49 protein-coding genes and 1 pseudogene (1 of these 50 only partly in view) are annotated in these 56,997 nt (G+C 65.2%); 20 read left to right on the forward strand and 30 right to left on the reverse strand.

Annotation, left to right across the window (positions count from 1 at the left end; translation table 11 throughout):
- The 5 genes from AC1Q5W_RS13975 to AC1Q5W_RS13995 form a co-directional block, all read right to left on the reverse strand.
- The coding region (locus tag AC1Q5W_RS13975) for an ABC transporter permease family protein (RefSeq protein ID WP_492704221.1) at positions 1 to 958 on the reverse strand (958 nt) is incomplete at its 3' end.
- Between the two features lie 11 nt (positions 959 to 969).
- The gene (locus AC1Q5W_RS13980; RefSeq protein WP_492643549.1) at positions 970 to 1,623 is read right to left on the reverse strand and encodes an ABC transporter ATP-binding protein; all 654 of its coding nucleotides are present in this window, start codon (positions 1,621 to 1,623) and stop codon (positions 970 to 972) included.
- On the reverse strand, positions 1,620 to 2,606 hold the full coding sequence (miaA, locus tag AC1Q5W_RS13985; protein ID WP_492643548.1) for a tRNA (adenosine(37)-N6)-dimethylallyltransferase MiaA: 987 nt from the start codon (positions 2,604 to 2,606) through the stop codon (positions 1,620 to 1,622). The genes AC1Q5W_RS13980 and miaA overlap by 4 nt, the downstream gene beginning before the upstream one ends.
- Positions 2,607 to 2,609: 3 nt before the next feature.
- Positions 2,610 to 4,019: an MATE family efflux transporter gene (locus AC1Q5W_RS13990; RefSeq protein WP_492643547.1), complete on the reverse strand. Its 1,410-nt coding sequence runs from the start codon at positions 4,017 to 4,019 to the stop codon at positions 2,610 to 2,612.
- Between the two features lie 38 nt (positions 4,020 to 4,057).
- Positions 4,058 to 6,019 carry a putative bifunctional diguanylate cyclase/phosphodiesterase gene (locus tag AC1Q5W_RS13995; protein WP_492643546.1) on the reverse strand — a complete coding sequence of 654 codons (1,962 nt, stop codon included), beginning with the start codon at positions 6,017 to 6,019 and terminating at the stop codon, positions 4,058 to 4,060.
- A gap of 342 nt (positions 6,020 to 6,361) precedes the next feature.
- On the opposite strand from AC1Q5W_RS13995, the gene AC1Q5W_RS14000 reads away from it, so the two are divergent.
- Entirely contained in the window at positions 6,362 to 6,742 is a 381-nt protein-coding gene (locus AC1Q5W_RS14000; protein ID WP_492643545.1) for a RidA family protein, read from the forward strand.
- Between the two features lie 25 nt (positions 6,743 to 6,767).
- Here AC1Q5W_RS14000 and AC1Q5W_RS14005 read toward each other — a convergent pair whose 3' ends face one another.
- Both AC1Q5W_RS14005 and mutL read right to left on the reverse strand, forming a co-directional pair.
- The gene (locus AC1Q5W_RS14005; RefSeq protein ID WP_492643544.1) at positions 6,768 to 7,661 is read right to left on the reverse strand and encodes a DMT family transporter; all 894 of its coding nucleotides are present in this window, start codon (positions 7,659 to 7,661) and stop codon (positions 6,768 to 6,770) included.
- A 50-nt stretch (positions 7,662 to 7,711) separates the two neighbouring features.
- Positions 7,712 to 9,667: a DNA mismatch repair endonuclease MutL gene (mutL, locus tag AC1Q5W_RS14010; RefSeq protein ID WP_492643543.1), complete on the reverse strand. Its 1,956-nt coding sequence runs from the start codon at positions 9,665 to 9,667 to the stop codon at positions 7,712 to 7,714.
- Between the two features lie 150 nt (positions 9,668 to 9,817).
- On the opposite strand from mutL, the gene AC1Q5W_RS14015 reads away from it, so the two are divergent.
- A complete protein-coding gene (locus tag AC1Q5W_RS14015) occupies positions 9,818 to 10,438 on the forward strand; it encodes a glycine zipper 2TM domain-containing protein (protein ID WP_492643542.1) in 621 nt (206 codons plus the stop codon).
- 27 nt (positions 10,439 to 10,465) lie between these two features.
- Here the strand turns inward: AC1Q5W_RS14015 and AC1Q5W_RS14020 are convergent, their stop codons facing one another.
- A complete protein-coding gene (locus AC1Q5W_RS14020; RefSeq protein ID WP_492643541.1) occupies positions 10,466 to 11,044 on the reverse strand; it encodes an SPOR domain-containing protein in 579 nt (192 codons plus the stop codon).
- Between the two features lie 66 nt (positions 11,045 to 11,110).
- Positions 11,111 to 11,439 (reverse strand): annotated as a pseudogene (locus tag AC1Q5W_RS14025) (DUF3297 family protein).
- 147 nt (positions 11,440 to 11,586) lie between these two features.
- On the opposite strand from AC1Q5W_RS14025, the gene AC1Q5W_RS14030 reads away from it, so the two are divergent.
- Complete coding sequence (locus AC1Q5W_RS14030) at positions 11,587 to 12,336, forward strand: SDR family NAD(P)-dependent oxidoreductase (RefSeq protein ID WP_492643540.1); 750 nt, start codon at positions 11,587 to 11,589, stop codon at positions 12,334 to 12,336.
- Positions 12,337 to 12,366: 30 nt separating this feature from the next.
- Entirely contained in the window at positions 12,367 to 13,011 is a 645-nt protein-coding gene (locus AC1Q5W_RS14035) for a VTT domain-containing protein (protein WP_492643539.1), read from the forward strand.
- Positions 13,012 to 13,045: 34 nt separating this feature from the next.
- On the opposite strand, the gene AC1Q5W_RS14040 is transcribed toward AC1Q5W_RS14035, so the two are convergent.
- Positions 13,046 to 14,410 (reverse strand): N-acetylmuramoyl-L-alanine amidase, encoded by a 1,365-nt coding sequence (locus tag AC1Q5W_RS14040; RefSeq protein ID WP_492643538.1) that lies wholly within the window; start codon positions 14,408 to 14,410, stop codon positions 13,046 to 13,048.
- Positions 14,407 to 14,913 carry a tRNA (adenosine(37)-N6)-threonylcarbamoyltransferase complex ATPase subunit type 1 TsaE gene (gene tsaE / locus AC1Q5W_RS14045; protein ID WP_492643537.1) on the reverse strand — a complete coding sequence of 169 codons (507 nt, stop codon included), beginning with the start codon at positions 14,911 to 14,913 and terminating at the stop codon, positions 14,407 to 14,409. Before tsaE ends, AC1Q5W_RS14040 begins: the two co-directional genes overlap by 4 nt.
- 27 nt (positions 14,914 to 14,940) lie before the next feature.
- Here tsaE and queG point away from each other — a divergent pair, with 27 nt between their 5' ends.
- Both queG and AC1Q5W_RS14055 read left to right on the forward strand, forming a co-directional pair.
- Positions 14,941 to 15,981, forward strand: coding sequence for a tRNA epoxyqueuosine(34) reductase QueG (gene queG, locus AC1Q5W_RS14050; protein ID WP_492646113.1), 1,041 nt, complete (start codon positions 14,941 to 14,943; stop codon positions 15,979 to 15,981).
- 103 nt (positions 15,982 to 16,084) lie between these two features.
- Positions 16,085 to 17,833, forward strand: a complete 1,749-nt coding sequence (locus AC1Q5W_RS14055) for a methyl-accepting chemotaxis protein (protein WP_492643536.1) — start codon at positions 16,085 to 16,087, stop codon at positions 17,831 to 17,833.
- A 27-nt stretch (positions 17,834 to 17,860) separates the two neighbouring features.
- Here AC1Q5W_RS14055 and AC1Q5W_RS14060 read toward each other — a convergent pair whose 3' ends face one another.
- The 3 genes from AC1Q5W_RS14060 to AC1Q5W_RS14070 form a co-directional block, all read right to left on the reverse strand.
- Entirely contained in the window at positions 17,861 to 18,406 is a 546-nt protein-coding gene (locus tag AC1Q5W_RS14060; RefSeq protein WP_492643535.1) for a hypothetical protein, read from the reverse strand.
- An 11-nt stretch (positions 18,407 to 18,417) separates the two neighbouring features.
- A complete protein-coding gene (locus tag AC1Q5W_RS14065; protein WP_492643534.1) occupies positions 18,418 to 19,107 on the reverse strand; it encodes an alpha/beta hydrolase in 690 nt (229 codons plus the stop codon).
- Positions 19,108 to 19,245: 138 nt separating this feature from the next.
- Entirely contained in the window at positions 19,246 to 20,151 is a 906-nt protein-coding gene (locus AC1Q5W_RS14070; protein WP_492643533.1) for an AEC family transporter, read from the reverse strand.
- 118 nt (positions 20,152 to 20,269) lie between these two features.
- Here AC1Q5W_RS14070 and AC1Q5W_RS14075 point away from each other — a divergent pair, with 118 nt between their 5' ends.
- The 5 genes from AC1Q5W_RS14075 to xerD all read left to right on the forward strand — a co-directional run bounded on the left by AC1Q5W_RS14075 (position 20,270) and on the right by xerD (position 30,129).
- Positions 20,270 to 25,402: a PAS domain S-box protein gene (locus AC1Q5W_RS14075; RefSeq protein ID WP_492643532.1), complete on the forward strand. Its 5,133-nt coding sequence runs from the start codon at positions 20,270 to 20,272 to the stop codon at positions 25,400 to 25,402.
- 12 nt (positions 25,403 to 25,414) lie between these two features.
- Positions 25,415 to 26,578, forward strand: a complete 1,164-nt coding sequence (locus AC1Q5W_RS14080) for a response regulator (protein WP_492643531.1) — start codon at positions 25,415 to 25,417, stop codon at positions 26,576 to 26,578.
- Between the two features lie 21 nt (positions 26,579 to 26,599).
- On the forward strand, positions 26,600 to 28,180 hold the full coding sequence (locus AC1Q5W_RS14085) for an ATP-binding response regulator (RefSeq protein WP_492643530.1): 1,581 nt from the start codon (positions 26,600 to 26,602) through the stop codon (positions 28,178 to 28,180).
- Positions 28,181 to 28,246: 66 nt separating this feature from the next.
- Entirely contained in the window at positions 28,247 to 29,209 is a 963-nt protein-coding gene (locus AC1Q5W_RS14090; RefSeq protein ID WP_492643529.1) for a tripartite tricarboxylate transporter substrate binding protein BugE, read from the forward strand.
- Entirely contained in the window at positions 29,206 to 30,129 is a 924-nt protein-coding gene (gene xerD / locus AC1Q5W_RS14095) for a site-specific tyrosine recombinase XerD (protein ID WP_492643528.1), read from the forward strand. Before AC1Q5W_RS14090 ends, xerD begins: the two co-directional genes overlap by 4 nt.
- A 15-nt stretch (positions 30,130 to 30,144) precedes the next feature.
- Here xerD and AC1Q5W_RS14100 read toward each other — a convergent pair whose 3' ends face one another.
- The gene (locus tag AC1Q5W_RS14100) at positions 30,145 to 33,105 is read right to left on the reverse strand and encodes a bifunctional diguanylate cyclase/phosphodiesterase (protein ID WP_492643527.1); all 2,961 of its coding nucleotides are present in this window, start codon (positions 33,103 to 33,105) and stop codon (positions 30,145 to 30,147) included.
- A 236-nt stretch (positions 33,106 to 33,341) separates the two neighbouring features.
- On the reverse strand, positions 33,342 to 35,522 hold the full coding sequence (locus AC1Q5W_RS14105) for a methyl-accepting chemotaxis protein (RefSeq protein ID WP_492643526.1): 2,181 nt from the start codon (positions 35,520 to 35,522) through the stop codon (positions 33,342 to 33,344).
- A gap of 239 nt (positions 35,523 to 35,761) precedes the next feature.
- On the opposite strand from AC1Q5W_RS14105, the gene AC1Q5W_RS14110 reads away from it, so the two are divergent.
- Both AC1Q5W_RS14110 and hslO read left to right on the forward strand, forming a co-directional pair.
- Positions 35,762 to 36,286, forward strand: a complete 525-nt coding sequence (locus AC1Q5W_RS14110; protein ID WP_492643525.1) for a gamma carbonic anhydrase family protein — start codon at positions 35,762 to 35,764, stop codon at positions 36,284 to 36,286.
- Between the two features lie 13 nt (positions 36,287 to 36,299).
- On the forward strand, positions 36,300 to 37,289 hold the full coding sequence (gene hslO / locus AC1Q5W_RS14115) for an Hsp33 family molecular chaperone HslO (RefSeq protein ID WP_492643524.1): 990 nt from the start codon (positions 36,300 to 36,302) through the stop codon (positions 37,287 to 37,289).
- Between the two features lie 31 nt (positions 37,290 to 37,320).
- Here the strand turns inward: hslO and AC1Q5W_RS14120 are convergent, their stop codons facing one another.
- Genes AC1Q5W_RS14120 through pyrG form a run of 4 tightly spaced genes read right to left on the reverse strand, consistent with a single transcriptional unit; the run spans position 37,321 to position 41,461 of the window.
- Entirely contained in the window at positions 37,321 to 37,596 is a 276-nt protein-coding gene (locus tag AC1Q5W_RS14120) for a septum formation initiator family protein (protein ID WP_492643523.1), read from the reverse strand.
- Positions 37,597 to 37,603: 7 nt separating this feature from the next.
- On the reverse strand, positions 37,604 to 38,887 hold the full coding sequence (gene eno, locus AC1Q5W_RS14125) for a phosphopyruvate hydratase (RefSeq protein ID WP_492643522.1): 1,284 nt from the start codon (positions 38,885 to 38,887) through the stop codon (positions 37,604 to 37,606).
- Positions 38,888 to 38,934: 47 nt separating this feature from the next.
- Positions 38,935 to 39,792, reverse strand: coding sequence for a 3-deoxy-8-phosphooctulonate synthase (gene kdsA / locus AC1Q5W_RS14130; protein WP_492643521.1), 858 nt, complete (start codon positions 39,790 to 39,792; stop codon positions 38,935 to 38,937).
- 1 nt (position 39,793) lies between these two features.
- Complete coding sequence (pyrG, locus tag AC1Q5W_RS14135) at positions 39,794 to 41,461, reverse strand: CTP synthase (protein ID WP_492643520.1); 1,668 nt, start codon at positions 41,459 to 41,461, stop codon at positions 39,794 to 39,796.
- Between the two features lie 78 nt (positions 41,462 to 41,539).
- Between pyrG and coaBC the strand changes: the two genes are divergently transcribed.
- Positions 41,540 to 42,763 (forward strand): bifunctional phosphopantothenoylcysteine decarboxylase/phosphopantothenate--cysteine ligase CoaBC, encoded by a 1,224-nt coding sequence (gene coaBC / locus AC1Q5W_RS14140; RefSeq protein ID WP_492643519.1) that lies wholly within the window; start codon positions 41,540 to 41,542, stop codon positions 42,761 to 42,763.
- Between the two features lie 12 nt (positions 42,764 to 42,775).
- Positions 42,776 to 43,222 (forward strand): dUTP diphosphatase, encoded by a 447-nt coding sequence (gene dut, locus AC1Q5W_RS14145; RefSeq protein ID WP_492643518.1) that lies wholly within the window; start codon positions 42,776 to 42,778, stop codon positions 43,220 to 43,222.
- A 25-nt stretch (positions 43,223 to 43,247) separates the two neighbouring features.
- Here the strand turns inward: dut and AC1Q5W_RS14150 are convergent, their stop codons facing one another.
- Positions 43,248 to 43,781 (reverse strand): FKBP-type peptidyl-prolyl cis-trans isomerase, encoded by a 534-nt coding sequence (locus AC1Q5W_RS14150; protein ID WP_492643517.1) that lies wholly within the window; start codon positions 43,779 to 43,781, stop codon positions 43,248 to 43,250.
- 58 nt (positions 43,782 to 43,839) lie between these two features.
- On the opposite strand from AC1Q5W_RS14150, the gene AC1Q5W_RS14155 reads away from it, so the two are divergent.
- A complete protein-coding gene (locus AC1Q5W_RS14155; protein ID WP_492643516.1) occupies positions 43,840 to 44,973 on the forward strand; it encodes a JmjC domain-containing protein in 1,134 nt (377 codons plus the stop codon).
- A complete protein-coding gene (locus tag AC1Q5W_RS14160; RefSeq protein ID WP_492643515.1) occupies positions 44,960 to 45,463 on the forward strand; it encodes a hypothetical protein in 504 nt (167 codons plus the stop codon). Before AC1Q5W_RS14155 ends, AC1Q5W_RS14160 begins: the two co-directional genes overlap by 14 nt.
- Before the next feature lie 188 nt (positions 45,464 to 45,651).
- Here the strand turns inward: AC1Q5W_RS14160 and AC1Q5W_RS14165 are convergent, their stop codons facing one another.
- The 7 genes from AC1Q5W_RS14165 to AC1Q5W_RS14195 all read right to left on the reverse strand — a co-directional run bounded on the left by AC1Q5W_RS14165 (position 45,652) and on the right by AC1Q5W_RS14195 (position 50,743).
- A complete protein-coding gene (locus tag AC1Q5W_RS14165) occupies positions 45,652 to 45,855 on the reverse strand; it encodes a hypothetical protein (protein ID WP_492643514.1) in 204 nt (67 codons plus the stop codon).
- 67 nt (positions 45,856 to 45,922) lie between these two features.
- A complete protein-coding gene (bamC, locus tag AC1Q5W_RS14170) occupies positions 45,923 to 47,002 on the reverse strand; it encodes an NlpB/DapX family lipoprotein (RefSeq protein ID WP_492643513.1) in 1,080 nt (359 codons plus the stop codon).
- Positions 47,003 to 47,029: 27 nt separating this feature from the next.
- Positions 47,030 to 47,923 (reverse strand): 4-hydroxy-tetrahydrodipicolinate synthase, encoded by an 894-nt coding sequence (gene dapA, locus AC1Q5W_RS14175; protein ID WP_492643512.1) that lies wholly within the window; start codon positions 47,921 to 47,923, stop codon positions 47,030 to 47,032.
- A gap of 33 nt (positions 47,924 to 47,956) precedes the next feature.
- Entirely contained in the window at positions 47,957 to 48,538 is a 582-nt protein-coding gene (locus AC1Q5W_RS14180) for a class I SAM-dependent methyltransferase (protein ID WP_492643511.1), read from the reverse strand.
- Positions 48,535 to 49,374, reverse strand: coding sequence for an SDR family oxidoreductase (locus tag AC1Q5W_RS14185; RefSeq protein ID WP_492643510.1), 840 nt, complete (start codon positions 49,372 to 49,374; stop codon positions 48,535 to 48,537). Before AC1Q5W_RS14185 ends, AC1Q5W_RS14180 begins: the two co-directional genes overlap by 4 nt.
- Before the next feature lie 18 nt (positions 49,375 to 49,392).
- The gene (locus AC1Q5W_RS14190) at positions 49,393 to 49,518 is read right to left on the reverse strand and encodes a hypothetical protein (RefSeq protein ID WP_492643509.1); all 126 of its coding nucleotides are present in this window, start codon (positions 49,516 to 49,518) and stop codon (positions 49,393 to 49,395) included.
- Positions 49,519 to 49,522: 4 nt separating this feature from the next.
- Entirely contained in the window at positions 49,523 to 50,743 is a 1,221-nt protein-coding gene (locus tag AC1Q5W_RS14195; RefSeq protein ID WP_492643508.1) for an MFS transporter, read from the reverse strand.
- A gap of 112 nt (positions 50,744 to 50,855) precedes the next feature.
- Between AC1Q5W_RS14195 and AC1Q5W_RS14200 the strand changes: the two genes are divergently transcribed.
- Both AC1Q5W_RS14200 and parC read left to right on the forward strand, forming a co-directional pair.
- Positions 50,856 to 52,826 (forward strand): DNA topoisomerase IV subunit B, encoded by a 1,971-nt coding sequence (locus tag AC1Q5W_RS14200; RefSeq protein ID WP_492643507.1) that lies wholly within the window; start codon positions 50,856 to 50,858, stop codon positions 52,824 to 52,826.
- 64 nt (positions 52,827 to 52,890) lie between these two features.
- The gene (parC, locus tag AC1Q5W_RS14205) at positions 52,891 to 55,272 is read left to right on the forward strand and encodes a DNA topoisomerase IV subunit A (protein ID WP_492643506.1); all 2,382 of its coding nucleotides are present in this window, start codon (positions 52,891 to 52,893) and stop codon (positions 55,270 to 55,272) included.
- Between the two features lie 68 nt (positions 55,273 to 55,340).
- Here the strand turns inward: parC and AC1Q5W_RS14210 are convergent, their stop codons facing one another.
- Positions 55,341 to 55,883: a hypothetical protein gene (locus AC1Q5W_RS14210; protein WP_492643505.1), complete on the reverse strand. Its 543-nt coding sequence runs from the start codon at positions 55,881 to 55,883 to the stop codon at positions 55,341 to 55,343.
- Positions 55,884 to 55,960: 77 nt separating this feature from the next.
- Between AC1Q5W_RS14210 and AC1Q5W_RS14215 the strand changes: the two genes are divergently transcribed.
- A complete protein-coding gene (locus AC1Q5W_RS14215) occupies positions 55,961 to 56,956 on the forward strand; it encodes a calcium:cation antiporter family protein (protein ID WP_492643504.1) in 996 nt (331 codons plus the stop codon).
- Here AC1Q5W_RS14215 and AC1Q5W_RS14220 read toward each other — a convergent pair.
- A protein-coding gene (locus AC1Q5W_RS14220; protein ID WP_492643503.1) for an AraC family transcriptional regulator crosses the window boundary here: on the reverse strand, positions 56,950 to 56,997 show its end. 996 nt of this gene lie beyond the right edge of the window; the window shows 48 of its 1,044 coding nt (coding positions 997–1,044); its start codon lies beyond the right edge, outside the window — the gene reads right to left on this strand; it ends in the stop codon at positions 56,950 to 56,952. The two genes, AC1Q5W_RS14215 and AC1Q5W_RS14220, sit on opposite strands and share 7 nt — an antisense overlap.

Raw genomic sequence — 56,997 nt, forward strand, 5'->3', positions numbered from 1 at the left:
CCTCGCGTTCTGGGTGGAACCCGGCACCGACCTGGCAGCGCTGCAGCAGGCGCTGCGCGACCTGGCCGACCAGCAGGGCCAGCTGCGGCGCGCGGCGGGCCACACTCAGGGCCAGCACCGAGAACACCAGGAAGCTGCCGGTAAACAGCGCCACCAGGGCCAGCACGGTGAGGTTGACGCGGTAGGCCCGCGACAGGGTGTCCATGCGCTGCAGCGCGTCGCCCGGCTCCACCAGCTGGGCGCCGGCGGGCCAGTCGGGTGCGCCCTGCAGCGTGCGGGCAAAGGCCGAGCGGTCCACCCCGGAGCGCAGGCGCAGCTCCACCCGCGACAGCGGCCCCAGCTGGCCAAAGAATTCCTGCGCAGCGGCAATGTCCATCACCGCCAGCGGGCTGCCGGCGGCACCCACGCTGCCGGCCACGTGCACACGGCCGAGCTGCAGGCCGCGCTGCAACTGCAGGCGGTCGCCGGGCAGGCGGCTGCGGGCGGCGGGGTTCAGGAACACGGTGTCGGGGGCGAGCAGGGCCAGGCGGTCCTGTCCGGCTGCGGGCACGGGCAGCAGGTCGGGTGCCATCTGCGCGATCTGCAGGGTGTCCACGCCCAGGATGCGCAAGGGCACCCGCTGCGCGGCGCCGGGCGGGTCTGGCAGGGCGTAGGTGCTGAGCTCCAGCACCGGATTGGCCAGCGCCACATCGGGGTGGTGGGCCACGCGGGCCAGCAGCGCGTCGTCCACGCCGCGGTCGGCGCGCAGTACCCAGTCGGGCTGGCCGCCAACCGCGCGCACGGCCTGCGCGAATTCGTCCAGCGCCGAGGCGTTGATGAGGTGCACCGAAAACGCCAGCGCCACGCCCAGCATGACCGACACCACGGCGGCGGCGTTGCGCCAGGGGTGGTGGCGCAATTCCTGCCAGGAAAAACTGCGCAGCAGGGGCCACAGCGGGGAGGCGGTGGGGGCTGCCATGGCGTGGGGCTCTACGTGCGGTTCTCGAAACCGTCCGGGCGCAGCCGCAGCACGCGGTCGGCCTGGGCGGTGGCGGCCTCCGAGTGCGTCACCAGCACCAGCGCGGTGCCGTGCAGCCGGGTCTGCGCCACCAGGGCGTCCATGACCCGGGCGGCGGTGGCGGGGTCGAGGTTGCCGGTGGGTTCGTCGGCCAGCAGCAGGGTGGGGCGGTGCACCAGGGCACGCGCAATGGCCACGCGCTGCAGCTGGCCGCCGCTGAGTTGCTGCGGCAGGCGTTGGCCCAATCCTTCCAGGCCCACGGCGTGCAGCATGGCCTGCACGCGGGCGTCGTCCGGGGTGCCCAGCAGCAGCAGCGGCAGGGCCACGTTCTGCGTCACGTCCAGATGCCCCAGCACATGGAAGGCCTGGAACACAAAGCCCACCTTCTGGCGCCGCAGCAGGGCGCGGGCATCGTCGTCGAGCGGGCCCAGGTCGGTGCCGTCCAGGTGCACGCTGCCGCCGTCCCAGTGGTCCAGCCCGGCCATGCAGTTGAGCAGGGTGGACTTGCCCACGCCCGACTCGCCCACGATGGCCACGAACTCGCCCGGCGCCACGGTGAGCGACACGTTGGCAAACACCGGCGTGTCGCCGTAGCGTTTGCTGAGCTGGTGCAGCTGCAGGCTCATGGTGGGGGGGGACGCTGGCTTGCCAGCGCCGCGCGGGCGTGCTGCAGCACGGTGGCCAGCGCGCCCGGCTGGTCGCAGGCCACCACCACGCGTTCGGGCATGGAGCGCAGCCAGGTGATCTGGCGCTTGGCGAGCTGGCGCGTGGCCGCGATGCCGCGTTCGCGCAGCTCGGCCATGGGCAGGCTGCCGTCCAGGGCTTCCCAGGCCTGGCGGTAGCCCACGCAGCGCATGGACGGCAGGTCGGGGTGCAGGTCGCCGCGCGCTCGCAAGGCCCGCACCTCGTCCAGGAAGCCCTGCGCCAGCATGGCGTCAAAGCGCTGGGCAATGCGCTCGTGCAGCCAGCCGCGATCCGCGGGTTCCAGGGAAATCAGGGTTCTGGACGGCATGGAGCCTGCGCCTGCAGCTCTGTTTTCGGTAGCATTCTGGCGGGCGTGGAAGTGCGACAAGGGCAGGCCCGATACCCGGTAGACCTCCAGCGCACGCTGGATGCGCTGGCTGTCCGCCGGTGCCAGCCGCGCGGCTGTCACGGGGTCCACCTGCGCCAGCTCGGCGTGCAAGGCGGGCCAGCCCTTGGCCTGTGCTTCCCTTTCCAGCACGGCGCGCACGGCCGGGTCGGCTGCGGGCATGGGGTCTATGCCGTCGAACAGGGCCTTGAAGTACAGCATGGTGCCGCCCACCAGCAGCGGCAGTCTGCCGCGTGCGGCAATGGCACGGATCAGCTGCTGCGCGTCGGTGACGAACTCGGCGGCGCTGTAGGCCTGCAGCGGATCGCGGATGTCGATCAGGTGGTGGGGCACGGTGGCCTGCTCGGCCGCGCTGGGCTTGGCTGTGCCGATGTCCATGCCGCGGTACACCAGCGCCGAGTCGACGCTGATGATCTCGCACGGATGCGCCTGCGCAATGGCCAGCGCCGCGGCGGTCTTGCCGGCGGCGGTGGGGCCGGCCAGGCAGAGGTGGTAGGGGAGCGGGGCGGGGGTGCGCATGGCTTACAGCGTAACGGATTCGCCGGGTGGCAGGTGCTGGTGCGTTACGTAGCGCAGCAGCAGCACCAGGCCGACGGCCCCCACCGTGAGGCCCGCCACCAGGGCAATCCAGAAGCCCTGGGCTTGCAGGGGCTGCGCCGGGCGCCAGGGCAGCCATGCGGGTGCCAGCCCCAGGGCGCAACCCAGCGGCAGCGACACCACCCAGAACGCCGTGAGCTGAATCACCATGGGCGAGCGGGTGACCTTGTAGCCGCGGATGGCGCTGCTGGTGACCACCTGCGTGGCATCGGACAGCTGGAAGACGGCCGCCAGGAACAGCAGCTGGGCCGCCGCTGCGGCCACCGTGGCGTCGGTGGTGTAGGCGGCGGCAATCTGGGTCGAGAACAGTGCCATGCCCGCGGCGGACACCACGGCCAGACCCAGTGCCGCCCCCACGCCCACCCAGGCGCGAAAGCGCGCCGCCACCGGGTCGCCGGCGCCCAGCGACTGGCCCACGCGCGTGAGCAGCGCCACGCCCAGGCTCAGCGGCACCATGAACACCAGCGAGGTGAAGTTCAGCGCAATCTGGTGTGCTGCGATCTGCGTGCTGCCAAAGCGGGCCACCAGCAGGGCAATCAGACCAAACGCCGTGGTCTCGGCAAAGTAAGTCACGCCGATGGGCAGGCCCAGCCGGAGCAGGCGGCCCACCTTTTCGCGGTGCGGGGCTTCAAAGCGGTCAAAGGGCCAGGTGCTGCGGTAGGCCGGGCTGCGGTGCATCCACCACAGCAGGCCGCCCAGGTTGAACCACACGCACAGCAGTGTGGCCCAGGCACAGCCCAGCCCGCCCAAGCGCGGGAAACCCCAGTGGCCAAAGACCAGCAGCCAGTTGACCAGCACGTTGAGGGCCAGTGCGCCCAGCGCAATCACCATCATGGGCTTGGTCTGGTTCAGGCTGGCGCTGTAGCCGTACAGCACGCGGTAGGCGGCAAAGGCAGGCAGCGCGAAGCTGGTGATGTGGACAAAGCCCTGGGCCACCGCGCGCACCAGCGGCTCCAGCGCCATGTGGTCGAACACGCGGGCCGACAGGTTGGCCGCGACAAAGGCCAGCAGGCCCATGCCCAGTGCCTTCCACAGCGCCTGGCGCACCACGTGCGGCACCTGGTCGAACGCGCGCGCGCCCACGTAGTGGGCCACCAGTGGGTTCACCGACATCATCACGCCCATGAGGGTGATGATGACGATGTTCCAGATCGACACGCCCAGGGAGACGCCGGCCAGGTCCTGCGCCGAGGCGTGTCCGGCCATGGCTACGTCCACCGCCGACATGCCTACGTTGGCCAGCTGCCCGACCAGGATGGGCCAAGCCAGCAGCCAGAGGGCGTGGAGTTCGGTGCGCAGGGAGGGGGAAAAAGGCTGGGAGCGGGCGGCAGACATCGTTGCCGGATTCTACGTTTGCGTACCCGCGCTCCGACCTAGCTCCCGGCGGTGTGGGCGGTCAGCTGGAGGTTGTCGTGCCACCAGGTGGTCAGCGCCTCGGCGGCCATGGCGGGGGCATACAGCCAGCCCTGCGCGTACGTGACGTCCAGTGCCTTGAGGTAGTCCGCCTGCTCCTGGGTTTCCACGCCTTCGGCAACGATCTGCAGATCGAGTTCCTTGCCGATGCTGACCATGGCGCGCAGGAGCGCGTGGGCCTTTTCGTCCGTCCCGATGGGGGCGATGAACGAGCGGTCCAGCTTGATGGTCGTGAGCGGCAGGTTGTGCAGGCGCGAGAGGGACGAATAGCCGGTGCCAAAGTCGTCCAGGTGCACACCAAAACCCATGTCCCGGCAGTGGGAGATGAACTTCATGGATTCGCTTTCGTTGTGCGCCAGGCAGCTCTCGGTCAGCTCGATATCCAGAAGGCCGCAGGCCGTATTTTGTGCGGCCTGCAGGATCGTCAGCAGGCCCGGGTCGTTGAGTTGCCGGGCGCTGACATTGACGGCCACCCGGACAGGGCGCCCCTGCGCGGCCCAGGCCGCGGCGTGCCGGGCGGCGGTGTCGATGACCCAGCGCCCCAGGGGAATGATCATGCCGTTGGCTTCGGCCCGGCTGATGAATTGCTCCGGGCTGATGTTGCCGCGCACAGGATGCTTCCAGCGCAGCAGGGCCTCCACGCCGTCGGCCTGGCCGTTGTGCAGCAGGAGCTTGGGCTGGTAGTGCAGCTCGAACTGTCCCAGGTCCATGCCGGCCCGGATATTGTGGTCCAGCCACACGTGGGCCTGCAGGACCAGGTCCATCCAGGAGTCGTATTCGCACACGCAATTGCCCCCCAGCCGCTGGGCCTCGTGCAGGGCCACTTCCGACATGCGCAGGAGGTCGTCCGCATTGGTCGAGTCAGCGGGGTATTGCGCGATGCCGATGGAGAGCGTGACAAAGATGTTGGACGCCTCGTAATGCAGGGGCGACGCCATCCGCTCCAGAATCCTGTTGGCCAGGTTCATCAGGGTGGTTTTTTCGGTGATGTTCTTCACCAGAATCGTGAATTCGGCGCCAGCCCCGCGTGCCGGTTCGCCCCAGTGGCCGATGGCATCCCGGACGATTTTTCCCACCTCGGCAATGATGGCATTGCCCCCCACCGGGCCCAGGTTGTCGTTGACGAAGTGGAACTTGTCCAGGTTGACGGTGATCAGGGCGAAGGACGTCTTGCGCTCCAGGAGGTCTTCCATGCGCACCCGCTGGCTGTGGGCGCTGCGCAGGCCGGTCACCTCGTCGTAGTACACCAGTTCGCGCAATTTCAGATCGGCATTCTGGATCTGGAGCAGCTGGTTTGACATGACCACGTGCGTGCGGAAGAAACCGACAAACAGCACCATGACACCCATCAGTGCGAAGGGGATGCCGAGCAGGCGCCGCTGGTCTTCCACGCCAATGGACAAAGCGTAAACGGCTATGCCGGCCAGGGGGTAGAAGAACAGGGCGACGGCGATGGGCAGGTAGCCTGCATCCGGGCGTTTGCGGTGCTGCGTGAGGCAATACACCCCGCCGCTGGCGACGATGAGGGTCAGGATGGAGTCGGTGATCCAGCGGGGGCCTCCCAGGGCCCAGACCAGGTTGGCCAGAGAGATCTGCGCCAGCATCATGGCCACCAGCCGCTTCCACGGCGTGTAGCCACGGCTAATGAAGTGCAGCACCCCGGCGAGCAGGCAGGAGACCGCCAGCAATGCCGGCACGATAACGATGACATAGCGCACCGGGGAGCCGTGGTACACGAAGTGGCCGTAGACCGCCGAAGTGAACCACGCAAACCCACCCAGGGCCATGGCCAGGGACAGCAGGCCCGTTCCCGGGCTGTCGTCCAGGCGTTGCAGGCGCGCGAAGGCCCATGCCAGCACCAAGGAGACGCAACTCGACGCGATGGCTACGCCGTCAAAGAAGCTCAGGCCCGTGACCGTCACAGCGCGCGGGAGCCGCAGGGGAGTGGGAAAAAAGGCAACGCGGGCATGTCACTGCAAATCCGGCGTTCGCGTGCCCGATGGCACGGTCGAAGAAGGCAAAACGGCTAAAGAAACACAGACGTGCACAGAGTCGATCCCGGCGTGATGAGGGGAGACCGCCTCCCTTCTACAGGGTCTGAATATACAGGTGAAAAGACACGGTCTTTTCCTTCGGTACAGGGGTTCGCGGGTAAAAGTTTTCTTACAAACATGTCAGGATGGACAGGGACGGCGCCGCTGTTGCGGCAGGCTGCGCGCGGACGTGGCGGCTATAGTGGGTGCTTTCGGGCTCTGGAGAAAACCATGTCGCGCCAGCTGATCAGTTCGGGTTCCACCTTCGAGGCCGAGATCGGCTACTCCCGTGCGGTGGTGGACGGTGACTGGATTTTTGTTTCGGGCACCACCGGTTTCGATTACGCCAGCATGACCATTGCCGAGGGCATCGAGGCCCAGGCAGAGCAGTGCCTGCAAAACATCCAGGCGGCGCTGCAGCAGGCCGGCGCCACCCTGGCTGATGTGGTGCGCGTGACCTATGTGGTGCCGGTGGCCAGCGAGTTTGCGCAGTGCTGGCCGGTGTTGCGCCGCTACTTTGGTACGGTACGTCCCGCTGCGATGATGATCTCCGCCGGCTTGCTGGACCCGCGCATGCGCATCGAGATGGAAGTGACAGCCCGCAAGCGCTGATGCGGGCAGGGCGGAGTGGGGCCGCTCAGGGCTTGGCGTCCACGGCGTCCAGCCATTTCTGCCAGGGGTTGAAGCCGGTGATCAATGCGCTGGCCAGCAGCACCAGGGCGCCGCCGGCAAAGATGCCGGTGCTGAGCTGCTCGCCCAGGAACAGGTGGCCCCACAGGACACCGAAGACGGGAATCATGAAGGTCGGGCTCATGGCCGCCACCGACGAGACTTCCGCCAGGATGCGGATGTGCATCCAGTACGCCAGCCCGGAGGTCACCACCCCCATGATGGCCACGGCCAGCAGGGCCCCGGGCGTGAAATGCGCCTGCGGCCAGCTCCAGGCGGCCAGGGGGGCCAGCATCAGCAGGCCCAGAGCATGGATGCCGGCGGCAATCTGCAGCGGCTCCATGCGGCTGAGTGCGCGCTTCATCAAGGGGGTGGCAAAGCCGTAGCCGGCCGCACCGCCGATGCAGGCCAGCGCGGCAACGAACACCTTGGCCGATGGCGCCACCGGCCCCAGGCCCACGATCAGCGCCACGCCGCCAAAGCCGCAGATGCAGCCTGCCAGCTTGCGCAGGGTGAGGGCGTCTTCCTTGATCCAGGCCGACGCGATGATGCCAAACACCACCGCCGTGGAATTGAGCAGGGCGCTGTACCCGGCGGGCAATTGCAGCGCCGCCCAGGCAAACAGCAAAAAGGGCAGCGCCACCGCCAGCCCCCCCAGCAGCGCCAGTTCGCGCCAGTGGCCGGTGGGCCACGGGTGGCGCATGGTGCGCATCAGCACGGCGAGCGTGAGCGTGGCCATGCCAATGCGCAGGGCGGCCAGCACATTGGGCCCCAGTGCGGGGCTGGCAATGCGGATGAGCATGAAGGAGGCGCCCCACAGGGCGGACAGCGCAACCAGCTGCGCAAAGTGTTTGGTTTTCACGGATGGGTCATTGTCTCGCGGTCGCCCGCGTGCGGCAGTCGCCGGGGTGTCTACTGGCCGCGCAAAAACAACGCATCCAGATCGCGCAGTTTCAGCTGGCGCCAGGTGGGCCGGCCATGGTTGCACTGGTCGCTGCGCTCGGTGGCCTCCATCTGGCGCAGCAGGGCGTTCATCTCGTCCAGGGTCAGGCGGCGGTTGGCGCGCACGGCGCCATGGCAGGCCATGGTGGCCAGCAACTCGTTTTGCGCGCGCTGGATTACGGTGCTGGCGTCGTGCTGGGCCAACTCCGCCAGTACGCTGCGCGACAGCTCCACGGCGTCGCCCTGGGCCAGGGTGGTGGGCACGGCGCGCACGGCCAGGGTCTTGGGCGAGAACGGGGTGATCTCCAGCCCCAGGGTGTGGAGCGTGGCGGTGTGGGCCTCGGCGGTGGCCACCTCGTGCGGCGTGGCGGCAAAGGTGGCGGGAATCAGCAGCGGCTGGCTGGCCAGCGGGTGAACGGTGCCGTCCGGGGCGGTCAGGTTGATCTGGGTCTTGAGCCGCTCGTAGACGATGCGTTCGTGCGCGGCGTGCATGTCCACGATGACCAGGCCCTGGGCGTTCTCGGCCAGGATGTAGATGCCTTGCAGTTGGGCCAGGGCTCTTCCCAGGGGCCAGTGCTCCTCTCCGGTGGGGCGGCTGGGCGGCAGAGCGTTCTGCTCCGTGTCCCCCGCCCGCGTTGCGGGCTCCTCCTTTACCTGCGCAGAACGCTCGGCCGCCCAGCCTTGCGGCGGGCTGGCGCTGCGTTGCCACAGCAGGCCAATGTCGGTCACGCGGTGGCCGGCGGGCTCCGGTTCTGCTGCGAAATTGATAGCGGGTTGCGCAGAATACAAGGGCGTTGCAGCCACTTTTAGTTCGTAAAAACGGGAGGCCGCTGTGTTGCCACCGGCTGCGTCCGCCGGGGTGGTGGGGGCCTGTGCGGCGGCACGTGGCTTGGCCAGGGTGTCTTCCACGGCGTGGCGCACGGCCTGGTGCACTTCGCGGCTGTCGCGAAAGCGCACTTCGATCTTGGTGGGGTGCACGTTCACGTCCACCCGCGCCGGGTCCATGGCCAGGTACAGCGCGTACACCGGCTGGCGGTGGCCGTGCAGCACGTCTTCATAGGCACTGCGGGCGGCGTGGGTGAGCACCTTGTCGCGCACGAAGCGGCCGTTGACGTAGCAGAACTGCTGGTCGGCACGCGAGCGCGCGGCGTCGGGAATGCCCACGCGGCCCCACACCTGCAGGCCCGTGGCGCCGTCGGTGCGGCTGCTGCGCCAGTTCACGGCGAGGGACTGGGCAATGAAGTCGGCGCCCAGCACGTCGGCCAACCGCTGGTCCAGCGCCTGCTCCGGCGGCATGCCGCTGCAACGGCGCCACTGCTCCACCAGCTTGCCCTCGTGCCAGATGGCAAAGCCCACGTCGGGGCGGGCCAGGGCGTGGCGGCGCACGGACTCGATGCAGTGCGCCAGCTCGGTGGCGTCGGTCTTGAGGAACTTGCGCCGCGCCGGCGTGCTGAAGAACAACTCCTTCACCTCGACCGTGGTGCCGTGGCTGCGCGCCACGGGCTTGAGCTCGCCCGTGCGGCCGTCCAGCAAATAGGCGGAAGACTGGTCGCTGGCCCTGGACAGAATTGCGCAGTCAGCTATTGAATTGATAGCGGCCAGGGCTTCGCCGCGAAACCCCATGGTGGCCACCGATTCCAGGTCGTGCAGGTTGCCGATCTTGCTGGTGGCATGGCGCTTGAAGGCAATGGGCAGATCGTCCACCACAATGCCCATGCCGTCGTCTTCCACACTGATCAGCCGCACGCCACCGGCGAGCAGGCGCACGGTGATCTGGGTGGCGCCCGCGTCCAGCGCGTTGTCCACCAGTTCGCGCACCACGGAGGCGGGGCGTTCCACCACTTCGCCGGCGGCGATCTGGCTGATCAGCTCGTCCGGAAGTTCACGGATGGGGCGGCGGGGAGTGGGGGCAGGGACGGCGTTCACCCGGCCATTTTAGGGGGCGCGGCGCGGTGCGTCGCACCGGGTGGCGAATGCCCCGCCAAGGCGCCTCGACACCCGGGAATGCATGGTGTAGAGTGAAAGGCGACACCCCTCAGGTGCCCTGCGGTATCCACAAATTTAAGGAGTTGCACCATGAAAAAAAATACGCTCGTGTTGGCCTGCGCCATTGCCCTGGGAGCCTTGGCTCCCGCGACCTGGGCCCAGACGCCCCTGACGCCCAAGGCGCAACTGGCTGCGGACAACAAGGCGGCGCTGACCCGCTACAACCAGGACAAGGCGCTGTGCAACGATGAACCGTCATCCACCGGACGCCTGCAATGCCGCCGCGATGCCAAGGCGGAATACGACAAGAGCCTGGCGGAGGCCAAGGCCCGCGCGGGCGTGACAACGTCCACGGCCAAGGGCGCGGCGGCCCCGGTGTGCGCCGATTGCGGCAAGGTGGTGGCGGTGTCCGTGACGGAAAAGGCGGGTGAATCGACCGCTCTGGGCATGATTGCCGGCGGCGTGGGCGGCGCCTTGCTGGGCAACCAGGTGGGTGGCGGCATCGGCAAGGACATCGCGACTATCGCGGGCGCTGCCGGCGGTGCCTATGCCGGCAAGAAGATCGAGGAAAAGATCAAGACCCACAAGGTCTGGACCGTGAGCGTGCAGTACGAAAACGGCAGCAGGAACAACTTCGAGTTCGACCAGGACCCCGGCTACGCCGTGGGTGATGCAGTCAAGAACGCGGGCAACACCATCACCCGGCGTTGAACGCAGCGGCGCCCGCGGGCGCCGCTATCAGTGGTGGAAGACGACCGCGTCCAGCTTGAGCGCGTGGATCTTTTTCGCGGCGGCGTCCGCCTTGGCCTGGGTGGGGAACGGGCCCACGCGCACCCGGGTGGCCGGGCCTTTCTTGCTTTGCACGCCGTCGGAGAACACCGGCAGGCCGGCCTTTTCCAGCTTGTGGTACGCCCGGGTACCGTTGGCGGAAACGGCAAACACCCCCACGTTGATGTAGAAGCCCGGCGCCAGCTCGGCTGCCGGCGCGGTCCGGGCGACGGCTACTGCCGGGGCGGCAGGCGCCTTGGCCTCGGGCGCAGCAACGACGGGCGCCGGAGCCGGCGTGACCTGGGGTTGTGCGATGGCGGTGCTGGTGACCACCGGTTTGGCCTCCACGGGCGCCGGTGCTGCGGCAACCGGGGCCGGTGCGGCAGGCGCCGGCTGCTCGGGCACCGGGTCCGGGTCGGACGAGAAAGTCAGCGCCTTGGGCCAGATGGAGCAGCCTCCCAGCAGCGTCACGGACGCCAGGGCCATGGCCGCCAGCGTGGTGCTGCGCAGGCGCCGGGTGTTTTTCGGTGGAGTCGTCAGTGTGGGCATGGGGCGGGTGCTTTCCGGTTGGGGCAATGGGAAGGGGGCTGGCGTGCGGGGCGGCTGCCGGGCGGCCTAGAGGTAGAACGCCTCGACTTTGCCCTTGAGCTTGATCAGCAGCGGCTTGCCCTTGCGGTCCACCGTCTTGCCGGCGGGCACTTTCACCCAGCCTTCGCTGATGCAGTATTCCTCGACATCGGTGCGCTCCTTGTCATTCAAGCGGATTTGCCGGCGGGCACTTTCACCCAGCCTTCGCTGATGCAGTATTCCTCGACATCGGTGCGCTCCTTGTCATTCAAGCGGATGCCAATGTCGTGCTCGAACACGGCCGCGACATGGTGGGGGCTGCGCGGGTCGACGGACAGGTGGTCGGGCAGGGCGGGGCGTTGGCTGGTTTCGGTCATGGGTATTTACTTTGCGTTGCACGTGAATCTATACCAATTCTCCGGCATTTCAGGTCGGCCGGGCCCGCGGGGCCGCTTATTGATTCGAGCCGCAATCGGCTGCACAATGTTTTGGCATACCGGTCATTCAACTAGCAAGGGGGTTTTATGCTCAAGAACAAGGTGGCGCTGGTCACGGGTGGGTCGTCGGGCATCGGGCGTGCGGTGGCGCTGGTCTGGGCGCGCGAGGGGGCCCGGGTGGTGGTGTCCGACATGAACGTGCAGGGCGGCGAGGAAACCGCTGCCCTGGTGCGGGCCCAGGGTGGCGAGGCCCTTTTTGTGGCGGCCGATGTGGGCCAGCCCGCAGACGGAGCCCGGCTGGTGGAGCGCACGGTGGCGCATTTCGGCCGGCTCGACGTGGCCTGCAACAACGCCGGCATTGGTGGGCCGTCCGCGCCCACCGCCGACTACCCGCTGGACGGCTGGGCGCAGGTTCTCAACATCAACCTCTCGGGTGTGTTTTACGGCATGAAGTACCAGATTGCTGCCATGCTCAAGACCGGCGGCGGCTCCATTGTCAACATGGCGTCCATTCTCGGCGCCGTGGGTTTTGCCGGCAGCCCGGCCTACACCGCGGCCAAGCATGGCGTGCTGGGGTTGACCCAGGTGGCGGCACTGGAGTACAGCGCGCAGGGCGTGCGGGTCAACGCGGTGGGGCCGGGCTTCATCCACACCCCCATGATCGGCGCGCTGGAGCAGGACGCCGGCATCAACGCCCTGCTGGTGGGAGGGCACCCCATCGGGCGTCTGGGGCGTCCCGAGGAAGTGGCGGAGCTGGTGGCCTGGCTGTCTTCGGAGCGGGCGTCGTTTGTCACGGGCGCCTACTATCCGGTGGACGGCGGCTACTTGGCGCGCTGAGTCCGGCGCGGGGCAGGGATAATCCCCTGCATGGAACTTGTTAGCTTTGCCATTGACTTCATCCTCCACGTCGACAAATACCTGGAGGCGTTCATCCAGAACTACGGCCTGTGGGTGTACGCCTTGCTGTTTCTGGTGATCTTTGTGGAAACCGGCGTGGTGGTCATGCCGTTCCTGCCGGGGGATTCGCTGCTGTTTGTGGTGGGCGCCATGTGCGGGGTGGGGCTGATGAACTACCCCTTGTCCGTGGGGCTGCTGTTTGCGGCGGCGGTGCTGGGCAACCAGTCCAATTACACCATTGGCCACTACTTTGGTCCCAAGGTGTTCCAGTGGGAAAACTCGCGCCTGTTCAACCGCAACGCCTTCAATGCGGCGCACGCGTTCTACGAGCGTTATGGCGGCATCACCATCGTGGCGGCGCGCTTCATGCCGTTCCTGCGCACGTTTGCGCCCTTTGTGGCCGGAGTGGCACAGATGACGCGCACGCGCTTCATGCTGTTTGATGTCGTGGGGGGCGCCCTGTGGGTGGGCGGCATCGTCACCATCGGCTACTTCTTCGGCAACATCCCGTTTGTGAAGGCGCATCTGGACAAGATCATCTGGGCCCTGATCCTGGTGCCCGGGCTCATCATCCTGGCGGGGGCCTGGAAGGCGCGGCGCAAGGCGGCGGTGTGACGCTGCCCGGCTGACCCTGGCCGCTGTGCGCGGGTCAGCTTCTGACGCGGTTGCGCGCCAGCGGCGGGTTCTTGGAGAAATAGCCTTCGATGCCACGCATCAGGGCGTCGGCCAGCTGGTTCTGGTATTCCTCACTGTTGAGTTTGGCCTCTTCCTTGGGGTTGCTGATGAAGGCCGCCTCCACCAGCACGCTGGGAATGTCGGGCGCCTTGAGCACCGCAAAGGCCGCCTGTTCCACGCGGGGCTTGTGCAGCTTGCCGACGCGGCCAATTTCGCCCAGCAGCGTCTTGCCCAGCTTGAGGCTGTCGTTGATCTGCGCCGTGGTGCTCATGTCCAGCAAGGCGCGCAGCACCGAGGCGTCCTTGGCCTTGATGTTGAGTCCGCCCACGAGGTCGGCCTTGTTCTCCTTGGCGGCCATCCAGCGTGCGGCGCTGCTGGAGGCACCGCCCTGGCTGAGGGCAAACACGCTGGCACCCTGCGGATCGGGCGTGAAGAACGCGTCGGCATGCAGGCTCACGAAGAGATCGGCCTGCACCCGGCGTGCCTTCTGCACCCGCACCTGCAGCGGGACAAAGAAGTCGGCGTCGCGCGTGAGGTAGGCGCGCATGGCGTTGCCGTTCACGCTGGTGGCGTTGATGCGGTCGCGCAGCAGGTGGGCCAGGCGCAGCACCACGTCTTTTTCGCGTGTGCCGCCGGGGCCGATGGCGCCGGGGTCTTCACCGCCGTGGCCGGGGTCGAGGGCGATGATGATCAGCCGGTCGGTTCCATTTTTGCTGTCATTCTGGCCCGCAGGCGCCGTGGAACCTGCGCTGGCAGCTATGGATTGTGTAGCAGATGCCGGGCTGGAAGCGGGCTTGTCGGGTGGACTCTGCACGTGTCGCGCAATCAGCTCGCCCAGCGGGTCGGCGCCGGTGTGGGCGGGTGCGGTGGGCGCGGGCGTGCCGTCTTTCAGGCGCTGGGCAATCAGGGCTTCCAGCGGGTCGATTTCCTTCGTTGGGTAGAGGTCCAGCACCAGCCGGTGCTGGTAGGCGGCCACGGGCGTCAGCGTGAACACCTGGGGGCGAATGGGCTGCTTCAGGTCCACCACCAGGCGCACCACGTTGGGAGTGAATTGGCCCACGCGGATGCCGGCAATGTTGGGGTCGTCGGGGCGAACCTTGGCGACCAGCTCCTTGAGCGCGGGGTTGAGGGTGATGCCCTCGATGTCCACCGCCAGCCGCGGCGGGCTGGGCACGAACTGCGGCTTGGCGGTGAGCGCGGCGTCGGACTCGATGGTGACGCGCGAGTATTCGGGCGCGGGCCAGACCCGCACCGTGAGGATGGTGGCGCCACGCGCCAGCTGCGCCAGGCCCAGCGTCAGGACGATGCTGCCGCCTTGCAGGAGGGTGCGGCGTTTCACGTGCCGGCTCCGTTGCCGTCGGCGGCGTGCAGCAGGGCCGCGCCGGTGGGTGTGTGGGCTGCCAGGGTGACGTGGCGCGTGGCGTCAGGGGTGGTCTGCAGGGTGATGTCCAGATCGGCCGGGGGCAGCATGGCGCCGGCTTTCTCCGGCCACTCGGCCAGCTTCAGGCCGGCACTGGCAAAGATGTCGCGAAAGCCCGCGTCTTCCCACTCGCGTGGGTCGGCAAAACGGTAGAAGTCGAAATGCCACACGTTCAGATCGGACAACTCGTACGGCTCCACCACCGCGTAGGTGGGGCTCTTGATGCGTCCGGTCACGCCCAGCGCGTGCAGCAGGTGGCGCACCAGCGTGGTCTTGCCCGCCCCCAGATCGCCATGCAGGGCAATGAAGGCATGACCCAGCGCGGGCTGTGCGGCCAGAGCCTGGGCAAACGCCTGCGTGGCGGTTTCGTCCGGCCAGCGCAGGGTTTTTACAATAGGAGCGTGACGATCAACAGCACTCAATTCGATGGCAACCAACTGGTTTCGCAAATACAGGCGTGGGCCCGGGAACTGGGATTCTCTCAAATAGGTGTGACCGGTGTCGATCTGACCTCCGCCGAGGCAGGTTTGCTGACCTGGCTGGAGCAGGGGTTTCACGGCGACATGGCCTACATGGCCAGCCACGGCCTCAAGCGCGCGCGCCCCGCCGAACTGGTGCCCGGAACCCTGAGCGTCATCACGGCCCGCATGGATTATCTGCCCCAGACCACCCCTGAGGGCTGGACCAATCTGGAGCTGGAGCGCCTGCAACACCCGGGCGAAGGCATTGTGTCCATCTATGCCCGCGGGCGGGATTACCACAAGGTCTTGCGCAGCCGCCTGCAAAAACTCAGTGACCGCATTGCCACCGCCATTGGCCCGTTTGGCCACCGCGTGTTCACCGATTCGGCACCCGTGCTGGAGGCCGAGTTGGCCGCGCGCAGCGGGCAGGGCTGGCGCGGCAAGCACACACTGCTGCTCAACCGCGAAGCCGGGTCGCTGTTCTTCCTGGGCGAAATCTATGTGGACGTGGCACTGCCGGCCAGCGCGCCGGTGCAGGGGCATTGCGGCACCTGCACGGCCTGCATCGACGTCTGCCCCACGCGGGCCATTGTGGCGCCGCACCGGCTGGATGCGCGGCGCTGCATCTCGTACCTGACCATCGAGCACGGCGGGCCCATCCCCGAGGACCTGCGCCCGTTGCTGGGCAACCGCATCTACGGCTGCGACGACTGTCAGCTGGTGTGCCCGTGGAACAAGTTTGCGCAGCGCAGCGCCCTGCCGGACTTCGATCCGCGGGAAGGTCTGAGCGGCCAGCAACTGGTGCATCTGTTTGACTGGACGGAAGCGGAATTCCTGCAGCGCACCGAAGGCAGTCCCATACGCCGCATCGGCCATGAGCGCTGGCTGCGCAATATTGCCGTCGCCCTGGGCAACGCGCTGCGCGCCGGTGTGGATGTGCGTGCGGCGCTGCTCCGGCGTGCCGAACATCCCAGTGCGCTGGTGCGCGAGCACGTGGCCTGGGCACTGGAGCAAACCTGCACCTTGTAGGGGATTGGAACGCCGCCGGCAGAAATGCAGGGAAGTTGAGACAATTTCGCCCTACCTGCTTCTAGTTTAGTTGGCGCTGTCCAAGTGGCGCCCAAGGAATTTCATGAATCTGTCTACCTGGAAAGTCAGGTCCCGACTGACGGTCGGTTTCGGTGTCGTTTGCGCCATGCTGGTGCTGATTTTGGGTATTGGCGCCAACTCCATGCGCCAAATAAAGGACGGCATGCAGTTCTTGGTCGATGACCGTCTGCCAAAAATCGAAACCACATCCGTCGCGCTGGCGCAAATTGACGCCATTGCCATTGCCCTGCGCAACATGATGCTGACCCAGGACCCGGCGGACCGGCAAAAGCAGGTGGAGGCCATCCAGGCGGCGCGGGAAGAGAGTTCGAAGGCCTTTGCGTTGCTCGACAAGGTCATTGTGCTGCCCAAGGGCAAGGAATTGCTGCAGCAGATGCACGACCACCGCGACAAGTACAGTGCCGGCCAGGACGCCCTGCTGGCCCTGATCGCGGCGGACAAGCCGGATGAAGCCCGGGCCTACCTCAGCAGCCAATTGCGTCCGGTACTGGTGGCCTACAAGAATTCGGTCAACGCCATGATCGCGTTCCAGAGAGAGGCCATGCAAGCGTCTGCCAAGGATGCGGCCGAGACCTACAGCGGTTCACTTTCCATCCTGGTGGGCCTGGGCTTGCTGTCGCTCGCCCTTGCCGCGGGCATCGGGCTGCTCATCACGCGCAGCCTGCTGAAGGAGCTGGGGGGTGAGCCCCGAGTCGCTGCGGATTTGGCGCGTGCCGTGTCCCAGGGCGATTTCACGCAAACGACGGCCGTCAAACCCGGGGACGCCGACAGCTTGATGGCCAGTCTGGCGGCCATGCAAGGCAACCTGGCGAAAGTTGTCAGCGCGGTACGCCAAGGCTCGGAGGGGGTTGCGACGGCCAGTGCTGAAATCGCCCAGGGCAACCAGGACCTGAGTGCCCGCACGGAAAGCCAGGCCAGCGCCCTGGAAGAGACGGCGGCTTCCATGGAGGAACTGAGTTCCACCGTCAAACAAAACGCCGACAACGCCCGGCAGGCCAACCAGTTGGCCCAATCGGCGTCCGGTGTGGCGGCACAGGGTGGCGAGGTGGTGGCCAAGGTGGTGGAAACCATGAAGGACATCAACACGTCGAGCAAGAAAATCAGCGACATCATCAGCGTGATTGACGGCATTGCCTTTCAGACTAATATCCTGGCCCTGAATGCCGCGGTGGAAGCGGCGCGCGCGGGCGAGCAGGGTCGCGGCTTTGCCGTGGTTGCAACGGAAGTCCGAAGTCTGGCCGGCCGTTCTGCGGAAGCGGCCAAGGAAATCAAGACCCTGATCAATGCCAGTGTCGAACGCGTTGAGCACGGCACGGCGCTGGTGGACCAGGCCGGCAGCACCATGACCGAGGTGGTGAACAGCATCCGTCGAGTAACCGACATCATGGGTGAGATCAGTGCGGCCAGCACCGAGCAGAGCGCCGGCGTGTCGCAGGTTGGCGAGGCCGTGACGCAGATGGATCAAACCACCCAGCAGAATGCAGCCCTGGTGGAAGAGATGGCGGCTGCGGCATCCAGTCTCAAGCTGCAGGCGCAAGAACTGGTGCAGGTGGTCAGTGTGTTCAAGCTTGGCCAAGACCGTGCGGGTTTTGCGCCGCGTGCCCGACCTGCAGTGCATGCATTGGCGCCCTCCCGCTTCGTATCCCCATCCACGCCGAAGTTGACAAGCCGGGTCACCCCCAAGCCGGCGCAGAAAACTGCGGCCCTGACGCCGCCGGCGGTTTCCTCGGGCACCAAGGGTGGTGACGCAGGGGACTGGGAGTCGTTCTAAAGGCCGGCCGTTGCCATTTGGCGAGCGTTAACGGCCCAGACCTTCCACCACGGTGATGGAGGTGAACTGCAGGTGGTGCATGAACTCGCGCAGGATCAGCAGCGCGGCCGCAAACGCGGCATCGAGCGGCAGCACGTCTTGCGTGGCGGGTCGACCCTGTGACAACGCAGCGAGTCTGTTGAAGGTCTGTTCCACGGCTTCCAGCGTCAGGTGCAGGGTGGCAGCCGGTGGCACACCCGCCAGCAGCGCAATCTGGCGCACCAAGGCGTCGGCGGAGTACAGCCGGGAGTTCGGCACCAGGATGGCGCGCGCCCGCGTCACCTCGTCTTCCACGGTGGTGATGGCGGTTTCCAGCTCCAACGGTGTGGGCACCGCATGCCTGAAAAACGCGTGCGCCGTGTGCTGCGAGCCGATGGCCAGCACCAGGGCGGTGGCGGGTGCGTGGCCGCTTCCGCTGATCACCCCGGTGTGTTGCGCCCCCAGTTCCAGCAGCGTGATGGCGGTGCCGGGCGCAACCTGGGCTTGCAGGGCGTCGTAGCCCTTGCGCAGGGTGGATTCAGGGTGTGCGGTCATGGTGGGTTACCTCATTGCAGGGTCTGGTGGAGCCATTCCAGAAAATCGGCGTGTAGGGCGGCACTGATGCCGTGGTCCATCGGGTACAGGCGCAGGGTGTGCGGCACGCCCAGGTCTGCCAACAGCTGATCCGCCTTGTGGGCCCAGGACGCGGGCAGCTTGCTGTCATGTTCACCGTGGCCGATGAAGCCCTGCAACCGGGTCAGTTGGTCTCTGCCGGCCAGCACTGGTTCCAGTTCCGGCAGGATGCGACCCGACAGAACGCCAAAACCGGCCACGCGCTGCGGGGCGGACAGCGCCACACTGGCGCTCATGATGCCGCCCTGGCTGAAGCCGGCGATGACGGTGCGGCCGGGGGCAATTCCGTAGGCCGCCTGCAGTTGCTCCACGAAATGGATCAGGGCCTGTCGGCTGTCTTCGGCTTCCTGCGCCACGATGCTGGGGCCGTTGGCCGTGAAGGCAACCCGGAACCAGGCGAACTGCTGGGGGCCCAGGGGCAGGCGGCCCTGGGGAAACACCACCAGCGTTTCGCCATCCAGGCCGTTGGCGAGTTCCAGCAGATTGGTTTCGTTGCCACCGACGCCGTGTAGCAGCACCACACACCGGGTGGGTTGGGCCGGCAGCGGGTGCCGCAGCCGGAACGCCAGGCCAAAGGCCGGGTTGGTTTGCAGGGGGCCAAGGGTGTTGTGCGCGGTTTGCATGTTCAGGTTCCTTTGGGAGCGGATGGTTACGCTGCATCGCCAGGGCGGTGCATGGAGTGAACTGTATTTGTTTGGCTGGCGAAGATAAACAGGCGTCAGCCTGATTAATTGTCTTCCGGTTGAAGACAATCCGGCGGCTTACCGCAACACGCCCAGCGCAAAGGGCAGGCTGAGCGTGCCCAGCAGGGTGGAGAGCGTGACCAGCCCCCCTACGTAGGCGCCGTCGTAGCCCATGCGGGTGGCCAGCACGTAGCAGCTGGAGGCCGTGGGCAGGGCCGAGAAGGCCAGCAGGATGGTGGTTTCCACCGCACTGAGACGAAAGAGTGTCGCCAGGCCCAGCGCCACCAGGGGCAGCGCCAGGTGGCGAATGAGCAGCAGGGCGGTGGCCAGTATCTTGGCCCGGGCCAGCGCGCCGAATTGCATGCCGGCACCGGCCGCCATCAGCCCCAGAGCCAGGGACGCAGCACCGATCCGGCTGAAGGACGGTTCCAGCCACACAGGCAGGGTAAACCCCAGCAGGTTGGCCAGCAGGCCGGACAGGGTGCCAATGATCAGGGGGTTGCGCAACAGTTCGCCTGCAAAACCGCGCTCGGCGTGGCGGGCCATGGGCCACACGGCGCCCACGTTCATCAGCGGGACGCACACGCCGATCAGCATCGCAATCAATTGCAGCCCCTGCGGCCCGGCCAGCCGGTCGGCCAGTGCCAGGCCAATGAATGAATTGAAGCGGAACGCCACCTGGGCGCTGCTGGCGTGGTCGCGCCGGTTGATCCAGCGGCCCAGCAGCGGCACGTGGGGCAGGGCGTAGGCCAGCGCAATGCCCGCCAGTCCCAGAGCCCAGCCTGCGCCCATCAGCCGCGAGGCGGCGCCCAGGTCCAGCGGGCTTTTGATGATGGAGTGGAACAGCAGGACCGGAAACAGGAAGTAGTAGACCAGCGCCTCGACCGGGCCCCAGACCGAGCGGTTCAGGGCTGTGTGGCGGCACAGCAGGTAGCCGCACAGGATGAGCGAGAAGTCGGGAAAGAGCAGCTGGACGAAGTTCACCGGGTGAGAATACCAGTGCCACGGGTGAAACTTGATCTTCCTCAGTACCCGATGCGACAGGGACTTGACGGGAAAACGGCAATGGTATCCTGCGCCAGGACGCTGAACAAGGGTGGATATGGTCGACGATTCCCTGGATGCCGTAAAAGCTGAACTCGCCGCGCTGCAGAACGAAAACCGTCTGCTGGCCGAGAAACTGGCCCTTTCCGAAGCGCAGCGGGTGCGGGCCGAGGCGACGCTGCAGGAGAGCGAGGCCTACAACAAGACCGTATTCCAGGAGGCGTCCTACCCCATCGTCATCCTCGACCCGTCCACCGGCATCGTGGACTGCAACCTGGCGGCCGTGCACATGTATGGCTACGCCTCGCGCGAAGAGGTGCTGGGCAAGATGCCGCTGGCCTTTTCGGCCCCCACCCAGTACGACGGCACCGACACCCAGACCGCCGGCGAGGCGCTGGCCCGTGCGACGCTCAAGAACGGTGTTGCCAATGCCCAGTGGCGCGCGCAACGCGGCAATGGTGAAATCTGGGACGCCGAGGTGCGCCTGATGGCCTTTGATTGCGGTGGCCGTCAGCTGCTGCGCTTCACGGTGGAAGACATCACCGAGAAGAAGCGGGTGCGCGCGGAGATGGATGCCCAGCAGCGCGAGATCCAGAAACTGCTGGAAGAGCAGCAGGTCATTTTCGAGAACGCGCCCAACGGCATGTCGTACACCGCCGACGGCATCATCCTGCGGGCCAACCGACGTCTGGCCGAGCACCTGGGCCGCACGGTGGACGAGCTGGTCGGGCAATCGGCCGCGAGCATCATGTTCACCTCGCCCGAGAGTTTCCGTGCGTTCGGCGAGGCGGTGGCGCCCTCGCTGCGTGCCGGCAAGGACGTGCACGTCGAGTGGGAGTTCGTCAAGAAGGACGGCTCCAAGCTGGAGGCGCTGGTGTCCGGGCAGGGCATTCGTCTTCCGGGTTACGAGCGGGTGGCGGTGTGGGTGTACGAAGACATTGCCGAGCGCAAGCGGCTGGAGCGTGAAACGCGCCAGAGCGAGGAGCGGCTGCGCCGGGTGCTGGAGAACAGTCCGGCCGGGGTGACGATCAGCACCGAGGACGGGCAGTCCATCTTTTCCAACCGCCGGCTGGCGGAGATGCTGGCCATCGGGCCGGAAAAAATTGGCAACCACCGCACCACCGATTACTGGCGCAACCAGGCGGACCGCGAGGCGTTTGTGGCCCAACTGCGCCGTGATGGTGCGGTGAACGATTACCAGGCTGATTTCGTCAGCATGGACGGCACGCCGCTGACGGTCCTGCTGACCTCGGTGTTGATGGATTTCACGGATGGCCGCTACCTGGTGACCTGGACCTACGACATCACGGAGCGCGAAAAGGCGGCCGAAGCGGCGCGCATTGCCAATGCCGAGCAAAGCGCGATGTTTGAAGCGGCCACCCTGGGCATTGCCTTCCTGAAGGACCGTTTCATCATCCGCAGCAACCGGCAGCTGGACCAGATGCTGGGTTACGCACCCGGCGAACAGATTGGGCAGCGCACGCGCATCTGGTACACCGACGACGCCAGTGATTCCGACGTGGGCACCGGCTACGCGCAGCTGGCCCGCGGAGAAATCCACCAGCGCGAGCAGGAGCTGGTACGCAAGGATGGTTCCCGCTTCTGGTGCCGCATGAGCGGCAGCGCCATCGATGCGACCGACCTGGGGCGCGGCACCGTCTGGATGCTGGAGGACGTGACGCAGGCGCGGGCGGCGGCCACCGAACGCCAGGTGGCCGAGGAACGGCTGGCGCAAAGCGAACAGCGCCTCAACCTGGCCCTGTACGGTGCCAACCTCGGCCTGTGGGACTGGTACCTGGACGCCGGGGGCGTCATCACCCATGTGATCATCAACGACATCTGGGCCGAGATGCTGGGCTACACCAAGCAGGAGCTGGACAGCCGCTACCCGACCCACCACGCGTGCTGGTCCAGCCTGGTGCACCCCGAAGACCTGGAACAGGCCAATGAATGCCTGCGCCGCTTCCTGAACAACGAAGACGCCCAGTACCGCTCGGAATACCGGATGCAAACCAAGTCGGGTGACTGGAAGTGGATTCTCGACATCGGCCACGCGGCGGAGCGCGATGGCAACGGCCTGCCGCAGCGGGTGGTGGGCATCCACCAGGACATCACCGAACGCAAGATGGCCGAGGCGACGCTGCGGGACAGCGAGGCCTACAACAAGATGCTGTTCCAGGAGTCGTCCCGCCCCATTGTCATTCTCGATCCGGCGGTGGGCATCATCGACTGCAACGTGGCGGCGGTTCGCATGTACGGCTACGCCTCGCGCGACGACGTACTGGGCAAGATGCCGCTGGAATTTTCGGCGCCGACGCAATACGACGGCACCGACAGCGTAACGGCGGGCGACCAGTTCCGCCGCACGGTCTCCAAGCAGGGGATCACCACGTTTGAATGGCGAGCCCAGCGTGCCAACGGCGAAATCTGGGATGCCGAAGTGCATCTGATGGCGTTCAACTACGGCGGCAAGCGCCTGCTGCAGTTCACGGTCGACGACATCACCGAGCGGCGCCGGGCGCGCCAGGAAATTGAATGCCAGCAGGCGGAGATCAAGAAGCTGCTGGAAGAGCAGCAGGCCATTTTCGAGAATGCCCCCAACGGCATCGTCTATACGGCGGACGGCATCATTCTGCGGGCCAACAAGCGCATTGCCGAGCACATTGGCCGCACCGTGGACGAACTGGTCGGGCAGCCGGGGGCCATCATGTTCGAGTCGGCGCAGAACTACCAGGCCTTCGGTGAAATCGTCGGTCCCCTGCTGGGGGCCGGACGGGATGCCCATGTGGAGTGGGACTTCCAGCGCAAGGACGGCTCCAAGTTCGAGGCCATGGTGTCGGGGCAGGGGGTACGCATTCCGGGTTATGACCGGGTGGCGGTATGGGTGTACGAAGACATCGCGGAACGCAAGGCCGCGGAGAAAGCCACACTGGAGGCGCGCCGTGTCGCCGAGGAGGCGACCAAGGCCAAGAGCGATTTTCTGGCCAACATGAGCCACGAGATCCGCACGCCCATGAACGCCATCATCGGCATGTCTCATTTGGCTCTGCAAACGGCGCTCGACAAGCAGCAGCGCAACTACATCGAAAAGGTGAACCGGGCATCGGAGAACCTGCTGGGCATCATCAACGACATCCTTGATTTCTCCAAGATCGAAGCCGGCAAGATGACGATGGAGAAGATCGACTTCCGGCTGGAGGATGTCATGGACAACCTGGCCAACCTGGTGGGCATCAAGGCTGAGGACAAGGGACTGGAGCTGCTCTTCAACGCGGGTACCAACATTCCCACCGCGCTGGTGGGCGACCCGCTGCGGCTGGGCCAGGTGCTGGTGAATCTGGGCAACAACGCCGTCAAGTTCACGGAGAGCGGGGAAATCGTGGTCGGCATCGAGAAGGTGGACGACAGCGCGGGCGAGATTGAACTGCACTTCTGGGTGAAGGACTCCGGCATCGGCATGACACCGGAGCAATGCGCAAAGATGTTCCAGTCGTTCAGCCAGGCGGACAGTTCGACCACCCGCAAATATGGCGGCACCGGACTGGGGCTGGCCATCTCCAAGAACCTGGTCGAGCAGATGCAGGGGCGCATCTGGGTGGAGAGCACGGTGGGCCAGGGGTCCACCTTCCATTTCCAGGCCCGTTTCGGAGTCCAGGCGGAACCCATGCCACGGCGCATGCTGCACGTGGAGGAACTGCATGGCGTGCGCGTTCTGGTGGTGGATGACAACGCGTCGGCACGCGAGATCATTGCCACCATGGCGCGCGGTTTCGGCATCGCGGTGGAGGTGGCCCGCGATGGCACGCAGGCCTTGTCCCAGGTGGTCGAGGCCGAGCAGAAAGGCCGGCCGTATGACCTGGTGCTGATGGACTGGAAAATGCCGGTCATGGACGGCATTGAAACCGTCCGCCAGTTGCAGGGGGAGCATCTGGTGCATGTGCCCGCCGTGATCATGGTCACGGCGTATGGCCGCGAGGAGGCGCTGGGGTCGGCCGAGCAGCGCGGCGTGGTGCTGAAGTCCGTGCTGACCAAGCCGGTCATGGCGTCAACGTTGCTGGAGGCCATTGGCGAGGCGCTGGACAAGGGGGTTGTGACGGAGAGCCGTGCCGCGACGAAGGCCGACAACCACAGCGCGGCCATGGCCCGGCTTGCCGGCGCCCGGCTGCTGCTGGTTGAGGACAACGAGATGAACCAGGAGCTGGCGCTCGAATTGCTGCGGATGGCGGGTGTGCAGGCCGTGGTCGCCTGCAACGGCCAGGAAGCGCTTGACGTGCTGGCGCACGACATCCGTTTTGACGGCGTGCTGATGGACTGCCAGATGCCGGTGATGGACGGTTACACCGCAACACGGGAAATTCGCAAGAACCCGGCACTGAATGCGCTGCCCATCATCGCCATGACGGCCAACGCCATGGCGGGCGACCGCGAGAAAGTCATAGCGGCAGGCATGCAGGACCACATTGCCAAGCCCCTCAATGTGGGTGAAATGTTTGCCACCATTGCCAAGTGGGTTCAGCCGACCGTGGTGGCAGACCGCGTACCAGGTGGCCCCGTCGCCGTGCGGACGAAGACGGGAAGTGCTGCGGATCTTCCGGCGGTCTTGCCCGGCATTGACATTGCGGCGGGGCTCGCCCGAACCATGGGCGACGAGAAGTTCTACCGCTCCATGCTGGTCATGTTCCACGATTGCCAGTGCGATTTTGGCGCCAGCTTCCGCGCCGCCCGCAGCGGTGCTGATGCCACGGCACCGGAGCGCCTGGCGCACACGCTCAAAGGGTCTGCAGGCACGATTTGCGCCTGGAGTCTGTATGCCGTGGCAGGTGAACTGGAGCAGGCGTGCCGCGAGGGCGCAGCAGACGCGCAGGTGGCCCAGCTGCTGGACAGGACCCTGGCCGAACTGGGGCCGGTGGTGGAGGGGCTGGCGGCGATGGGGACAGACCCTGCGCGTGCGCCAGGGGCCGCCGCAGGCGGGACGGCGGTGGACCCGGCGCAGGTGCGTGCCGTGACGGAGCAGCTGGATGCCTTGCTTTCCTACGGCGACTCCACGGTGGGTGACGTGCTGGACGAGCACGCTGCGCTACTGGCCGCCGCATACCCGGACCACTACCGCCGGATTGACAACGCCGTGAAGGCGTTTGACTTTGACGAAGCCCTGGCGCAGCTCAGGGCGGCTGTCGCCGTCGCCACTTGAGGACTCCATGGCATGACTACCACCGATCTTTCAGGCAAAGCCACCGTCATGGTGGTGGATGACACACCCGACAACCTGGCCCTGATGAGCGTTCTCCTGCGGGACCACTACACCGTGCGGGTGGCCAACAGCGGGGAGCGTGCGCTCAGGCTCGCCGAAAGCAACCCGCCTGACCTGATCCTGCTTGACGTCATGATGCCGGGAATGAATGGCTACGAGGTGTGCCAGCGCCTCAAGGCCACGGCGGGGACGCGGGACATTCCGGTGATCTTCCTCACGGCGAAAGCGGAAATGGAGGACGAGCGCAAAGGCCTCGAACTGGGGGCGGTGGACTACATCACCAAGCCGGTGAGCTCGCCGATTGTCATGGCGCGGGTCAAGACCCATCTGGCGCTGAAGGCGTCTGCCGACTTCCTGCGGGACCAGAACGACTACCTGGAGCAGGAGGTTGCCAAGCGTACGCGTGAGGTTGCCGCCATCCAGGATGTGACCATCCAGGCGATGGCGTCCCTGGCCGAAACACGGGACAGCGACACCGGAAACCACATTCGCCGTACCCAGCATTACGTTCAGGCGCTGGCGGAAAAATTGCGTGACCACCCGCGCTTCTCGGACTTTCTGACGGAACGGACCATCTCGGTGCTGTTCAAGTCGGCCCCGTTGCATGACATCGGCAAGGTCGGCATCCCGGACCGCATCCTGCTGAAGCCGGGCCGCTTTGAGCCGCAAGAGTTCGAGATCATGAAGACGCACACCACGCTGGGCCGCAATGCCATTGAGTGCGCCGAGCGCTCGCTGGGAACCGACGTGGAGTTTCTGCGCATGGCCAAGGAAATTGCGCTGTCGCACCATGAGAAATGGGACGGCACCGGGTACCCGCAGGGACTGTGCGGCGATGCCATACCGATCTCGGCGCGCCTGATGGCGCTGGCCGACGTGTACGACGCGCTCATCAGCCGGCGTGTCTACAAGGACGGCATGCCGCACGAGAAGGCGGTTCAAATCATCCACAGCGGCAGGGCGTCGCATTTCGATCCCGACATCGTCGACGCCTTCATGGCCCTGCAGGAGGTCTTCCGGGCGACCGCCATGCGTTTTGCCGACAGCGATGGTGACATGGCCCAAAAAGAGGCGTATGGAGCGGTTGCGGTGGTCGAGCCCATCGCCGCCGAGTAATCAGGTCGCAGGAATGAATCCATGAAATTTCCCAAGCAATCCGTGTTCATGGTGGTCGATGATTTCGAAATCATGCGCAAAGTGACGGCGTCCCAGTTGCGTGCATTGGGTGTGGACGAGGTGGTTACCGCCAACAATGGCGCCGAGGCCTTGCGGATGCTGCAAAAGCGGCGCGTTGACATGGTGCTCTCGGACTGGAACATGCCGAACATGTCGGGCCTGGAGCTGCTCAAGGCCGTACGTTCCGACGCCAGGCTCTATGGCGTTCCCTTTGTCATGATCACGGCCGAGGCCGAGCGCGAGCGCGTGGCGGAGGCCATTGCCTGCGGTGTCAGCGACCTGCTGCTCAAGCCCTACACGGCCGAGCGTCTGGCCAGGCGGGTGGAAAAGGCACTGGCCTGGAAGCCCCGCAAGATGTTTGGCGCAGCCGATGCGGCACCCGACGCATCCCCCGTGGGCACGGCTGCGGGTGGTGTGGTTCCGCCGGCCAAGGCATTGCGTCCGCCCACCATCCTGGTGGTTGACGATACTCCCGACAACCTGCACCTGCTCTCGCACCTGTTCCAGGACGCCTACCGCGTGCGCATTGCCAACAACGGCGCGAAGGCGCTGGAGATCTGCTGCTCCGATGATCCGCCTGACCTGGTCCTGCTGGACATCATGATGCCGGATATGGACGGGTTTGAGGTGGCGCGGCGCATGCGCGAGCACCCGGTCGCCGAGACCATTCCCGTCATTTTCGTCACCGGCATGACGGGCGAGGAAGCGCGCCTGAAGGGGCTGGAGCTGGGGGCGGTGGATTTTGTCAGCAAGCCCATCGATCCGGAAGTGCTCAAGTTGCGGGTGCGCAATTTCATGCGCTACGTGGAGTTGCGCAAGCAACTGCAGGCCGACTACGACGGCATGATGGACGCGGCCCGTCTGCGCGAGGATGTGGAGCAGATCACCCGCCACGACATGAAGGGGCCGCTGGCAGGCATCATTGGCCTGGTGCAGACGCTGGTCGAAGATGAATCCATGGGCCGCGACAAGCTGACCGAACAGCTGCGCATGGTGGAGGAGACGGCCCTGCAGGTGCTGGACATGAGCAACCTCTCGTCCGAGCTGTTCAAGATCGAGACCGGCCGCTTCACCCTGGATGCCAAGCCCGTGAAGCTGGGCGACATCCTGCGGCGCATCGCTGAAATATCGCAGGCTGCGTTTGCGGACAAGCACCTGGCCCTGACCGTGAATGCCGAGCCCGCAGCGGGTGGTACTTCGCCGCTGGCTACAGGCGACGCCATGCTGTGTTACTCGTTGTTCCAGAACCTGATCAAGAATGCCTGCGAAGCCGCACCGCCGAACGGTACGGTGTCGGTGACGCTGGTGGACGGCGATCCGCTGCAGGTTGTGATCGTGAACACCGGCGCCGTGCCGGCGGATATCCGGGGACGCTTCTTCGACAAGTTCGTGACCCGGGGCAAGCAGGGGGGAACCGGGCTGGGGACCTATTCCGCCAAGCTGTTGGCCGAGGCCCAGGCGGGTCAAATCGTGCTGGATGTCTCGGACGACGCCAACACGACGTCCATTACGGTCGCGTTGCCGCGGGCAGTGGTCGCCTGACCGGTGCCGGGTTACCATGCACCCTGGTTCCAGGGTCCGTACCTCTTACGCAGGAGAATCGCCACCATGTATCGCCGTACGCTTGTCACGTTGGGTATCGCTACCCTTGCCGGTGCCGCGCTGGCCCAGGGCTATCCCAACCGGGTTATCAAGTTGCAGGTTCCCTTCGCACCCGGAGGCACCACCGACATCATTGCGCGGGTGATTGCAGACCCGCTGGGAAAAGTGCTGGGCCAGAGTGTGATTGTGGAAAACAAGGCCGGCGGCGGTGGCGTGGTGGGCGCCAACGAGACGGCCAAGGCCGCGCCCGACGGCTATGCGCTGGGCATGGCCACCGTGTCCACCGTGGCGGCCAACCCGGCCATCAACCCCCGCAACCCCTACAGCCCGTTGACCGACTTTACGCCCGTCATCAACGTGGCGGCCACGCCCAACGTGATTGCGGTGCATCCCAGCTTCCCGGCCAAGGATTACAAAAGCTTCCTGGCAGAGTTGAACAGCCATCCGGGGAAATACTCGTATGCGACTTCGGGCACGGGAGGCATTGGCCATTTGCAGACCGAGCTGTTCAAGAGCCTGACGGGTGTTTTCATCACCCATATCCCGTACCGGGGTGCCGGCCCGGCGCTGAACGACACCGTGGCGGGCCAAGTGCCCATGATCTTCGACAACATGCCGTCTGCCATGCCCTTCATCCAGGCCCACAAGCTGGTCCCCATCGTGGTGGCGGCGCCGCAGCGCTTGTCCCAGTTGCCCCAGGTGCCCACGTTCAAGGAGGTAGGGCTGGAGCCCGCCAACCGCATGGCGTTCTACGGCATCTACGGTCCCAAGGGCATGCCCAAGGATGTGGTGGACAAGATCAACGCCGGCGTGCGCAAGGTACTGGAAGACCCCGCGGTGCGCAAACGTATTGAAGACACGGGCTCCCTGATCGTGGGCAACACCCCGGAGCAGTTTGCGGCCCAGATCAAGGCCGAGTACGAGGTCTACAAGAAGGTGGTGGAGTCCGCCAAGCTGCGGCTGGAATGACGCGGTTGCATGCGGCCGGTGGCGCCAGTCTGGCGGATATTGACGCCTTCATCGATGCCCTCTGGCTGGAGGAAGGGCTGTCGAAGAACACCCTGGCGGCGTACCGGCGCGACCTGGCGGTGTACGCCAACTGGCTGGCGCAGCGGTCGCGCACCCTGTTGCAGACCCGCGAGCCGGACCTGCAGGCCTATTTTTCCGACCGCCACAGCACCACCAAGGCAACGACTGCCAATCGCCGGCTGACGGTGTTCAAGCGCTACTTCCGCTGGGCCCTGCGCGAGCACTTGGTGGACGCCGACCCCACCCTGCAGCTGCAGTCGGCCAAGCAGGCGTTGCGGGTGCCCAAGACCCTGACCGAGGCGCAGGTGGAAGCCCTGTTGGCGGCACCCGATACCGCCACGGCGCTGGGCGTGCGTGACCGCACCATGCTGGAACTGATGTATGCCAGCGGTTTGCGGGTGAGCGAGTTGGTGACGCTCAAGACTTTCAACCTGGGCCTGAACGACAACGTGCTGCGCGTGATGGGCAAGGGGAGCAAGGAGCGGCTGGTGCCCTTTGGCGAGGTGGCCAGCGTCTGGCTGCGCCAGTACCTGGGCGGGCCCCGGGCCGAGCTGCTGGCCGGCAAGCAGACCGATGACCTGTTCGTGACCGTGCGGGGTGCCAACCCGGGCAGCGCCATGTCGCGCGTGATGTTCTGGATGGTGGTGAAGAAATACGCCCTGGCGGCACACATCCGGGCGCCGCTGTCACCGCATACGCTGCGCCATGCCTTTGCCACGCACCTGCTCAACCACGGAGCCGATCTGCGGGCCGTGCAGATGCTGCTGGGGCACGCCGACATTTCCACCACCACCATCTATACCCATGTGGCTCGCGAGCGCCTGGCGGCACTGCATGCGCAGCACCACCCGCGTGGCTGAGCCCGGCGGTCCCGGTCAGCCCGCGTGCATGTACCGGTCGAAATCGGCCAGTGGCATGGGGCGGCCAAACAGGTAGCCCTGGTAGGCGTCACAGCCTTGCTGGGCCAGAAAATCCTGCTGCGCCGCCGTTTCCACGCCCTCGGCAATCACGGTCAGGCCCAGGCTGTGGCCCAGGGCAATGACCGTACGCGCAATGGACGCGTCGTTGAGGTCGGTCATCAGATCGCGCACAAAGGACTGGTCGATTTTGAGCTGGTCCAGGGGCAGGCGCTTGAGGTAGGACAGGGACGAATAGCCGGTTCCGAAGTCGTCCAGCGAGAACCCGACCCCGTGTTCGCGTAGCGCAGTCATCTTGGCGATGGTGTCTTCGACGTCGTTGACCAGCAGACTTTCGGTGAGTTCCAGCTTCAGCCGGTGCGGGTTGGCGCCTGTATAGCTGAGCAGGTCCAGCACATACGGCACGAAATCCTGCTGTCGGAACTGGCGCGCACTGACATTGACGGCCAGTGTGAGGTGCTGCATGCGCTCCTGCCGGGCCCATGCGGCCAGTTGGGAACAGGCCGTTTCCATGACCCAGTTGCCCAAGGGCAGAATCAGGCCGGTGTCCTCGGCCAAGCCAATGAATTCCATCGGCGAGACCATGCCCCGCATGGGGTGCGGCCAGCGCAGCAGGGCTTCGGCGCCGATGGCCTGGCCACTGCGGTTGATCTGGGGCTGGTAGTACAGCAGGAACTGCGCCTTGAGAATGCCCTGGCGGATATCGGACTCCAGCGCCGCCCGTGCCGTGACCACGGCCTGCATGGCGGGATCGAAGAAGCGCAGGGTGTTGCGCCCTGCAGACTTGGCCTGGTACATGGCCAGGTCAGCCTGCTTGAGCAACTCGTCGGTGCTTTCCTGGTTGCCGCTGTATAGCGTGATGCCGATGCTGGGCGTGATGTGGTACTCCAGCCCCGCCAGGCGGTAGGGCAGGTTGATGGTTGCCAGAATCTTCTCGCCCACCACTTCGGCGTGGGCGGCCGCCTCTTCCCGGCTGGTGCTGAGCTCTTCGAGCATGACCACGAATTCGTCGCCACCGAGCCGGGCCACGGTGTCGCCCTGGCGCATGCATGCCGTCAACCGCTGTGCCACCTGCTGCAGCAACCGGTCTCCCATGTCGTGACCGAGAGTGTCGTTGAGGGTCTTGAAATTGTCCAGGTCGATGAACTGCAGGGCGCCGTGGCGCCCGCTGCGGCTGCTGACCGCCAGTGCCTGGCGCAGACGATCCAGCAGCAGTCTGCGGTTGGGCAGGCCGGTCAGCGGGTCGTAAAAAGCGAGCTTGTTGATCTCTTCTTCGGTGACCTTGCGCTGGGTGATGTCCGTGAAGCTGTTGACATAGTGGGTGATTGCGCCGTGTTCGTCCTTGACGGCGGTGATGGTGCGCCAGTCGGGGTAGATTTCCCCATTTTTCCGCCGGTTCCAGACCTCTCCGTGCCAGACCCCGGTTGCGTGGACGCTGGCCCACATGCTGGCGTAGAACGCGGCGTCGTGGCGCCCGGAGTTGAGGAAGTTCAGGCTTCTGCCGCTGGCTTCGTCGGGGCCATAGCCGGTGATGGCGGTGAAAGCCGGATTGACACGCAGAATGACCTTGTTGGTGCCGGTGATGGCCATGCCTTCCTGGGAGTTGAATGCGGTGGCGGCCACCCGCAATTCGGATTCCGTCTGCTTGCGTTGCGTGATGTTGCGCGAGAGCAGGATGAAACGGGGCTCTGCGCCGGATTCGTTGACCTTGCGGGCCACGGATATTTCGAACCAGAGGGTGCCCTGGGGCAGCTGCAGGAAAAACTCCTGCTGGTCGACATGACCGTGCTGCGCGGCCTCCTGCAGCGCCGACATCACGGCATGGGCGGCATCCGCCGGCAGGACGTCGGACACTTTCTTGCCCACCAGAAAATTGGCACGCGGGACGTTTTCCTCCACGCGCGGCGCATGGAAGTCGTGGCAGGTGCCATCAAGCCCGATTTCCACCATGAGGTCAGGAATGGCGTCCAGCGTGGCCTGCAGCTTGTTTTGCGAGGCGGCAATGGCGCGGGTGCGTTCGGCGATCAGGGCCTCCTGGCCTTTTTCGTGCGCCTTCAGGTCGAGCATCAGCTTGGCGGTGTAGGCCACGGTCAGGCTGAAGACCAGTCCGAGCACTATCTGGAGGGCCAGCGTGCGGGTGTCGCGCCAGCCGCCAATGGGGGCCACGCTCAGCGTCCATTGCCCGTTGGGCAAGGACAGGGACTGTTCGACCGGAGCGTCCAGTTCGGCGGGGGTCGAAGCCAGAATGACCTGCCGGACGCCCGTATCCGGGGCGGTGCGCCACAAGGCGTAGTGCAGTCCGTGTTCCTGCAACTGGTTGATCCGCACGGCCGACAGCGCCTGCGGAAACCGGATGACGGCATAGGTGAGCCCCCAGAAGACCGGCTTGCCTTCAGCATCGTCCAGAAAGATGGGCAGGCGGCCGACCACACCCTGTCCACCCTGCACCAGGTTGACCGGGCCGGCCAGCGTGAGCCGGCCGGTCTCTATGGCCTTTCGGGTTTCCGTGCCCTGAATGGGGTCTTGCAGGGTGTTGAAACCGATGGACTTTTCATTGCCGGACAGGGGAACCACCCGCTGGATGATGCCGCCGGGCGCCAGGCCCAGAACCGAGACGCCCGGGTACAGGCGCAGCATTTCCGAGGCCAGGCTCTCGAAGTCCGGTACCTGGCCCTTGCCCTGGCGCACCAGAGCGGACAGCGCGTAGGTCACCGACAGAGCCCGGTCCATGGCTGTCTGGATGGCGTTGGCGTGGTCGTTGGCCAGCGCGGCGATGCGCAGCCGCTTCTCGCGCTCGGTCCGCTGCTCCTGCTTCCAGATCAGGGCGCTGGACACCAGCGCAGCGACCAGAAACACCGCAATCGCCACCACCGTGGGATAGCTGAAGCGGGGTTCTGGTGGGGAGTCCCGGTGGGTCATGGGTTGGGCGGGGGTAGGCGTCGTGGCAGATGGATGGTGCTGACTTTATTCGGGCACAGCCACGCCGCGGCCTCCTGTGCCAGGCGGCCCGGGGCTTGGCGGTGCCAAAGCCGTCGGCATATTTACGCATGAAATATGCCGCATCCTTCCATAAACACTGCGTTGGCAGCTATATTATTTATAGCAAACTGCTGCCACCCTGTTATTCCCCTGCTTCAGAACGACGGTGCGGTTCCTTAAAAAGTCTCCCAGTCGTCGTCGCTCGCCGCCCGGGCCGCCTTCACGGCCACTTTGGGGGCCGGTCTGGCCGTTGCCGTGCCCGGCTGGGCGATCGGTGCAGCCGGCGCCTTCTTGAGCTCGTTTTTCAAATGCACCACGGCAGCTTCCACCTTTTGGGATGCGCGGGAGAAGTTGGTGTCGTTGAACAGTTGCTGCTCTGCTTCGGCGTAGGCACCCTGGTTGATCAGTTGGGCGACCTTGCCAGCTTCCTGGTGAAATTCACGGTGGGCCTCGATGAGGCTCACGAAGGACGGCTTGCCGCCAAAACTTTTCTGCCCCGAGCCGTACAGCCATTTACCCAGTTCGCAGCGGTCGTCGCATCCTGCCACTTCGGCATCCATGGTTTCCTTGCGGGACGCCGCGTTGCGCAATTTGGCGCGCCAGTTGGCGTGGGCCTCAATGGCGTTGTCCAGGTTGATTCCCACGCCCGCGCTACCCGCGGCCTTGCTGGCAAGGGGGGCGGGGGCGTGGCCCAAGGACGGGGTCCCGGTACGGCGCTCGGTGCCCTTGTAGGCGCTAGGCAGGGGGACCGCTGCGCGCGCAGGTGCCAGCCGCACCGCCGGAGCGATGACCGGGCTGGCCGATCGGACGTCGTTTTCCGACAGCTTGAACACCGCCACCGTCTGCACCAGTTCTTGGGCCTGGCTCTTGAGGCTGGAGGCTGCCGCCGCCATCTCCTCCACCAGCGCTGCATTCTGCTGCGTGGCCTGGTCCATCTGCGTCACCGCCTCGCCCACCTGGTTGACCCCGGCTGACTGCTCGGCGCTGGCCGCGCTGATCTCGCCCATGATGTCGGTGACCCGCTTGATGCTGCTGACCACCTCGGTCATGGTGATGCCGGCCTGGTCCACCAGGGCCGTGCCGTGCTCCACCCGCTCCACGCTGGCGCCAATGAGGTTCTTGATCTCCTTGGCGGCCTCGGCCGAACGTCCGGCCAGCGAGCGCACTTCCGATGCCACCACGGCAAAGCCGCGGCCCTGCTCGCCAGCGCGGGCCGCTTCCACGGCCGCGTTCAGGGCCAGGATGTTGGTCTGAAAGGCAATGCCGTCGATCACGCTGATGATGTCGGAGATCTTGCGGCTGGACTCGTTGATGCCCTTCATGGTGTCGACCACCTGACCGACGACCTCGCCGCCCTTGACGGCGACGGTGGAGGCGTTCATGGCCAGCTGGTTGGCCTGGCGGGCGCTGTCGGCGTTTTGCTTGACGGTGGAGCCCAGCTCCTCCATAGAGGCGGCGGTCTGCTCCAGGGCGCTGGCCTGCTGCTCGGTGCGGGCCGAGAGGTCGTTGTTGCCTTGGGCGATTTCGGCGCTGGCCGTGGCCACGCCGTCGGAGCCCTGGCGCACGGAGCTGACGACCTTGATCAGCGATTCACTCATGGCCGTGAGTGCCTTCATCAGGCGCGCCATTTCGTTGTCGCCCCGAACCTCAATGGTCTGGGTCAAGTCGCCTTGTGCCACGGCGTAGGCCACCTCAACGGCTTTCTCCAGCGCACGCGAGAGGCCGCGGATGAGCAGGAAGCTCAGGAAGGCGGCAAAGGGCAGGCCCGCAGCCAGGGAGAACACGGCCAGGTTGCGGATGATCGTGTAGCGCTGGACGGCGGTGTCGTATTCTTCGGTGGCGACTTCCATCTGCAGCTTCTGCAGGGGCACCAGGCTGGCGCGCATCTTGTCGTACAGCGGGCTCAGCTTTTCGTTGCTCAGCTGGCGAGCCTCGATCAGGTTCAGGTCGCGCAGGGCGTCGAGTGTGGGCTTCATGCCCTGTTGCAGCGCGGTTGTGCGGTCCACGACAAAGGCCTTGGCAAGGGCCGCTTCCTTGTCGTCCATCTTGGTGGCCATATAGGCATCCCACAGCTTGGCGCTGCTGATCACGTTGGCATCAATTTCCTCCAGGTTTTTCTTGATGTTCCCGGGATCGGATTCCGCCAGCGAGTTGGACACCAGCAACTGGTTGCGCAACGTGACCCGCATGATCTCGTCGAGCTGCGTGACGGGTTGCATGCGGTCCACATACACCGAATTCAGCGCATCGTTGGCCTTGGCGATGCCATACAGGCCCATGGCGGCACCAGCAATCAGCATGAGCGAAAGCATGCAGACCAGCATGACGAGTCGGGTCGATATCTTCAGGTTGTTCATGGGGTTCGCGCCTTTGCCTTTGGTTTGCGATAGCGGGTCGGAGCCGGGGAATTCGCCAATAACAGTTTATCCAGTGACGTGGAGGATAGCCGGGTGTGGGGCAGAAAGGGATCAGGTTAACCCGACCCAAGCCTGCAACTTGGCTTCAAAAAGCCTCCAGGGTGCCGTGCTTCGGTTCCAAACCTACAATTCTAGGTATTCCCCTTTTCGGACAATCACAGGAAACATCAGGAAATACCATGGCTATTTACGAACTTGACCACATCAGCCCTCGCGTGGCGGAGTCTGCCTGGGTGGCGGACAGTGCGCAGGTGATGGGCAATGTGGAGCTGGCGGAGGATGCCAGCGTCTGGTTTGGCGTGGTGATCCGCGGCGACACCGAAACCATCCAGATCGGCCGGGGCTCCAATATCCAGGACGCCAGCGTGCTCCACGCCGATATCGGCAAGCCGCTGGTCGTGGGGGACAACGTGACGGTGGGGCACAAGGTGATGCTGCATGGTTGCAGCATCGGCGACGGCTCGCTCATCGGCATCGGCGCCGTGGTGCTCAATGGCGCCAAGATCGGCAAGGGCTGCATTGTGGGCGCGGGCGCCCTGGTGACGGAAGGCAAGGAATTCCCGGACGGCTCCATGATCATCGGCAGCCCTGCCAAAGCCGTGCGCGAGCTGACACAAGCCCAGCAAGACGGCCTCAAGATGAGTGCCCTTCATTACATCGAGAACGCGCGCCGCTTCAAGGCCGGTCTCAAGAAAATTGCATAAGCGAGCGCAGAGCGTGTCTGAACTTCACAAATTCCTGTTCGATGGTTTGCCGGTGCGCGGCATGGTGGTGCGGCTGACCGATACCTGGACCGAGATCCTGCGGCGGCGGGCCTCCAACAGCAGCACCGGTGCTTATGCCGAGCCGGTGCGCGACATGCTGGGCGAGATGGTGGCCGCGGCGGCGCTAATGCAGTCCAACATCAAGTTTGACGGCTCGCTGACCCTGCAGATCTTTGGCGATGGACCGGTCAAGCTGGCCGTCGTCGAGGTGCAGCCGGATCTGGCGCTGCGGGCCACGGCGACGGTGATCGGCAGCGTCGAACCCACCACCACCCTGAGCCAGATGGTCAACGTGGCCAACGCCGGGCGCTGCGCCATCACGCTGGACCCCAACAGCAAGTTTCCCGGCCAGCAACCGTACCAGGGGGTTGTGCCCCTGTTTGACGACCACGGGCACAAGCTCGAAAAACTCAGCGCCGTGCTGGAACACTACATGCTGCAGAGCGAGCAGCTTGACACCACACTGGTGCTGGCCGCCAACGACCAGGTGGCTGCGGGTCTGCTGATCCAGCGCCTGCCCATGGCAGGTTCCGGCAACCTGGCCGGCAGCATGGTCAGCAAGGAAAATGAGGACCAGATCGGTCTGAACGAGCACTACAACCGTATCGCCATTCTGGCGGGCAGCCTGCAGCGCGACGAACTGCTGACGCTGGATGTGGACACCATCTTGCGCCGCCTGTTCTGGGAGGAGCAGATCACCCGCTTTGAGCCCCTGGTGGGCGACACGGCGCCGCACTTTGCCTGCACGTGCAGCCGCGAACGGGTGGGCAAGATGATCGTGGGGTTGGGCCAGGAAGAGGCCCAGGGCATTCTGGCGGAACGCGCCGACATTGAGGTGGCGTGCGAGTTCTGCGGTGCCCAGTACCGGTTTGACGCGGTGGACGCAGCCCAGCTCTTTACCGCTGCGGTGCTCCGGGTGCCAGGGGGCACGGAGCCGCACTAACCAGGGTGCAGGGGGCGGACGTCCGGGCGCGCTATTTGGCGACCTGGACGTAAATCTCGTTGGACTTGACCATGCCGAGCTCGGCGCGGGCCTTCTCCTCGACGATTTCCAGGCCCTCGTGCAGGTCGTTGATTTCCGCTGCCAGGCGCTCGTTGACCTGGGCCGCCTGCGCGTTGTGGCGCTTTTGCTCTTCCAGCTGTCCCGTCAAATGGGACACATTGGGCACGCTGCCCCGGCCAAACCACAATTGCCCGTGCACGATGACGAGCAGGGCAATCAAGGCGGCAGGAACGAGGCGAGCGCCCACGAAGCGGTTACTTCAGGTTGTAAAACGCCGCACGGCCAGGGTAGCTGGCGATGTCACCCAGGTCTTCTTCGATGCGCAGCAGCTGGTTGTACTTGGCCATGCGGTCAGAACGGCTCAGGGAACCGGTCTTGATCTGGCCCGCGTTGGTGCCCACGGCGATATCCGCAATGGTGCTGTCTTCGGTCTCGCCGGAGCGGTGGCTGATGACGGCGGTGTAGCCGGCGCGCTTGGCCATCTCGATGGCTTCGAAGGTTTCGGTCAGGGTGCCGATCTGGTTGATCTTGATGAGGATCGAGTTGGCGATGCCCTTGTCGATGCCTTCCTTGAGGATCTTGGTGTTGGTGACGAACAGGTCGTCACCAACGATCTGCACTTTCTTGCCCAGGCGGTCGGTCAGCAGCTTCCAGCCGTCCCAGTCGCCTTCGGCCATGCCGTCTTCGATGCTGATGATGGGGTACTTGTCGACCCAGGTGGCCAGGATGTTGGTCCACTCCTGGGCGTCCAGCGTCAGGCCTTCGCCAGCCAGCACGTATTTGCCGTCCTTGTAGAACTCGGAGGCGGCGCAGTCCAGGCCCAGGGCAACTTGCTCTCCGGCCACAAAGCCGGCCTTGTCGATGGCTTCCAGGATCATCTGGATGGCCGCTTCGTGGCTGGGCACGTTGGGGGCAAAGCCACCTTCGTCGCCGACCGCAATGCTCATGCCCTTGTCGTGCAGGATCTTCTTCAGGGCATGGAACACTTCGGCGCCGTAGCGGATGGCTTCGCGGAAGCTCGGTGCGCCCACGGGAATGATCATCAGCTCTTGCAGGTCGAGGTTGTTGTTGGCGTGCGCGCCGCCGTTGACCACGTTCATCATGGGGACCGGCATCTGCATGCGGCCCATGCCGCCAAAGTAGCGGTACAGGGGCAGGCCGGACTCTTCGGCGGCGGCGCGGGCCACGGCCATGGACACGGCCAGCATGGCGTTGGCACCCAGGCGGCTCTTGTTGTCGGTGCCGTCCAGGTCGATCAGGGTCTGGTCCAGGAAGGCCTGTTCGGAGGCGTCCAGGCCCAGCACGGCCTCGGAAATTTCGGTGTTGATGAATTCCACTGCCTTCAGGACACCCTTGCCGCCGTAGCGTTTCTTGTCGCCGTCGCGCAGTTCGATGGCTTCGCGCGAACCGGTGGACGCACCCGATGGCACGGCCGCGCGGCCCATGGTGCCGGATTCCAGCAGCACGTCGCATTCCACGGTGGGGTTGCCGCGCGAATCCAGGATCTCGCGGCCGACGATGTCAACAATTGCACTCATTGCGTTTCTTCCTTAAATAAAAAATCAAAAACTGGGTGGCAGAGGGGTCAGGCGCCGAAATGGTTTTCCAGAAAGCCGTTCTTCTTGGTCACGCGGTCCAGGTCGACCAAGGTTTCCAGCAGGGCTTTCATGTGTTTGAGGGGCACGGCGTTGGGGCCGTCGCTCATGGCCTTGGCGGGGTCTGGGTGGGTTTCCATGAACAGGCCGGCCACGCCCACGGCCACGGCCGCGCGGGCCAGCACCGGAACCATCTCGCGCTGGCCGCCGCTGCTGGTGCCCTGGCCACCGGGCAACTGCACCGAATGCGTGGCGTCAAACACCACCGGGGCACCGGTCTCGCGCATGATGGCCAGTGAGCGCATGTCGCTCACCAGATTGTTGTAGCCGAAGCTGGCGCCGCGTTCGCAGGCCATGAAGGCGTCCTCGGGCAGGCCCTTTTCGCGGGCGGCGGCACGGGCCTTGTCGATGACGTTCTTCATGTCATGCGGCGCGAGGAACTGCCCCTTCTTGATGTTCACGGGCTTGCCACTCTGGGCCACAGCCCGGATGAAGTCGGTCTGGCGGCACAGGAAAGCGGGGGTCTGCAGCACATCCACCACAGAGGCGACCTGCGCAATCTGCGCTTCGTCATGCACGTCGGTCAGCACCGGCAGGCCCAGCTCGCGCTTGACCTTGGCCAGGATCTCCAGCCCCTTGTCGATGCCGGGACCGCGGAAGGTGCTGCCGCTGGAGCGGTTGGCCTTGTCGAAGCTGCTCTTGAAGATGAAGGGAATGCCCAGCGCGCTGGTGATTTCCTTGAGCGTGCCGGCCGTATCCATCTGCAGCTGCTCGGACTCGATGACGCAGGGGCCGGCAATCAGGAAAAACCGGTGCTCCAGTCCAATATCAAACCCACATAGCTTCATGTTATGCAACCGCCTTCAGGGCCTTGCCCGCGTTCTGGCGGTCCAGCGCCGCCTTGATGAAGGCATTGAACAGCGGGTGGCCGTTCCAGGGTGTGGACTTGAACTCGGGGTGGAACTGCACGCCCATGAACCAGGGGTGGGTGGCCTGCGGCAACTCGACCACCTCGGTCAGGTGCTCGCGCTGTGTCAGCGCGGAAATGACCAGGCCCGCCTTGCGCAGTGTGTCCAGGTAGTTCACGTTGGCTTCGTAGCGGTGGCGGTGGCGTTCGGTCACCACGTCGCCATAGATCTTATGGGCCAGCGTGCCCTTGGCGACATCGGAACTCTGTGCGCCCAGGCGCATGGTGCCGCCCAGGTCAGAGTTGGCGTTGCGGGTCTTGATGGTGCCGTCGGCGTCCTTCCATTCGGTGATCAGGGCGATCACCGGGTTGGGGCAGGCGGGGTCGAATTCGGTGCTGTTGGCGTCCTTGAGGCCGGCCACATGGCGGGCGAACTCGATGGTGGCAACCTGCATCCCTAAGCAGATGCCCAGGTAGGGCACCTTGTTCTCGCGGGCGAAGCGGGCGGTGCTGATCTTGCCTTCGATGCCGCGCTTGCCAAAGCCCCCGGGCACCAGGATGGCGTCGTACTTGGCCAAGCGCGAAACGGTGTCCTCGGTGATGGTTTCCGAATCCACGTGCTCGATCTTCACGCGCACATGGTTCTTCATGCCGGCGTGGCGCAGGGCCTCGTTGACCGACTTGTAGCTGTCGGACAGGTCCACATACTTGCCCACCATGGCAATGGTGACTTCGCCCTGGGGGTGCTCGGTTTCAAACACCAGGTCGTCCCAGCGCTTGAGGTTGGCCGGAGGCGTGTTCAGGCGCAGCTTGTCGCAGATGAGGCCGTCCAGCCCCTGCTCGTGCAGCATGCGCGGCACCTTGTAGATGGTATCCACGTCCCACATGGAGATCACGCCCCACTCGGGCACGTTGGAGAACAGGGAGATCTTGGCGCGCTCCTCGTCTGGAATCGGGCGGTCGGCGCGGCACAGCAGCACGTCGGCCTGGATGCCGATCTCGCGCAGCTGCTTGGCCGTGTGCTGGGTCGGCTTGGTCTTGAGCTCGCCGGCCGCGGCAATCCAGGGCAGGTAGCTCAGGTGCACGAAAGCGCTGTTGTTGGGGCCGAGCTTCAGGCTCATCTGGCGCACGGCCTCCAGGAAGGGCAGGGACTCGATGTCGCCCACGGTGCCGCCAATTTCCACGATGGCCACATCCACCGCGTCGGGCTCGCCAAAACGCGCGCCGCGCTTGACGAATTCCTGGATTTCGTTGGTGACGTGGGGGATGACCTGCACGGTCTTGCCCAGGTAGTCGCCGCGGCGTTCCTTGTCGAGCACGCTCTTATAGATCTGGCCGGTGGTGAAGTTGTTGGCCTTGCGCATGCGCGATTCGATGAATCGCTCATAGTGGCCCAGATCGAGGTCGGTTTCGGCGCCGTCATCGGTGACGAACACTTCACCGTGCTGCAGCGGGGACATGGTCCCCGGATCCACGTTGAGGTAGGGATCGAGCTTGATTAAAGTGACTGTAAGGCCCCGCGATTCCAAAATCGCAGCGAGGGAGGCTGAGGCGATTCCCTTTCCAAGGGAGGACACCACACCGCCGGTGACGAAGACAAATTTGGTCATGTCAGGGGGAGCTGATAACGCTCAGGGAGGTGGTAAACGGAGATTATAAAGGTCAGGCTCTCTGCTACATTGCCACCCATGAATGATCTTGCTGGAAAACACATTGTTTTGGGGCTGACCGGGGGGATTGCCTGCTACAAGGCAGCCGAATTGTGCCGCGCGCTGGTCAAGGAAGGGGCGACGGTCCAGGTGGTCATGACCGAGTCCGCCACCCAGTTCATCACGCCCGTGACCATGCAGGCGCTCTCCAACCGGCCGGTGTACGGTTCCCAGTGGGACGCCCGCGAACCCAACAACATGGCGCACATCAACCTCAGCCGCGAGGCCGACGCCATTCTCATTGCCCCCTGCAGTGCCGATTTCATGGCCAAGCTGCTGCACGGCGGGGCCGACGACCTGCTGAGCCTGATGTGCCTGGCGCGCCCCCTGGACCGGGTGCCCCTGCTGATCGCCCCGGCCATGAACCGCGAAATGTGGGACCACCCGGCGACCCAGCGCAACCGGGCCCAGTTGCAGGCGGACGGCTGCACCGTTCTAGGGGTGGGTACGGGCGACCAGGCGTGCGGTGAAACCGGCGACGGGCGCATGCTGGAACCCCAGGAGCTGCTGCAGGATGTGGTGGCCTTCTTTCAGCCCAAGGTGCTGGTGGGGCAGCACGTGCTGGTCACGGCCGGCCCCACCTTCGAGGCCATTGACCCGGTGCGCGGCATCACCAACCTGTCCAGCGGGAAAATGGGCTTTGCCATTGCCCGGGCGGCCCATGAGGCGGGCGCCCAGGTCACGCTGGTGGCCGGTCCTGTCAGCCTGCCGACCCCCAGGGGGGTGCAGCGCGTGGACGTGAAATCTGCATCCGATATGCTTGCAGCCTGCGTGAATGCTGCGCAGATAGCTAGCATATTCATAGCAACAGCCGCTGTGGCCGACTGGCGGCCGGCCCAGTCGGCGGACCAGAAGATCAAGAAAGACGGCTCCGGCCTGCCTCCGGTGCTGGGCTTTGTGGAAAACGCCGATATTCTGGCCACCGTGGCCAGTTCGCCCCGGGCGCAAAGCGGGGCGCTGTACTGCGTCGGCTTTGCCGCGGAAAGCCACGACCTGCTGGCGCACGCCACGGCCAAGCGGGCCCGCAAAGGGGTGCCCTTGCTGGTGGGCAATATTGGCCCCGCCACCTTCGGTCAGGATGACAACGCCCTGCTGCTGGTGGATGCGGCAGGCGCCAAGGAAATACCCCGCGCCTCCAAGCTGGCGCTGGCGCGCCTGCTGGTGGCCGAGATTGCCAGCCGTCTGCAGCCTTCTTCTTCCTGAAAAATGTGTTCCATGAAAATTGACGTCAAGATCATCGACAGCCGTCTGGCCGACCAGCTGCCCACCTACGCCACGCCCGGCAGCGCCGGCCTGGATTTGCGGGCCTGCCTGAGCGAGCCGCTCACGCTGGCGCCCAACGCCTGGCAACTGGTGCCTACCGGCATGGCCATCTACCTGCGGGACCCCGGCTACGCGGCACTGATCCTGCCGCGCTCGGGGTTGGGCCACAAGCACGGCATCGTGTTGGGCAATCTGGTGGGGCTGATCGACAGCGATTACCAGGGGCAGCTCATGGTCAGCGCCTGGAACCGCAGCAGCACCGCGTTCACCATCGAACCCCTGGAGCGCATTGCCCAGCTGGTCATCGTGCCGGTGGTGCAGGCGCAGTTCAATGTGGTGACCGAATTCCCGGCCTCGCAACGCGGCGAGGGCGGGTACGGTTCCACCGGCAAGGCGTAAACCGCAGTTCCGCCTTGGGCGTGCGTCAGTGCACGGTATCGCTACCGGGCAGTTCGGTGTGGACCGGCTGGATACGGTAGAAGCCGGTGCCGGCTGAGCCGCGGCCAATTTCCTCTTCGGTGGCTTCGCGTACAGATTCCACCTTCAGGCTGACGCGAATGGCAATGCCGGCCAACGGGTGGTTGCCGTCCAGCACCACGTGTTCGGGGTAGATGTCGGTGATGGTGTACAGCGCTTCCTTGGGGGCTGCGGGGTTGCAGCCGGCGGGCAGGGCGGATCCCTCCATGGTCAGCCCTTCCTGCAGATCCTGGGGGAACAGGTGGCGGGGCTCCAGAAAGATCATCTGGTCGTTGAAGTCACCAAACGCCTGTTCGGGTTCGATTTGCAGGTTGAGTTTGGCGCCTGCGCCGTGGCCCTGCAGCGCAGCCTCGATGGCGGGCAACAGGTCGTTGCCGCCAACCAGAAATTCGGCGGGCTCGTCCAGCACGTCCAGTTCTTCGCCCAAGGTGTCTTTCAGCGTCCAGGTGAGGGCAACGACGCATTGTTCAGTGATTTCCATACGAGAATTGTCGCAGTTTGAATTGAGCTGTGTTTGTACCTGACCGGAAAATGACCCCATGAATGTGAATGAACCCCTGTCGCTGCTCGGCGGCCTGTCCCCCAAGACCTTCATGCAGCGTCACTGGCAGAAGAAGCCGTTGGTGATCCGCCAGGCTATTCCCGGTTTCCAGCCGCTGTTGAGCCGCGCGGAGTTGCTGGACCTGGCGGCCCGGGAAGAGGTGCAGTCCCGCCTGGTGGTCCAGGCAGACCCGCACACGGCTCGCAGCTGGCGTTTCCGGCATGGTCCGTTTAACCGCAAGGCCCTGCCGGCGTTCAAGCAGCCCGGCTGGACCCTGCTGGTGCAGGGGGTGGACCTGCACGACGAGCGGGCGCATGCCCTGATGAACCAGTTCCGTTTTGTGCCCGACGCCCGGCTGGACGACCTGATGGTCAGCTACGCCACCGAGGGCGGTGGCGTGGGGCCGCATTTCGACAGCTACGACGTGTTCTTGCTGCAGGCCCATGGGCAGCGGCGCTGGCGCATCGGACGCCAGAAAGACCTGAGCCTGCAGCCGGATCTCCCCCTCAAGATCCTGGCCCACTTCGAGCCGGAGCAGGAGTTTGTGCTCAACCCGGGCGACATGCTGTACCTGCCGCCACGCTACGCCCACGACGGCATTGCGCAGGGTGAATGCATGACCTATTCCATCGGCTTTCGGTCCCCCAGCCGCGGTGAGTTGGCCGCAGAGCTGTTGCAGCGCCTGGCCGACGATGCCCAGGAGCAGGCGGGCGCCGGCTTGTACCGGGACCCGCGACAGCCGGCGGTTGCCGGTTGCGGGGCCATTCCCGAGGGCCTGGTGGAATTCGCGCGGGGCGCTTTGGCCGATGCCTTGCGCGACCCCCTGGCCGTGCCACGGGCGCTGGGCGAGTATCTGAGTGAACCCAAGGCTCATGTCGGCTTTGATGCGGGTGGGGCGGTGACCTTGGAGGGCGCCGTCACGCTGGACCGCTGCACCCGCATGCTGTATGACGCCCACCATGTGTTCGTGAATGGGGAGAGCTTTCGGGCGTCCGGGCGCGATGCACAGCTGATACACCTGCTGGCCGACCAGCGGTCTTTGCGGCCTGCGGAGATCCGGCGCCTGAGCCCTGCGGCACGTGGGCTGCTGGCCGAATGGGTGGAAGCGGGGTGGGTGCATGCCGACCAGTGACGGTACGGGGCCGTTGCTGACGGGGCCCTTTGCCGGCCCCCAGAGTTTTGCCCAGCTGGTACGCGATGCCCTGGCGTGTGCCGCGCGCGAGGGATGGTCCGAGATGGTGTGGAGCGATGCCAGTTTTGAAGACTGGCCCCTGCGCGAGCGGGAGGTTGTCGAATCCCTGCAGGCGTGGTCCGGTCGGGGGCGCCGTCTGGTGATGCTGGCGCAGCGCTACGACGCGGTCTTGCGCTACCACCCGCGTTTTGTCGGCTGGCGTTGCCAATGGGACCATATCGTCGAATGCCGGGTGAGCAGGACCCGGGATGCCGGTGAACTGCCCAGTGCCCTGTGGAGTCCGCAGTGGATGCTGCACCGCCTGGATCCGGAGCGCAGCACGGGGGTGACCACGTACGAGGCGCAGCGCCGGGTACTGCTCAGGCAGCAACTCGATGAGTGCCTGCGGCAAAGCGTGCCCGGGTTCCCGGCCACGACACTGGGTCTGTAGTGTGTAAGGTGTTAAGGGTTTCCCCGTGGTAGGGTTTTGGTTTCCTGTACAATTTGCAGCCGGGCAGAAAGAGATCGAATGCTTTTTGTCTGCGTCCGGGCGGCTTGCTGCCTTGACAATTTCCGGAAATTGTTTCGTTAACTCACTCTAGTTTTTAAAAATGAACAAATCTCTCGTTTTGGCAGCTGTTATCGCTGCTGCTGCCCTGGCTGCTTGCGGTAAAAAAGAAGAAGCTGCTCCCGCACCCGTGGCTGCTCCCGCCGCTGCTGCTCCTGCCGCTGCTCCCGCTGCTGAAGCTGCTGCTTCCGCTCCTGCTGCTGCTCCCGCAGCTGCTGAAGCTCCTGCTGCTGCTCCCGCAGCTGCTGAGCCAGCCAAGAAGTAATTTCTTGCACGCGAAAAAAAACCACCGCAAGGTGGTTTTTTTTCGTCCCAACATCGGGGCGTGTCGCCCCGATGTGGTTATTTCATGTCGTCCGCGATCACTTTGACAATGCGCTGTGCCGTGGCGGATTTCTCAGGCGCCCCCTTGGCGTCCAGAACGGAAACCGTGGTCACGTTCGCCTGGCTGCGCACGGCAATCTGGAACTTCGACGCATCAACCGTCTTGTCGGAGCCACTGAACAGTTTGCTGAAAAATCCGGGCTCGCTGTCGGCCACCAGCGGAACGTATCGCACAAAATAAATGCCCTGCTTGCGGTCCCGGTCTTCCACCGTGAAGCCGGTGCGGTCCAGTGCTAGCCCAACGCGGCGCCACGCGCGCTCGAACCCTTCTTCGATGCGTACTACCGGCTGGCCGTTTTCCGTGGCAATGGCGGTGGTGGACTTGGCCACGCTATTGGCCACGAGGGCCTTGGACTGCTCCTGGGTCATGCCCAGCTTGACCATCAGGCGACGCAAGAACTCGGCTTCCAGTTCAGGGTCGACCGCCCGGGGTTGCCACACCGTGTTTTTATTCTCGGAGGAGGTGTAGACCTCGATCATGCCGCGGTGGCTGATGAAAATTTCGGTGTCGCCGTTGGCGTCGCGCTCCAGGCGGGTGCGGAACTTGTCGCGTTCGGGGGTCGAATAGAGCGAGTCAAAGAGTTTGCCCAGGGCGCTGCGAATGGCATCCTGGGGAATCTTGGCGCGGTTCTCGGCCCAGTCGGTTTCCATGATGCCCAGGCTGCTCTGGTCCATGGCCAGCTGGAAGCCGTTTTCCTGCCAGAAATCCTTTACCGGCTCCCACAGCTTGTCGGCAGGGCGTTTGACGACCAGCCAGCGCTGGTTGCCGGAGCGTTCGATCCGCACATCTCCCACGGACAGGGTTGCCACCGGGGTCTGGGCGGCTGTGGCCTGGTTGGCCTGGTAGCCGGAGGCCGACACTGCGCCATCGACGACGCTGTAGCGGGTCTCCTTGGACAATTGGGTCAGGTCCGGAGGGATGTCCAGCGCCGGTGCCTTGGCGGTACTGCGGTAGTCCACCTTGTCTGTTTCCAGCGCGGAGCAGGCGGATAGCGCAATGGCTGTTGCCAGCAGGCTGACTTTGAAAAATGGGTTCACGGAAATCCTCGAATGGGAAAGGGGGGGTCAGATCAGACCCGTGGACTGCATGACGCGTTCCAGCCCCGGCCGGTTGGCGGGAGTCAGCACGGTCAAGGGCAGGCGCAGGGCTTCTTGGCACAGCCCCATGCGGGCTACCGCCCACTTCACGGGAATTGGGTTGGACTCGACGAACAGGGCCTTGTGCAGCGGCAGCAGCTGCATCTGGATTTCCATGGCGCGCTGCACATTGCCGGCAATGGCGGCCATGCACAGTTCGTGCATCAGGCGCGGTGCCACGTTGGCGGTGACACTCACGTTGCCGTGGCCGCCGCACAGCATCAGGGCCACCGCCGTGGGGTCATCCCCGGAGTAGACCGCAAAGCCCTTGGGAGCTTCCTTGATCAGCCACTGGGCGCGTTCGATGTTGCCCGTGGCCTCCTTGATGCCGACGATGCCGGGCACCTGGGCCAGCCGCATGACCGTGTCGTGCGCCATATCGGCCACCGAGCGTCCCGGCACGTTGTACAGGATGACGGGCAGGTCCACGGCCTCGGCGATCGCCTTGAAGTGCTGGTACTGTCCTTCCTGCGTGGGCTTGTTGTAGTAGGGGACGACCTGCAGCTGGCAATCGGCGCCCACCTTCTTCGCAAAGCGCGCCAGCTCGATGGCCTCTGCCGTGGAGTTGGCGCCGCAGCCGGCCATGATGGGAACGCGCCCCGCAGCCTGCTCCACCGACACGCGGATGATCTCGCAATGCTCTTCCACCGTGACCGTGGGCGACTCGCCGGTGGTGCCGACAACGCCAACGCAGTCGGTCCCTTCGGCGATGTGCCAGTCAATCAGTTTGCGCAGCGCAGGATAGTCCACCGAGCCGTCGTCATGCATCGGGGTGACGAGGGCCACGATGCTGCCCTTGATTTGACCTTGAGGAGAGTTCATGTCGTGTGTCTGTTCAGTAATCGGCCATTTTACCTAGAGTAGGTGTCTGGATTGTTTCTGTGCTGGCGTGTCGCCGGTTCCGGATCGTAGCGCAGCGATGCGCTGGACGAACCGGGGCGGGTTGTCCAGGTAGCCGTTTTCGTACGCCACGATGTCCAGATCCCGGCAAGCCTCCAGGAGTTCCCCGGGGCGCAGCAAAAACTCGGCGCGTGCGGGGCGTCCCACCGTCTCGTTGCCGCTGGCGAAGGTTTCATACAGCAAAACCCCGCCGGGGGCGACGCTGTGCACCAGGGTGTGCAGGAGCGGGCGCCACAGGTAGTTGGTGACCACCACGGCACCGAAGGCGCGCGGGACCTGGCCGGACAGCAGCGGCCAGGGGGCGTTCTCGATATCGGCGTCCACCAGCGTGGCGACACCGGCCAGGTCCTGGACGGCGGCCAGGTTGCGGTCAATGCCGGTCACGGCGTGTCCGCTGCGGGCAAACCAGGCCAGGTGGCGGCCCGACCCGCAGGCCACGTCCAGCACGGTGGTGCCGGGTTGCAGCAGGTGCGACCAGCGCACGATCCACGGCGAGGGTGCGCCCCGGGTGTGCGGGTCTGGCGCAGGGGCGTTCATCGGGGCTTGACCTCGTCTTTCAGCGCCGCCAGCGCCAAGCGGTCCACCATGCGGGGGGCCAGGAGTTTGATCCAGCGGGCCACCTTGCCCTGGGGGGTCATGAGGACCTCGCGCTGGCGCTGCTCCATGCCGGCCAGGATGTGACGGGCGCATTCCTCCACGCCCATGGCCTTGTCCTCCTTGAGGCCGCTGGACCCTGCGGTCTGTCCGGCAGCGTTGAGGCCCCGGGTGCGGATGTTGGTCAGCACTACGCCGGGAAAGGCGGTGGTGACCGTGACCCCCGCGCCCTGCAGCTCGGTGCGCAAGGCGTCGAAGAAGCCGGTCATGGCGAATTTCGAGGTGCTGTAGGCCGTGCGCCCGGGCAGGGCGATCAGCCCGGCCAGCGAGGACACCGCCACGATGCGGCCTCGGCTGGCTTTCAGGTAGGGCAGGGCGGCGTGGGTGCACCACACGCTGCCCCACAGGTTGACGCGCATCAGCTGCTCATACCAGCCCAGATCCTCGGCCTTGACCTCGCTGAACAGGGCCTGGGCGGAAATGCCGGCGTTGTTGATGAGCGTGTCCACGCGACCGAAGGTGCGCACGGTCTGCTCCACCAGCGCACGGCATTGCGCGTGTTCGGACACATCGGTCGGCACCACCAGCACGCGGGCGCCCAACGCCTCGCACTGGGCGGCCACGGCCGCCAGCAGCGCTGCATTGCGGGCCGCCAGCACGAGCGCCACGTTGCTGCCGTGGGTGCGGGCCAGCTGGCGCGCCATTTCCGCGCCGATGCCGTCCGAAGCGCCGGTGATGATGGTGGTGTTGGTCTGCGTAGGCTGGTTGGTGTCCGTCATGGGTGTATGCGCAAGAATTCAGAAACAGGCCCACAGCTGGTTGGCCAGCTGCACCAGGAAATCGGGCCGGGTGTACAGGGCAAACACGCCGGCGAGCACGGCCAGTGCCAGCGCGGCGGCGAACCATTGGCGGCCGGGCTTCATGGTATCAGTGCACGCCCTGCGGCAGGGGGCGGGCAATGGCCCGTTCCTGGACCGGCAGATTCACCAGCGCCGCCATCACGCCCAGCCCGATGGCGATGTACCAGACAATGTCGTAGCTGCCGGTGCGGTCATACAGATAGCCACCCAGCCAGACGCCCAGGAAGGAGCCGATCTGGTGGCTGAAGAACACGAAGCCGCTGAGCATGGACAGGTGCGCCACCCCGAAGATCTGGGCCACCGTGGCGTTGGTCACCGGGACCGTGGACAGCCACAGGAAGCCCATGACGCTGGCAAACACATAGACGCTGGCCGGCGACAGCGGCACCAGCAGGAAGAGGCTGATGGCCACCGAGCGCGCCAGGTAGATGAAGGCCAGGATGTTGCGCTTGGGCAGCCTTTGCCCCAGCACGCCCGCCGCGTAGGTGCCAAACACGTTGAACAGGCCGATCAGGGCCAGCGCATAGCTGGCGACCTGGGGCGACAGGCCCTTGTCGCGCAGGTAGCTCGGCATGTGCACGCCAATGAACACCACCTGGAAGCCGCAGACAAAGTAGCCGGCCATCAGCAGCTGGAAGCTGGGGTACTTGAAGGCTTCGTGCAGGGCCTGAAAGATGGTCTGTTCGCGCTGGTGGTGGGCGCTGCCGGCAAACCCGGGTTCGCGCAGGCCCCAGGCCAGCGGTGCCATCAGCAGGGCGGCCAGTCCCAGCCACACCAGGGCCTGCTGCCAGCCCACGGAGCTGATCAGGAAGCCTTCGGTCGGCACCATCAGGAACTGGCCGAACGAACCGGCTGCCGCGGTGATGCCCATGGCCCAGGAGCGTTTCTCTGCCGGCACATTGCGGCCGATGACGCCGTAGACCACGGCATAGGTGGTTCCCGCCTGGGCCACGCCGATCAGGACGCCGGTGGCCAGGGCGAAGAGCGGGGGGGTGGGGGCGTAGGCCATGCCCACCAGGCCCAGGGCATACAGAACGGCGCCCAGCACGATGACGCGGAAGGCGCCAAACCGGTCGGCCAGCATGCCCGCAAAAATGCCGGAGAAGCCCCAGGCCAGGTTCTGGATGGCAATGGCGAAGGCAAAGTTTTCGCGGTTCCAGCCGTGTGCCTGGGTAATGGGCTGCAGCCACAGACCGAAACCGTGGCGCACGCCCATGGACAGGGTGACGATGGCCGCGCCGCACAGGAGCAGCTGCGTGAGGGAGAGGGGCTTGGGTGACGGATGCATGTGCTTAATGTAGCCAATCCGGCTGTCGACCACGGCCCGTGGGGTTGGTGTCGCAGGGGGTGGCTGGTTATATGTACAGTTAATTCCGTCCATGGGACTACAATGCCGCGCTATGTCTGTCAAACCCAACTCTGAATACTCCGAAGGCTCCATCCGGGTCCTCAAAGGCCTGGAGCCGGTCAAGCAACGTCCGGGCATGTACACCCGCACCGACAACCCGCTGCACGTCATCCAGGAAGTGCTGGACAACGCGGCAGACGAAGCGCTGGGCGGCTACGGCAAGAAGATCAAGGTCACGCTGCACGTCGACGGATCGGTCTCGGTGGAGGACGATGGCCGCGGCATCCCGTTTGGCCTGCACCCGGAAGAAAAGGCGCCGGTGATCGAGCTGGTGTTCACCCGCCTGCACGCCGGCGGCAAGTTCGACAAGGGCACAGGCGGGGCCTACAGCTTCTCCGGCGGCCTGCACGGCGTGGGCGTGAGTGTGACCAACGCTTTGGCCAAGCGGCTGGAGGCCACCAGCTACCGTGAAGGCCAGGTGGCGGGCCTGGTGTTCGAGCACGGCGACGTGACCCAGCCCCTGCAGGCGCGCAAGGCCGCCGAGGGCGACCGCAAGTCCGGCACCACGGTGCGCGTGTGGCCCGAGGCCAAATACTTCGAGTCTGCCGCGCTGCCCATGGGCGAGCTGACCCACCTGCTGCGCTCCAAGGCCGTGCTGATGCCCGGGGTGAGCGTCACCCTGACCGTGGAAAAGACCCGGGAAACCCAGACCTGGCTCTACAAGGGTGGCCTGCGCGACTACCTGATGCAGACGCTCAATGGCGAGCCCGTCATTCCGCTGTTTGATGGCGAGGGCTTTGCCGACGGCCAGAACGACAACTTTGCCGAAGGCGAGGGCGCCGCCTGGTGCGTGGCCTTTACCGAAGACGGCCAGCCGGTGCGCGAGAGCTACGTCAACCTGATTCCCACCAGCGCCGGCGGCACACACGAGAGCGGCCTGCGCGACGGCCTGTTCACCGCCGTCAAAAGCTTCATCGAACTGCACTCGCTGCTGCCCAAGGGCGTGAAGCTCATGCCCGAGGACGTGTTCGCCCGCGCCAGCTACGTGCTGTCCACCAAGGTGCTGGACCCGCAGTTCCAGGGCCAGATCAAGGAACGGCTCAACTCGCGTGACGCGGTGCGCCTGGTGTCCAGCTTTGTGCGCCCGGCGCTGGAGCTGTGGCTGAACCAGCACGTGGAATACGGCAAGAAGCTGGCCGAGCTGGCGATCAAGGCGGCCCAGAGTCGCCAGAAGGCCGGCCAGAAGGTCGAGAAGCGCAAGAGCTCCGGCGTGGCTGTGCTGCCTGGCAAGCTGACCGACTGCGAGAGCCGCGACATTCTGTACAACGAGGTTTTCCTGGTCGAGGGCGACTCCGCCGGCGGCAGCGCCAAGATGGGGCGCGACAAGGAGAACCAGGCCATCTTGCCGCTGCGCGGCAAGGTCCTGAACACCTGGGAGGTGGACCGTGACCGCCTGTTTGCCAACACCGAAATCCATGACATCTCGGTCGCCATCGGCGTGGACCCGCACGGCCCCGACGACACGCCTGATTTGAGTGGCCTGCGCTACGGCAAGGTCTGTATCCTGAGCGATGCCGACGTGGACGGCTCCCACATCCAGGTGCTGTTGCTCACGCTGTTCTTTCGCCACTTTCCCAAGCTCATCGAAACCGGTCACGTGTTTGTGGCCCGTCCGCCGCTGTTCCGCGTCGATGCGCCGGCGCGTGGCAAGAAACCGGCCAGCAAGGCCTATGCGCTGGACGAGGGCGAGCTCACCGCCATCCTAGACAAGCTGCGCAAGGAAGGCGTGCGCGAAGGCGCCTGGACCATCAGCCGCTTCAAAGGTCTGGGCGAAATGAATGCCGAGCAGCTGTGGGATACCACACTCAACCCCGACACCCGCCGCCTGCTGCCGGTGGCGCTGGGGGCCATCGACTTCGGTGCCACCGAGTCCCTGATCACCAAGCTCATGGGCAAGGGCGAGGCCGCCGCCCGGCGCGAGCTGATGGAGTTGCATGGCGACTCTGTCGAATTGGATGTTTAGCTATTGAATTGATAGCTGTTAGCGTAGGCTTCATGCCGGCTGCAGCTTGTTTTTGTCTATAAAAATGACCGACCAACCGATTCTCGACCTTGCCTCCGCTCCCGCGGAAGACGACGGCCAGCTCAACCTGGCCACCTACGCCCAGCGCGCCTACCTGGAGTACGCCCTGTCCGTGGTCAAGGGCCGTGCCCTTCCCGATGTCTGCGACGGCCAGAAGCCCGTGCAACGGCGCATCCTGTACTCCATGTCGCGCATGGGGCTGGGTTTTGGCGGACCCAATGGCAACACCGCAGCCAAGCCGGTGAAAAGCGCCCGCGTCGTGGGTGACGTACTGGGCCGCTTCCACCCCCACGGCGATCAGGCGGCCTACGACGCCCTGGTGCGCATGGCGCAAGATTTTTCGCAGCGCTATCCGCTGATCGACGGCCAGGGCAACTTCGGCTCGCGCGACGGCGACGGTGCCGCTGCCATGCGCTACACCGAGGCGCGGCTGTCCAGGATCACCAGCCTGCTGCTCGACGAAATCGACCAGGGCACGGTGGACTTCCAGCCCAACTACGACGGCTCCACCGAGGAGCCGCGCCAACTGCCGGCGCGCCTGCCCTTCAGCCTGCTCAACGGCGCCAGCGGCATTGCGGTGGGCCTGGCCACCGAAATTCCCAGCCACAACCTGCGCGAGGTGGCCGATGCCTGCGTGGCCCTGATCAAGACCCCGGCGCTGACGGATGACGCCCTGGCGGCGCTCATCCCCGGCCCCGACTTTCCGGGCGGCGGCCAGATCATCAGTTCGGCCAGCGACATTGCCGATGCCTACCGCACCGGGCGCGGCTCGCTCAAGGTGCGCGCCCGCTGGAAGATCGAAGACCTGGCCCGCGGCCAGTGGCAGCTGGTGGTCACCGAACTGCCGCCGGGTGTCAGCAGCCAGCGCGTGCTGGAAGAAATCGAGGAGCTGACCAACCCCAAGGTCAAGGCCGGCAAGAAGGCGCTGAGCCAGGACCAGACCCAGCTCAAGGCCAGCATTCTCTCGGTGCTGGACGTGGTGCGCGACGAGTCCAACAAGGACGCGCCGGTGCGCCTGGTGTTCGAGCCCAAGACCAGCCGCATCGAACAGCAGGAGCTGATCACCGCGCTCTTGGCCCACACCAGCCTGGAAACGTCTTCGCCCATCAACCTGACCATGATCGGGCTGGACGGCCGGCCCGTCCAGAAATCCCTGCGCCAGATGCTGCAGGAATGGATTGCGTTTCGCCAGAGCACCATCGAGAAGCGCTCGCAGCACCGACTAAGCAAGGTGCTGGACCGCATCCACATCCTCGAAGGCCGCCAGACGGTGTTGCTCAATATCGACGAGGTGATTGCCATCATCCGCCAGTCGGACGAGCCCAAGGCGGCGCTGATCGCACGCTTCAACCTGAGCGACCGCCAGGCCGAGGACATCCTGGAAATCCGCCTGCGCCAACTGGCGCGGCTGGAAGCCATCAAGATCGAACAGGAACTGGCCGAACTGCGGGGCGAGCAGGGCAAGCTGGAAGAAATCCTGGCCAGCCCGGCCGCGCTGCGCCGCCTGATGGTCAAGGAGATCGAGGCGGACGCCAAGACCTTTGCCGATCCGCGCCGCACCCTGATCCAGGCCGAGAAAAAAGCCGTGGCCGAGGTCAAGGTGGTGGACGAGCCCGTCACAGTGGTGGTCAGCCAGAAAGGCTGGGTGCGCGCGCGCACCGGCCATGGCCACGAGGCGTCCAGCTTTGCCTTCAAGGCCGGTGACGGCCTGTACGGCACGTTTGAGTGCCGCAGTGTCGACACCTTGCTGGTGTTTGGCTCCAATGGACGGGTGTACTCCATCGACGTGTCCCTGTTGCCCGGCGGGCGCGGTGATGGCCAGCCCGTCACCACCCTGCTGGAACTCGAAGCCGGAACCCAGTTGCTGTACTACTTTGCCGGGCCGGCGGCCGCCACGCTGTTGCTCAGCAGCAGTGCCGGCTATGGCTTCCTGGCCACGGTGGAGAACATGGTCTCGCGCCAGAAGGCAGGCAAGGCCTTTGTCACGGTCAACGCGGGCGAAACCCTGTGCTGCCCCTCGCTGGTGGCGGGCGCCCAGGGCAAGGTCGTCACACCGGGCACGCCGGCCGCGCTGGTGGCGCCTGCTACGCACGTGGCCTGTGCCTCCACTGGCGGCCGCATCCTGACCTTCGCGATCACGGAACTCAAGCCGCAAGCCAAGGGCGGGCGCGGCCTGATGCTGATCGACCTGGAAGCCAAGGACACCCTGGCCGGTGCAGCGGCCTACACCCGCAGCGTGCGCATTGCCGGCATAGGCCGTGGCGGCAAGGATCGGGAGGAGACGCTGGAAATCCGCAGCCTGAACAATGCCCGCGCCGCCCGTGCCCGCAAGGGCAAGGCGGCAGACCTGGGCTTCAAACCCAACAGCGTGACGCGGGTGGAGTAGGGCTTTTTACTGGCCCCATACAGTTGCAACCCCCGTATCGATTGCGTGGGTTGCTCCTGATTTGATAGTCAGAAAAGCTCCCACTCCCGCTCGAACGAGGTGGCCACTGCTCCAAAATCGCCCATGATCTTGCCCCAGTCGTAGCCGCGGTGGCTGCCGAGGTACTCAAAAAATGAGGAGGTCGGGTCGTTCAGGAGAATGGCCAGGGCGTAGCCGCCGATGTTGTCGCTGAGCTTGATCATTGCGTCGTACTTGGTGCCCGTTGCCAGGGCGTCGTCGATGACGACCGGGGCGGCGTCGAAGTAGATGCTGGGCAGTTCCCGGCGCAGGCTGACGCCAAAGTCGGCCTTGAAGGCGGCCCGGGCTTCGGCAAAGCTGCGCAGGTCGGCAAAATGCCCGTAGGGGTGCATCTCGAAGAACTCGCCCAGCGGCGGCATGATCTCCTGCTCGACTGCCGCATCAAATGCCGCGTCGACGGTCTGCCGGTCCCCTTTCTTCAGGCGCACGCGGACAATCAGCGCCTCCGAGATGCCGGAAAATCCCTCCGCCTGGAAATGGCGAACGATGCGTTCGGCGGTTTCATTGGCGGGCAGTGCGGCGGGGCTTGGCATGGGGACTTTCTTTCGCAAAAAGGGGCAGTTTACATAAAGTATCCTCCACCCATGTCCAATTCAGCCGGTTGTTTTCAGTGCGCAGCGTAGAGAAGCAGTTTCTGGTGTATTTCTCCAACCCGCTGGCACTGCTGGGCCTGTTTGTGGCGGCGTCCATCCTGATGATCTGGCGCCTGCGCGCGATCGAAAACAAGGGCTTTGAAGGCACCGTGCTGGGGACGCTGATCATGCCCTACTGCTCGGGGTTCGCGAACCTGATCTTCGCCTACGTAATGAGCCGTTCCGCGGGCAACGGCCGGCAGGTCATCGAGAACTGCATCGTCAACAACGTCACCAACCTGACGCTCATCCTGGGGCTCTCGGCCATTTTCTGCAGCTCGGCCATTGCTCCCCGGAAGACCGCCGGCGGCAAGAAGAAAAAACAGGACGACGTCTACCGTCTGTACCGGCTCGATCTCCTGTTTACCCTGGTTGCCCTGTTCCTGTTCACCGGGACCCTGTGGGCGCTGGGCAAGGACAAGGTCATCGATCTGTATGACGGATTGGTGCTGGTGGGGCTGTTCCTGTTCTGGCAAATCCTGCACGTGTTTGAAATCCTCAAGAACAACGTGCGCAAGAACCGGAGCTTCCACTGGTCGATTGCCATCGACCTGGTGCTGATTGCCGTGAGCGCCTACGGCATCTACCTGAGCATCGACCACCTTGTTACCTGGATCGGCCACGCCGACGGCAAGGTGCTGAATTCAGGGAACCTGGGCTGGCTCAGCGGCGTGCTGATGGTGTTGCCCAATGCCTTCATTGCGCTGTACTACGGGTATGTGGGGCGGCAGGACATCGTGGTTAGTTCGCAGATTGGCGACAGCCACATCTGCATTCCCATGTGCATCGGGCTGTTTGCCCTGTTCGACACGATTGATATTCCCGGCTATTTCCAGATGGGCGTCTTCATCATTCTGGGCGCCGCCGCAGTCCATTTCCTGTCTATCGCCCTGCTGGGGCGGTTGCCCCGCGTGCTGGGCGCGGCGCTGGTCGCCGGCTACGGGCTCTTCCTGTACCTGGGAATCGTTCAGTAGCGAAGCGGGGCCGCCGGGTCTGGCGCTGCCTGCTGCCTTTG

Source organism: Rhodoferax sp. MLSD5-FHT05B10 (assembly GCF_058793415.1).

Excerpts from the sequence above, each read along its gene's own strand:
- AC1Q5W_RS13980 (WP_492643549.1), bottom strand. The coding sequence starts at position 1,623 with ATGAGCCTGCAGCTGCACCAGCTCAGCAAACGCTACGGCGACACGCCG.
- miaA (WP_492643548.1), bottom strand. The coding sequence starts at position 2,606 with ATGCGCACCCCCGCCCCGCTCCCCTACCACCTCTGCCTGGCCGGCCCC.
- AC1Q5W_RS13990 (WP_492643547.1), bottom strand. The coding sequence starts at position 4,019 with ATGTCTGCCGCCCGCTCCCAGCCTTTTTCCCCCTCCCTGCGCACCGAA.
- AC1Q5W_RS14000 (WP_492643545.1), top strand. The coding sequence starts at position 6,362 with ATGTCGCGCCAGCTGATCAGTTCGGGTTCCACCTTCGAGGCCGAGATC.
- AC1Q5W_RS14015 (WP_492643542.1), top strand. The coding sequence starts at position 9,818 with ATGAAAAAAAATACGCTCGTGTTGGCCTGCGCCATTGCCCTGGGAGCC.
- AC1Q5W_RS14020 (WP_492643541.1), bottom strand. The coding sequence starts at position 11,044 with ATGCCCACACTGACGACTCCACCGAAAAACACCCGGCGCCTGCGCAGC.
- AC1Q5W_RS14030 (WP_492643540.1), top strand. The coding sequence starts at position 11,587 with ATGCTCAAGAACAAGGTGGCGCTGGTCACGGGTGGGTCGTCGGGCATC.
- AC1Q5W_RS14035 (WP_492643539.1), top strand. The coding sequence starts at position 12,367 with ATGGAACTTGTTAGCTTTGCCATTGACTTCATCCTCCACGTCGACAAA.
- AC1Q5W_RS14055 (WP_492643536.1), top strand. The coding sequence starts at position 16,085 with ATGAATCTGTCTACCTGGAAAGTCAGGTCCCGACTGACGGTCGGTTTC.
- AC1Q5W_RS14060 (WP_492643535.1), bottom strand. The coding sequence starts at position 18,406 with ATGACCGCACACCCTGAATCCACCCTGCGCAAGGGCTACGACGCCCTG.
- AC1Q5W_RS14065 (WP_492643534.1), bottom strand. The coding sequence starts at position 19,107 with ATGCAAACCGCGCACAACACCCTTGGCCCCCTGCAAACCAACCCGGCC.
- AC1Q5W_RS14075 (WP_492643532.1), top strand. The coding sequence starts at position 20,270 with ATGGTCGACGATTCCCTGGATGCCGTAAAAGCTGAACTCGCCGCGCTG.
- AC1Q5W_RS14080 (WP_492643531.1), top strand. The coding sequence starts at position 25,415 with ATGACTACCACCGATCTTTCAGGCAAAGCCACCGTCATGGTGGTGGAT.
- AC1Q5W_RS14085 (WP_492643530.1), top strand. The coding sequence starts at position 26,600 with ATGAAATTTCCCAAGCAATCCGTGTTCATGGTGGTCGATGATTTCGAA.
- AC1Q5W_RS14090 (WP_492643529.1), top strand. The coding sequence starts at position 28,247 with ATGTATCGCCGTACGCTTGTCACGTTGGGTATCGCTACCCTTGCCGGT.
- xerD (WP_492643528.1), top strand. The coding sequence starts at position 29,206 with ATGACGCGGTTGCATGCGGCCGGTGGCGCCAGTCTGGCGGATATTGAC.
- AC1Q5W_RS14100 (WP_492643527.1), bottom strand. The coding sequence starts at position 33,105 with ATGACCCACCGGGACTCCCCACCAGAACCCCGCTTCAGCTATCCCACG.
- AC1Q5W_RS14105 (WP_492643526.1), bottom strand. The coding sequence starts at position 35,522 with ATGAACAACCTGAAGATATCGACCCGACTCGTCATGCTGGTCTGCATG.
- AC1Q5W_RS14110 (WP_492643525.1), top strand. The coding sequence starts at position 35,762 with ATGGCTATTTACGAACTTGACCACATCAGCCCTCGCGTGGCGGAGTCT.
- eno (WP_492643522.1), bottom strand. The coding sequence starts at position 38,887 with ATGAGTGCAATTGTTGACATCGTCGGCCGCGAGATCCTGGATTCGCGC.
- kdsA (WP_492643521.1), bottom strand. The coding sequence starts at position 39,792 with ATGAAGCTATGTGGGTTTGATATTGGACTGGAGCACCGGTTTTTCCTG.
- pyrG (WP_492643520.1), bottom strand. The coding sequence starts at position 41,461 with ATGACCAAATTTGTCTTCGTCACCGGCGGTGTGGTGTCCTCCCTTGGA.
- coaBC (WP_492643519.1), top strand. The coding sequence starts at position 41,540 with ATGAATGATCTTGCTGGAAAACACATTGTTTTGGGGCTGACCGGGGGG.
- dut (WP_492643518.1), top strand. The coding sequence starts at position 42,776 with ATGAAAATTGACGTCAAGATCATCGACAGCCGTCTGGCCGACCAGCTG.
- AC1Q5W_RS14150 (WP_492643517.1), bottom strand. The coding sequence starts at position 43,781 with ATGGAAATCACTGAACAATGCGTCGTTGCCCTCACCTGGACGCTGAAA.
- AC1Q5W_RS14155 (WP_492643516.1), top strand. The coding sequence starts at position 43,840 with ATGAATGTGAATGAACCCCTGTCGCTGCTCGGCGGCCTGTCCCCCAAG.
- AC1Q5W_RS14160 (WP_492643515.1), top strand. The coding sequence starts at position 44,960 with ATGCCGACCAGTGACGGTACGGGGCCGTTGCTGACGGGGCCCTTTGCC.
- dapA (WP_492643512.1), bottom strand. The coding sequence starts at position 47,923 with ATGAACTCTCCTCAAGGTCAAATCAAGGGCAGCATCGTGGCCCTCGTC.
- AC1Q5W_RS14180 (WP_492643511.1), bottom strand. The coding sequence starts at position 48,538 with ATGAACGCCCCTGCGCCAGACCCGCACACCCGGGGCGCACCCTCGCCG.
- AC1Q5W_RS14185 (WP_492643510.1), bottom strand. The coding sequence starts at position 49,374 with ATGACGGACACCAACCAGCCTACGCAGACCAACACCACCATCATCACC.
- AC1Q5W_RS14190 (WP_492643509.1), bottom strand. The coding sequence starts at position 49,518 with ATGAAGCCCGGCCGCCAATGGTTCGCCGCCGCGCTGGCACTGGCCGTG.
- AC1Q5W_RS14195 (WP_492643508.1), bottom strand. The coding sequence starts at position 50,743 with ATGCATCCGTCACCCAAGCCCCTCTCCCTCACGCAGCTGCTCCTGTGC.
- AC1Q5W_RS14200 (WP_492643507.1), top strand. The coding sequence starts at position 50,856 with ATGTCTGTCAAACCCAACTCTGAATACTCCGAAGGCTCCATCCGGGTC.
- parC (WP_492643506.1), top strand. The coding sequence starts at position 52,891 with ATGACCGACCAACCGATTCTCGACCTTGCCTCCGCTCCCGCGGAAGAC.
- AC1Q5W_RS14210 (WP_492643505.1), bottom strand. The coding sequence starts at position 55,883 with ATGCCAAGCCCCGCCGCACTGCCCGCCAATGAAACCGCCGAACGCATC.